General features: G+C 71.3%; 48 protein-coding genes and 1 pseudogene (2 of these 49 running past the window's edge). 25 read left to right on the forward strand and 24 right to left on the reverse strand.

Features of this window, described 5'->3' with window-relative positions; genetic code table 11:
- A protein-coding gene (locus tag DEO23_RS01000) for a sugar phosphate isomerase/epimerase family protein (protein ID WP_109274150.1) crosses the window boundary here: on the forward strand, positions 1-774 show its 3' portion. 171 nt of this gene lie to the left of the window's left edge; only the last 774 of its 945 coding nucleotides appear in the window; its start codon lies beyond the left edge, outside the window; it ends in the stop codon at positions 772-774.
- Positions 775-780: 6 nt separating this feature from the next.
- Here the strand turns inward: DEO23_RS01000 and DEO23_RS01005 are convergent, their stop codons facing one another.
- From DEO23_RS01005 to DEO23_RS01040, 8 genes and pseudogenes are all read right to left on the reverse strand, one after another.
- On the reverse strand, positions 781-1,818 hold the full coding sequence (locus DEO23_RS01005) for a LacI family DNA-binding transcriptional regulator (protein WP_109274151.1): 1,038 nt from the start codon (positions 1,816-1,818) through the stop codon (positions 781-783).
- An 80-nt stretch (positions 1,819-1,898) separates the two neighbouring features.
- The gene (locus tag DEO23_RS01010) at positions 1,899-3,221 is read right to left on the reverse strand and encodes a D-arabinono-1,4-lactone oxidase (RefSeq protein ID WP_109274152.1); all 1,323 of its coding nucleotides are present in this window, start codon (positions 3,219-3,221) and stop codon (positions 1,899-1,901) included.
- A 3-nt stretch (positions 3,222-3,224) separates the two neighbouring features.
- Positions 3,225-4,733: an L-arabinose isomerase gene (gene araA, locus DEO23_RS01015; RefSeq protein WP_109274153.1), complete on the reverse strand. Its 1,509-nt coding sequence runs from the start codon at positions 4,731-4,733 to the stop codon at positions 3,225-3,227.
- Positions 4,734-4,921: 188 nt separating this feature from the next.
- A complete protein-coding gene (locus tag DEO23_RS01020; protein WP_109274154.1) occupies positions 4,922-6,820 on the reverse strand; it encodes a BCCT family transporter in 1,899 nt (632 codons plus the stop codon).
- Between the two features lie 209 nt (positions 6,821-7,029).
- The gene (locus DEO23_RS01025) at positions 7,030-7,800 is read right to left on the reverse strand and encodes an L-ribulose-5-phosphate 4-epimerase (RefSeq protein ID WP_109274155.1); all 771 of its coding nucleotides are present in this window, start codon (positions 7,798-7,800) and stop codon (positions 7,030-7,032) included.
- 125 nt (positions 7,801-7,925) lie between these two features.
- Entirely contained in the window at positions 7,926-9,575 is a 1,650-nt protein-coding gene (locus tag DEO23_RS01030) for a xylulokinase (RefSeq protein WP_109274156.1), read from the reverse strand.
- 68 nt (positions 9,576-9,643) lie between these two features.
- Positions 9,644-10,765 carry a permease gene (locus DEO23_RS01035; protein WP_109274157.1) on the reverse strand — a complete coding sequence of 374 codons (1,122 nt, stop codon included), beginning with the start codon at positions 10,763-10,765 and terminating at the stop codon, positions 9,644-9,646.
- Positions 10,766-10,808: 43 nt separating this feature from the next.
- Positions 10,809-11,273 (reverse strand): annotated as a pseudogene (locus DEO23_RS01040) (substrate-binding domain-containing protein); the annotation flags it as partial.
- 208 nt (positions 11,274-11,481) lie between these two features.
- Here DEO23_RS01040 and chvE point away from each other — a divergent pair.
- From chvE to mmsB, 3 genes are all read left to right on the forward strand, one after another.
- Positions 11,482-12,648 carry a multiple monosaccharide ABC transporter substrate-binding protein gene (gene chvE / locus DEO23_RS01045; protein WP_165831684.1) on the forward strand — a complete coding sequence of 389 codons (1,167 nt, stop codon included), beginning with the start codon at positions 11,482-11,484 and terminating at the stop codon, positions 12,646-12,648.
- Positions 12,649-12,728: 80 nt separating this feature from the next.
- Positions 12,729-14,279, forward strand: a complete 1,551-nt coding sequence (mmsA, locus tag DEO23_RS01050) for a multiple monosaccharide ABC transporter ATP-binding protein (protein ID WP_109274158.1) — start codon at positions 12,729-12,731, stop codon at positions 14,277-14,279.
- 10 nt (positions 14,280-14,289) lie between these two features.
- On the forward strand, positions 14,290-15,471 hold the full coding sequence (gene mmsB, locus DEO23_RS01055; protein WP_109274159.1) for a multiple monosaccharide ABC transporter permease: 1,182 nt from the start codon (positions 14,290-14,292) through the stop codon (positions 15,469-15,471).
- A 124-nt stretch (positions 15,472-15,595) separates the two neighbouring features.
- On the opposite strand, the gene DEO23_RS01060 is transcribed toward mmsB, so the two are convergent.
- The 4 genes from DEO23_RS01060 to DEO23_RS01075 form a co-directional block, all read right to left on the reverse strand.
- Positions 15,596-16,519 carry a carbohydrate ABC transporter permease gene (locus tag DEO23_RS01060; protein WP_109274160.1) on the reverse strand — a complete coding sequence of 308 codons (924 nt, stop codon included), beginning with the start codon at positions 16,517-16,519 and terminating at the stop codon, positions 15,596-15,598.
- Between the two features lie 3 nt (positions 16,520-16,522).
- Positions 16,523-17,509: a carbohydrate ABC transporter permease gene (locus DEO23_RS01065; RefSeq protein ID WP_109274161.1), complete on the reverse strand. Its 987-nt coding sequence runs from the start codon at positions 17,507-17,509 to the stop codon at positions 16,523-16,525.
- Positions 17,510-17,529: 20 nt separating this feature from the next.
- A complete protein-coding gene (locus tag DEO23_RS01070; protein WP_165831685.1) occupies positions 17,530-18,894 on the reverse strand; it encodes an extracellular solute-binding protein in 1,365 nt (454 codons plus the stop codon).
- A gap of 112 nt (positions 18,895-19,006) precedes the next feature.
- Entirely contained in the window at positions 19,007-20,068 is a 1,062-nt protein-coding gene (locus tag DEO23_RS01075) for a LacI family DNA-binding transcriptional regulator (RefSeq protein ID WP_109274162.1), read from the reverse strand.
- Positions 20,069-20,238: 170 nt separating this feature from the next.
- Between DEO23_RS01075 and arfA the strand changes: the two genes are divergently transcribed.
- The 10 genes from arfA to DEO23_RS01125 all read left to right on the forward strand — a co-directional run bounded on the left by arfA (position 20,239) and on the right by DEO23_RS01125 (position 30,985).
- Positions 20,239-21,753 carry an arabinosylfuranosidase ArfA gene (arfA, locus tag DEO23_RS01080; RefSeq protein WP_109274163.1) on the forward strand — a complete coding sequence of 505 codons (1,515 nt, stop codon included), beginning with the start codon at positions 20,239-20,241 and terminating at the stop codon, positions 21,751-21,753.
- 36 nt (positions 21,754-21,789) lie between these two features.
- A complete protein-coding gene (locus DEO23_RS01085) occupies positions 21,790-23,793 on the forward strand; it encodes a glycoside hydrolase family 127 protein (protein ID WP_109274164.1) in 2,004 nt (667 codons plus the stop codon).
- Positions 23,790-24,662 carry an alpha/beta fold hydrolase gene (locus tag DEO23_RS01090; protein ID WP_109274165.1) on the forward strand — a complete coding sequence of 291 codons (873 nt, stop codon included), beginning with the start codon at positions 23,790-23,792 and terminating at the stop codon, positions 24,660-24,662. The genes DEO23_RS01085 and DEO23_RS01090 overlap by 4 nt, the downstream gene beginning before the upstream one ends.
- A gap of 61 nt (positions 24,663-24,723) precedes the next feature.
- The gene (locus DEO23_RS01095; RefSeq protein ID WP_109274166.1) at positions 24,724-25,068 is read left to right on the forward strand and encodes an ArsR/SmtB family transcription factor; all 345 of its coding nucleotides are present in this window, start codon (positions 24,724-24,726) and stop codon (positions 25,066-25,068) included.
- Positions 25,065-25,574, forward strand: a complete 510-nt coding sequence (locus DEO23_RS01100) for an SRPBCC domain-containing protein (RefSeq protein WP_109274167.1) — start codon at positions 25,065-25,067, stop codon at positions 25,572-25,574. The genes DEO23_RS01095 and DEO23_RS01100 overlap by 4 nt, the downstream gene beginning before the upstream one ends.
- Positions 25,575-25,664: 90 nt before the next feature.
- The gene (locus tag DEO23_RS01105) at positions 25,665-26,513 is read left to right on the forward strand and encodes a sugar phosphate isomerase/epimerase family protein (RefSeq protein ID WP_109274168.1); all 849 of its coding nucleotides are present in this window, start codon (positions 25,665-25,667) and stop codon (positions 26,511-26,513) included.
- A gap of 140 nt (positions 26,514-26,653) precedes the next feature.
- Entirely contained in the window at positions 26,654-27,940 is a 1,287-nt protein-coding gene (locus DEO23_RS01110; protein WP_109274169.1) for an ABC transporter substrate-binding protein, read from the forward strand.
- On the forward strand, positions 27,937-29,142 hold the full coding sequence (locus DEO23_RS01115) for a carbohydrate ABC transporter permease (protein WP_205678789.1): 1,206 nt from the start codon (positions 27,937-27,939) through the stop codon (positions 29,140-29,142). Before DEO23_RS01110 ends, DEO23_RS01115 begins: the two co-directional genes overlap by 4 nt.
- A complete protein-coding gene (locus DEO23_RS01120) occupies positions 29,142-29,993 on the forward strand; it encodes a carbohydrate ABC transporter permease (protein WP_205678790.1) in 852 nt (283 codons plus the stop codon). Before DEO23_RS01115 ends, DEO23_RS01120 begins: the two co-directional genes overlap by 1 nt.
- On the forward strand, positions 29,990-30,985 hold the full coding sequence (locus DEO23_RS01125) for a glycoside hydrolase family 43 protein (RefSeq protein ID WP_109274170.1): 996 nt from the start codon (positions 29,990-29,992) through the stop codon (positions 30,983-30,985). The genes DEO23_RS01120 and DEO23_RS01125 overlap by 4 nt, the downstream gene beginning before the upstream one ends.
- On the opposite strand, the gene DEO23_RS01130 is transcribed toward DEO23_RS01125, so the two are convergent.
- Genes DEO23_RS01130 through DEO23_RS01140 form a run of 3 tightly spaced genes read right to left on the reverse strand, consistent with a single transcriptional unit; the run spans position 30,978 to position 34,260 of the window.
- On the reverse strand, positions 30,978-32,252 hold the full coding sequence (locus DEO23_RS01130) for an MFS transporter (protein ID WP_109274171.1): 1,275 nt from the start codon (positions 32,250-32,252) through the stop codon (positions 30,978-30,980). The genes DEO23_RS01125 and DEO23_RS01130 overlap by 8 nt on opposite strands.
- Positions 32,249-33,217: an alpha/beta hydrolase gene (locus DEO23_RS01135; RefSeq protein ID WP_109274172.1), complete on the reverse strand. Its 969-nt coding sequence runs from the start codon at positions 33,215-33,217 to the stop codon at positions 32,249-32,251. Before DEO23_RS01135 ends, DEO23_RS01130 begins: the two co-directional genes overlap by 4 nt.
- Entirely contained in the window at positions 33,217-34,260 is a 1,044-nt protein-coding gene (locus DEO23_RS01140; protein ID WP_109274173.1) for an alpha/beta hydrolase, read from the reverse strand. Before DEO23_RS01140 ends, DEO23_RS01135 begins: the two co-directional genes overlap by 1 nt.
- Before the next feature lie 219 nt (positions 34,261-34,479).
- Between DEO23_RS01140 and DEO23_RS01145 the strand changes: the two genes are divergently transcribed.
- A complete protein-coding gene (locus DEO23_RS01145) occupies positions 34,480-35,475 on the forward strand; it encodes a LacI family DNA-binding transcriptional regulator (RefSeq protein WP_109274174.1) in 996 nt (331 codons plus the stop codon).
- Between the two features lie 40 nt (positions 35,476-35,515).
- On the opposite strand, the gene DEO23_RS01150 is transcribed toward DEO23_RS01145, so the two are convergent.
- On the reverse strand, positions 35,516-38,731 hold the full coding sequence (locus tag DEO23_RS01150) for a YhgE/Pip domain-containing protein (RefSeq protein WP_240613150.1): 3,216 nt from the start codon (positions 38,729-38,731) through the stop codon (positions 35,516-35,518).
- 65 nt (positions 38,732-38,796) lie between these two features.
- Positions 38,797-40,146: an MFS transporter gene (locus tag DEO23_RS01155; RefSeq protein WP_133249815.1), complete on the reverse strand. Its 1,350-nt coding sequence runs from the start codon at positions 40,144-40,146 to the stop codon at positions 38,797-38,799.
- Positions 40,147-40,475: 329 nt separating this feature from the next.
- On the opposite strand from DEO23_RS01155, the gene DEO23_RS01160 reads away from it, so the two are divergent.
- Positions 40,476-41,492, forward strand: a complete 1,017-nt coding sequence (locus tag DEO23_RS01160) for a TerC/Alx family metal homeostasis membrane protein (RefSeq protein ID WP_109274176.1) — start codon at positions 40,476-40,478, stop codon at positions 41,490-41,492.
- A gap of 87 nt (positions 41,493-41,579) precedes the next feature.
- Here the strand turns inward: DEO23_RS01160 and gluQRS are convergent, their stop codons facing one another.
- Together gluQRS and DEO23_RS01170 are read right to left on the reverse strand one after the other, a co-directional pair.
- Positions 41,580-42,539 (reverse strand): tRNA glutamyl-Q(34) synthetase GluQRS, encoded by a 960-nt coding sequence (gene gluQRS, locus DEO23_RS01165; protein ID WP_109274177.1) that lies wholly within the window; start codon positions 42,537-42,539, stop codon positions 41,580-41,582.
- Positions 42,540-42,947: 408 nt separating this feature from the next.
- Positions 42,948-44,081, reverse strand: a complete 1,134-nt coding sequence (locus tag DEO23_RS01170; RefSeq protein ID WP_205678792.1) for a hypothetical protein — start codon at positions 44,079-44,081, stop codon at positions 42,948-42,950.
- Positions 44,082-44,332: 251 nt separating this feature from the next.
- Between DEO23_RS01170 and DEO23_RS01175 the strand changes: the two genes are divergently transcribed.
- Together DEO23_RS01175 and DEO23_RS01180 are read left to right on the forward strand one after the other, a co-directional pair.
- Positions 44,333-44,899, forward strand: a complete 567-nt coding sequence (locus DEO23_RS01175) for a DUF805 domain-containing protein (RefSeq protein ID WP_109274178.1) — start codon at positions 44,333-44,335, stop codon at positions 44,897-44,899.
- A gap of 105 nt (positions 44,900-45,004) precedes the next feature.
- Positions 45,005-45,541: a peptidylprolyl isomerase gene (locus DEO23_RS01180; RefSeq protein ID WP_165831686.1), complete on the forward strand. Its 537-nt coding sequence runs from the start codon at positions 45,005-45,007 to the stop codon at positions 45,539-45,541.
- A gap of 137 nt (positions 45,542-45,678) precedes the next feature.
- Here DEO23_RS01180 and DEO23_RS01185 read toward each other — a convergent pair whose 3' ends face one another.
- Entirely contained in the window at positions 45,679-46,194 is a 516-nt protein-coding gene (locus DEO23_RS01185) for a DUF2871 domain-containing protein (RefSeq protein ID WP_338067802.1), read from the reverse strand.
- An 84-nt stretch (positions 46,195-46,278) separates the two neighbouring features.
- Positions 46,279-48,432 (reverse strand): MMPL family transporter, encoded by a 2,154-nt coding sequence (locus DEO23_RS01190; protein ID WP_109274179.1) that lies wholly within the window; start codon positions 48,430-48,432, stop codon positions 46,279-46,281.
- Positions 48,433-48,630: 198 nt separating this feature from the next.
- On the opposite strand from DEO23_RS01190, the gene DEO23_RS01195 reads away from it, so the two are divergent.
- Entirely contained in the window at positions 48,631-49,725 is a 1,095-nt protein-coding gene (locus DEO23_RS01195) for a rhomboid family intramembrane serine protease (RefSeq protein ID WP_109274180.1), read from the forward strand.
- 331 nt (positions 49,726-50,056) lie between these two features.
- Here the strand turns inward: DEO23_RS01195 and DEO23_RS01200 are convergent, their stop codons facing one another.
- Positions 50,057-50,686, reverse strand: a complete 630-nt coding sequence (locus tag DEO23_RS01200; protein WP_109274181.1) for a pyroglutamyl-peptidase I family protein — start codon at positions 50,684-50,686, stop codon at positions 50,057-50,059.
- Positions 50,687-50,718: 32 nt separating this feature from the next.
- On the opposite strand from DEO23_RS01200, the gene DEO23_RS01205 reads away from it, so the two are divergent.
- Positions 50,719-51,399: a GNAT family N-acetyltransferase gene (locus DEO23_RS01205; protein WP_109274182.1), complete on the forward strand. Its 681-nt coding sequence runs from the start codon at positions 50,719-50,721 to the stop codon at positions 51,397-51,399.
- Positions 51,400-51,475: 76 nt separating this feature from the next.
- Here the strand turns inward: DEO23_RS01205 and DEO23_RS16020 are convergent, their stop codons facing one another.
- Entirely contained in the window at positions 51,476-51,709 is a 234-nt protein-coding gene (locus DEO23_RS16020) for a hypothetical protein (protein ID WP_165831687.1), read from the reverse strand.
- 126 nt (positions 51,710-51,835) lie between these two features.
- Between DEO23_RS16020 and DEO23_RS01210 the strand changes: the two genes are divergently transcribed.
- A complete protein-coding gene (locus DEO23_RS01210; RefSeq protein ID WP_165831688.1) occupies positions 51,836-52,699 on the forward strand; it encodes a PaaX family transcriptional regulator C-terminal domain-containing protein in 864 nt (287 codons plus the stop codon).
- Positions 52,700-52,769: 70 nt separating this feature from the next.
- Here the strand turns inward: DEO23_RS01210 and DEO23_RS01215 are convergent, their stop codons facing one another.
- Complete coding sequence (locus DEO23_RS01215; RefSeq protein ID WP_109274184.1) at positions 52,770-53,720, reverse strand: aminoglycoside phosphotransferase family protein; 951 nt, start codon at positions 53,718-53,720, stop codon at positions 52,770-52,772.
- 87 nt (positions 53,721-53,807) lie between these two features.
- Between DEO23_RS01215 and DEO23_RS01220 the strand changes: the two genes are divergently transcribed.
- From DEO23_RS01220 to DEO23_RS01235, 4 genes are all read left to right on the forward strand, one after another.
- A complete protein-coding gene (locus DEO23_RS01220) occupies positions 53,808-54,545 on the forward strand; it encodes a glutamine amidotransferase (protein ID WP_109274185.1) in 738 nt (245 codons plus the stop codon).
- Between the two features lie 97 nt (positions 54,546-54,642).
- Positions 54,643-55,512: a GH25 family lysozyme gene (locus DEO23_RS01225; protein ID WP_109274186.1), complete on the forward strand. Its 870-nt coding sequence runs from the start codon at positions 54,643-54,645 to the stop codon at positions 55,510-55,512.
- Between the two features lie 320 nt (positions 55,513-55,832).
- Positions 55,833-56,915: an iron-siderophore ABC transporter substrate-binding protein gene (locus DEO23_RS01230; RefSeq protein WP_109274187.1), complete on the forward strand. Its 1,083-nt coding sequence runs from the start codon at positions 55,833-55,835 to the stop codon at positions 56,913-56,915.
- A 9-nt stretch (positions 56,916-56,924) separates the two neighbouring features.
- Positions 56,925-56,998, forward strand: the beginning of a protein-coding gene (locus DEO23_RS01235) for a FecCD family ABC transporter permease (RefSeq protein WP_109274188.1). It continues 997 nt past the right edge of the window; 74 of the gene's 1,071 nt are visible here — the first part of the coding sequence; its start codon is at positions 56,925-56,927; the stop codon falls past the right edge of the window.

Below are 56,998 nucleotides of genomic sequence, written 5' to 3' on the forward strand. Positions count from 1 at the left end.
CTGGGCGCGTGCGCGCGTCACGGGATCGGCGGCATCGGCCTCTGGCGTCAGGACGTCGAGCAGCTCGGGCTCGAAGCCCTGCGCCGGCGGATCGACGAGGCGGGGCTCGCCGTCACCAGTCTGTGCCGAGGCGGCTTCTTCACCGCGGCCGACGAAACCGAGCGCCGCGCGGCCCTCGAGGACAACCGTCGCGCGATCGACGAGGCCGTCGGACTCGGCACCGACGTGCTGGTCCTGGTCGTCGGCGGACTCACCCATGAGGACAAGGACCTGGACGCTGCCCGCGCCCGCGTCACCGAGAACATCGCACGCCTCGCTCCCTCCGCCGAGCAAGCCGGGGTACGCCTGGCGATCGAACCCATGCACCCGATCTTCGCGGCCGACCGCGGCGTCGTCTCCACCCTCGACCAGGCGCTCGACATCGCCGAGGAGATCGGCAGCCCCGCCGTCGGCGCGATCGTGGACACCTACCACGTGTGGTGGGACCCGAACCTGCCCGCGGCGATCGCCCGAGCGGGCGCGAGCGGTCGCCTGCTGGGGTACCAGGTGTGCGACTGGAACCTGCCGCTGGCCGCGCAGACCCTGCATTCGCGCGGATACATGGGCGACGGCTACATCGACTTCCCCGCGATCACCGCACGGGTGCGGGACGCCGGATGGGAGGGCCCGATCGAGGTCGAGATCTTCAACGAGGACGTCTGGGCGAGCCCGGTGGACGAGGCCGTGCGCACCATCCGCGAGCGGTTCGAGCAGCTGGTGCTGCCCAGCGCCTGAGCGGCCTCAGGACTCCCGCGCAGTGCTCTCGCGCAGCACGACCTCGCCGCGGGCGGCCCACGTGACATCGGAGTCCTCATCGGCATCCATCACCCACTCCACGGCCGTGGCCGCGAGCTCCTCGAGGGGCAGGGCGAGGGTGGTCAGGGTGGGGCTGGAGTCCTCGCCGTCGGGCACCCCGCCGAAGCCGGCGACGGCCACGTCCTCGGGCACGCGCAGGCCCTGTCGGCGCAGCTCGCCGATCGCACCGAGTGCCATCACGTCGACCGGGGCGAGCAGGCACAGTGGCCCGTCGGCGCCGTCCGCGGGCTGCTCGCGCAGGTGCGCGGCGATCGCGCGGCCCAGCGCGTACCCGCCCTCCCGGTCCAGGGACGCCTCGAGTGTCAGCTCCGGTTCGAGGTCACCCGCGGCGAGGGCGGCCAGGAAGGCGCCGGTGCGGTGCGCGGCCGACGGGACCGGCCCGTGGGCACCGACCACGACGAAACGGCGATGCCCCTCGACCATCAGCGCGGTCGCGAGCGCCCGGGCGCCCTCGTCGTCGCCGACGTCGATGGTGCGGCCGACGCCCGGGGACTGCCCGATCCCCACGACCCGCCCACCGTTGCGATGGAACCCCTGCAGCAGGGCGCTCAGCCCCTCGTCGGAGGCCGCGCCGTAGGAGGAGGAGCCGACCAGCACCAGGGCGTCCACCCGCTGGGCGATCAGGGAACGGATCGCCCGTGCCTCGGTCTCGGCGTCGCGATCGGTCTGGGTGAGCAGGAGCTGGGCCCCCGAGGCGAACACGCGCTGCTGGATCGCCCGTGCGATCGTCGCGAAGTAGGGGTCGGCGATGTCGTGGACGACCAGGCCGATCAGTCCCGAGCGGGAGCGGGCGAGGGCCTGGGCCTGGGCGTTGGTGACGTAACCGAGCTTGGTGGCCGAGTGCTGCACCTTCTCGGCGACGTCCTTCCCGGGGACCCTCGCGGAGCCGTTGAGCACCCGGGACGCGGTGGCCAGGGAGACCCCGGCGTCGCGCGCGACGTCGGAGAGGCGGACGGCGGGCATGCGGCCTCCTGCGGGAACGGTGCGGACGCACCGGACCGGCGCGCTGGTGGGCAGGATACGTGGGCCGAGGGGGCGTGAGGTCAGGGTCCGAGCAGCCGGTCCACGTAGTCGTTGCGCAGCACGCGGCGCGGGTCGAGCTCCTCGCGCAGGGCCCGGAAGTCCTCGAGCCGTGGGTACTGCGCTCGCACGTCCTCGGGATCCGTGGTGAACACCTTGGCCCAGTGCGGGCGCGGGGCGAACGGGGCCAGGGCCTCCTCGATCTCGGGCAGGAGGGCCACCACGGCCTCCGGATCGCGGCGCCACGTGAAGTGCAGGCAGGCGCTCACGCGATCGTGGGCGGGGCTCAGCCAGAGATCGTCGGCCGCGAGGCTGCGCACCTCCGAGACGTGCAGCAGCGGGCGGATCCTCTCGCCGAGCGTGCACACCGCCGCGAGCGCCGACCCGGCCTGCTCGCGCGGCACGAAGTACTCCGACTGGATCTCCTCGCCGCTGCTCGGGGTGAACTCCATCCGGAAGTGCGGCAGGCGCTCGAAGGACGGTCCGGGCTCGCCGCTCTGATCCGTGCAGAAGGTGGGCGGCATCCCGGGCGCGGGGTGCACGGGGCCCGGCGCACGACGGGCGCCGTGCCAGGTCTCCGGCAGGGGATCGGTCGCAGGGGCGCTCACGGCCTGCTTCACCCACACCTGCGCCGCGGCACCGTCCCAGCGGTGGAACAGGCTCACGCTGTACGCGCTCGAGAGCACGGCGCCGATCCCGGCGTCGTCCATCCGGTCGGCCGGGAGGTCGAGATAGACCGCCTGGCGCACGGAGAACGCGGGGACCAGGTCCAGCTCGAGGGCGGTGACGATGCCGAGGGTGCCGAGCGAGAGCACCAGGCCGTCGAACACCGCCGGGTGCTCCTCCCGCGAGTACCGTCGCAGCTCGCCGTCGGCGGTGACCATCTCGAGGCCGCGCACGCTCGAGGCCAGCGAGCGCTGGGCGTCGCCCGAACCGTGGGTGCCGGTCGCGCTCGCCCCTCCCACCGAGATGTGGGGGAGGGAACCCATCGTCGGCAGCGCGAGTCCCGCCTCGTCGAGGGCGAGGGCGAGCTCCCCGTAGCGCACCTGCGCCCCCAGCCACACGCGGCGCCGGGCGGTGTCGATCTCGATCCGCGCCGGAATCCGCTCGAGGCTCACGAGGTCCGCGTCCGACGCGGCGACCTGCGAGAACGAATGGCGTGTGCCGAGCGCCCGGATCCGGTCGGAGCGGCCGACGAGGGCCTGCAGCGCGGCCACGCTCGTCGGACGGTGCAGGGGGCCGGGCCCCAGGTCGACGCTCCCGGACCAGCTGAGGCCGGGTGCGGCGTCCCGGGGCGGGGAGCCGCCGGTCGGCGCGGATCCCGCCGGCGATCCCGGGGTCGCCATCGCTCAGAACCCCTGGGCGAGGCGGTGGTAGACCTGGTTCACGCGCAGCTCCTGGGCGAAGGAGCGGGTGGTCGTGCCCTCGTCGATCACGGCGAGCTCGAGCCCCGCGATGCCGGCGAGGTCCTGCCAGGTCTCCAGGTCCGTCGCCGTGGTCATCACCGTGTGGTGGGCCCCGCCCGCGCTCAGCCAGCACTCGGCCGAGGTCTCCAGGCTCGGCTCCGGCTCCCACACGGCGCAGGCGACGGGCAGGTTCGGCAGCGGCTCGTCGGGCTCGACGACGTCGACGACGTTGGCCAGCAGCCGGAAGCGCTCGCGCATGTCGCTCATCGCGATCACGAGCGCGGGGCCGGGATCGGCGGTGAAGGTCAGGCGCACCGGGTCCTCGCGGTCCCCGATCCCCAGCGGATGGATCTCGAGCGACGGCTTCGCGGTGGTCAGTGAGGGGGAGACCTCGAGCATGTGGGCGCCCAGGATCTTCTCCCGGCCCGGTGTGAGCTCGTAGGTGTAGTCCTCCATCAGGGAGGCACCGCCGGGCAGGCCGTACCCCATCACGTTCGCGACCCGCACCAGGATCGCGGTCTTCCAATCGCCCTCGGCCCCGAAGCCGTAGCCCTCGGCCATCAGGCGCTGCACGGGCAGGCCGGGCAGCTGGCGCAGACCGCCCAGGTCCTCGAAGTTCGTGGTGAAGGCCCCGAAGTCGCCCTCCTCGAGGAAGTGTCGCAGCCCCAGCTCGAGACGCGCGCCGTAGCGCAGGGAGTCACGGCGCACGCCGGCCTCCCGCAGCTCGGGGGCGACCTCGTACTCGGCGTCGTAGACGGCCACGAGCTCGTCGACCGCGGACTCCTCGACGCCGTCCACGACCTCGACCAGGTCGTTCACGCCCCAGGTGTTCACCGAGACGCCCAGGCGCAGCTCGGCCTCGGTCTTGTCGCCCTCGGTCACGGCGACGTTGCGCATGTTGTCGCCGAAGCGGGCCAGGCGCAGCGAGTGCATCTCGGCCCAGCCGGTCGCCGCGCGCGCCCAGCGCCCGATGCGCTGCTGGACGCGCGTGTGCGAGGCGTGGCCGACGACGGTGGTGCGCTCGATGCCGAGTCGCGAGGCGATGTAGCCGAACTCGCGGTCGCCGTGGGCGGCCTGGTTGAGGTTCATGAAGTCCATGTCGATGCTCGACCAGGGCAGCGCCTCGTTCGCCTGCGTGTGCAGGTGCAGCAGCGGGGTCTGCAGGGCGTCCAGGCCCAGGATCCACATCTTGGCCGGCGAGAACGTGTGCATCCAGGCGATCACCCCCACGCAGGCGGGATCCGCGTTCGCCGCCAGGGCCACCTCGCGGATCGCCTCGCGAGAGACCAGCACCGGCTTCCAGACGATCCGCACGGGGATGTCGCCCGCGCCGTCGAGGGTCTCGGCGATGGTGCGGGACTGCTCGGCGACCTGGTCGAGCGTGTCCTGACCATACAGGCCCTGGCTGCCGGTGAGGAACCAGATCTCGCGGGTCTCGAAGGGGTTGTCCACGGCGACTGCCTTCCACGGGAGGGGACCGGACCGCACTGGCCGGTAACAGGGGCACCCCAAGTGTGAACGTTGACATATCGTCGCGTCAATTCTGTCCATGCGCCGACGGGGCGCCGGCCCGGATCCCCGGACTGGCGCCCCGTCGTGGCGTGGGGGTCGGTCGCGCCGTGCGGCCGACCGGGACACGGTCAGGAGCTCTCGGTGGAGCTGCTGTGCCGCGCGGACTTCTCCCCACGCTGGCGGCCCCTGAAGGCGCCGTGTGTGCGGGACAGGCGGTAGTCGATCCGCTCGTCGACGAAGCTGCCCAGCTCCTCGTTCTCGGTCAGGTTCGAGCCGAGCTCGCCGGAGATGTGCCGCGTGACCCGCTCGAGCCGGCGGATCTGCTCGTGCTGCTTGAGCACCGCATGGTCCAGTCCTAGGGCCTTGACCAGCGCCACGCACATCAGCAGCAGGATCACGCAGAAGGGAAGCGCCGTGACCAGCGATCCGGCCTGGAGCGCCTCCAGGCCGCCCGAGAGCAGCAGGGCGATGGCCAGGAAGCCCTCCAGCAGCGCCCACATCACGCGCGACCAGATCGGTGGGTTCGGATGCCCGCCCGATGCGAGCATGTCGACCACCAGCGAGCCCGAGTCAGAGGAGGTGATGAAGAAGATGGCCACCAGGATGATTCCGAGGATCGAGAGCAGGCCCGTCGCCGGGAACCCGTCGAAGATCCTGAACAGCGACTCCTCGGGGGTGATGTCAGCGAGGTCGCCGGCGCCGAACCACTGGCGGTACAGCCCGTTGCCGCCCCAGACGGCGAACCAGATCATGCCGACCAACGACGGCACCAGCAGCACACCCGCGATGAACTGGCGCACCGTGCGGCCGCGGGAGATGCGGGCGATGAACACGCCCACGAACGGCGACCAGGCGATCCACCAGCCCCAATAGAACAGGGTGTTGCCGGCGAACCAGGTCTGGGCGTCCTCGGAGCGCTGGTAGGCGCCCACGTCCAGGGTCAGGTTGAAGAAGTTCCCGAGGTAGATCCCGAGGGACTCCACGAAGTTCTGTGCGAGGAAGACCGTGGGGCCGAAGACGATCGCGGCGATCATCAGCAGGCCGGCGAGGGAGAGGTTCGCGTTGGACAACCACTTGATCCCGGCGCCGACACCGCTGACCACCGACAGCGTGGCCAGGAAGGTGATGCAGACGATCAGGACGATCATGAAGGTGTTGGTGGCCTTGCCGACGAGGCCGATGGCGATCAGGCCGGCGGTGATCTGCTGGACGCCCAGGCCCAACGATGTGGCGATGCCGAAGACCGTGCCGACGATCGCGAGCACGTCGATCACGTCGCCGACCCAGCCCTTGACCCGCTCGCCGAACACGGGCTCCAGAGCCCAGCGGATGGAGACCGGACGCCCGCGCCGGTGCACGGCGTAGGCGACGGCCAGGCCGATCACCGCGTAGGCGGCCCACGGGTGCAGGCCCCAGTGGATGAAGGTCTGGGACATGGCCATGCCGGAGAGCTCGGCGCCTCTCCCGTCCCAACCGGGCTTGACGTTGTTCGTCGTGAAGCCGAGCGGCTCGGCCACGCCGTAGAAGACCAGGCCGATGCCCATCCCGGCGGCGAACAGCATCGCGAACCACGACAGCAGCCCGAACTCGGGCTCGTCGTCGTCGCGGCCGAGTCGGATGCCCCCGTAGGGGGACAGGGCCAGCGCGATCGCGAAGATGACGAAGACCCCGATCGAGAGCATGTAGAACCAACCGAGATCCGCCACCACCCAGTTCTGTGCGCCCGTGAGCGCCGTGTCGATGGCGTCGGGGAAGATCACCGCGAGCAGGGCGATGCCCAGGATGATCACCAATGCGGGGACGAAGACGGCCGGGGCGACCGTGCCGCGGGCGATCCGCGCACCCTGCCGGCGCAGCTTCTGGGTGATCTGGTCGTCGGAGTCCTCGTCCGCGATCTGCAAGGAGCGGGGGAGGTGGACGGTCTCGGGGAGGTGGTCGGGCCACAGGCCCGGTTGGTTCTCCTGTGTCGGGCCCTGTTCCTGGCCGGGCGGGCCGTTCTGTCCGGTGGGGTTCTCGGGCGCACTCATGTGCTGCGTCCTCTCACTGTCAGAGGGTGCCCCGCGGCGCGACGGTGGAAGCGCATCGTCGACGGAGACGAGAAGACGGGCTGCGCACTCGGCACGGCGACGCGGGAGATGCGGGACGAATCGGGCAAGGGGGATTCGATCCTCTCACAGGAATGGGCGTTCGTGCCGTTCGTGCGGCGCGACGGCTGATGCCGCGGGGCGGGCCGACGTCAGGCGCCGGTGCGCTCGGGGTCGGTCGGATCCTGGCCGTAGACGTTCTGGTAGCGCTCGAAGAGGGAGTCGACCTGGGTCTGCGCGATCGGCAGCGGTTCGCCGAGCTGACGGGAGACGTGCACCGTGCGGGCGACCTCCTCGCACATGACGGCCGCCTTCACGGCGTCGCGGGCGTCCTTGCCGATGGTGAAGGGGCCGTGGTTCTGCATCAGGACCGCTCGCGAGCGGGAGTCGCGGAGGGTCTCGACGATGCCCCGGCCGATCGAGTCGTCGCCGATCACGGCGAAGGGGCCCACCGGGATCGGGCCGCCGAACTCGTCGGCCATCATCGTCAGCACGCAGGGGATCTCCTCGGCGCGCGCCGCCCAGGCGGTTGCGTAGGTCGAGTGGGTGTGCACGACCCCTCCGACCTGCGGCATGTGCGCGTAGACGTAGGCGTGGGCCGCGGTGTCGGAGGAGGGGGAGAGCACGTCGGGCGTGCCGTCCTCGATCTTGCGACCGTCCAGCGTGCACACGACCATCGCCTCGGGCGAGAGCACGTCGTAGGAGACGCCCGAGGGCTTGATGACGAGCAGCCCGGGCACCTCGCCCGTGCCCGGATCGCTTTCGGCGGTGCCCGTGCCGGGTACCCGCTCGGAGACGTTCCCGGCGGTCCAGACCACCAGGCCGTTGCGGGGCAGCTCCGCGTGCAGGGCGGCGACGCGTTCACGGGTCGCCGCGACGGCCTTCTGCACGTCCCGGGGCAGATCGGTGAGGGCGAGGGTCATGAAGTCTCCTGGCGACGATGGCAACGTTCACACTATGGGGCCGACGGGCGTCGCGCAAGACGACGCACGGGGTCGACGGGGCGCGATGACCTGCGCAGCAGTCCTGCGCGGTCGCCGCGGCGAGGTCAGTCGATCGACTCCCCGGCGAGCCGCTCGACGGGCAGCGCGTCGCGGTAGGAGCGCAGCCACTCGGCGTAGCCCTTCGCGCCCTCCGTCGTCGGCTCGAGGGTCCTGACCTCCTGGGAGGCGAAGACCTCGTCGGCCAGGAAGCCCGCGAGCGCGTCGGTGGGGGAGGAGTCGTCCCCGCCCTGGGCCCGGCGTGCGGTGTGGGCCGCGAGCAGTGCCATCCCCCAGGCGCCGCCCTCGCCGGCCGATTCGCCGAGGGCGACCGGGGTGCGCAGGGCGTCGGCGAGGACCTGCTGGGCGACGCCCTGGGTGCGGAAGATGCCGCCGTGGGCGTACATGACGTCCAGGCCCACCTTCTCCTCCTCGAGCAGCACCTCCATGCCCACCGCGAGCGCCCCGAAGGCGCCGTGCAGCTGGGCGCGCATCAGGTTCTCGAGCGTGAAGTCGGCCTGCTGGGTGCGCACGAGCAGGGGGCGGCCCGAGGCGACACCCGTCTGGTGCTCGCCCGAGAGGTAGTTGAAGGACAGGACGCCGCCGGCGTCGGCCGCGCCGTCGGCCCCGGCCGCGAACAGCGTCGCGTAGAGCTCCTCGGTGTCGACGTCCTTGCCCAGCAGCTGCGCGAACCGGGAGAAGACCCCCAGCCACTGGTCGAGGTCGCCGGTGCAGTTGTTGGTGTGGATCATCGCGACCGGGTCGCCCGAGGGCGTGGTGACCATGTCGATCTCCTCGCGGGGCGTCGACAGCCCGCCCTCGAGGACGACCATCGCGAAGGCGCTGGTGCCGGCACTGACGTTGCCGGTGCGCGGGGTGATCGCCTGCGTGGCGACCATGCCGGTGCCCGCGTCGCCCTCGGGTGGGGCGGTGATGGCGCCGGCCTCGAGGGTGCCGCTGGGATCCAGGAGCTTCGCCCCCTCCTCGCTCAGCGTCCCGGCGTCCTGGCCGGCCACGAGCACCTCGGGGAGCAGGTCCGCGAGGTCCCACGGGACGTCGGCCACGGCGTCCAGGTTCGCGAAGGTGCTCAGCAGCTCGCGGTCGTAGTCGACCCCGTCGGTCCCGGAGGCGATCGGGAACATGCCGCTGGCATCGCCCACGCCCAGCACGGCGCGACCGGTCAGGGCGCGGTGCACGTGCCCCGCGAGGGTCGTGATCGCGGCGACCTGGTCGACGTGCTCCTCCCGGCCCAGCACCGCGTGCAGCAGGTGCGAGACGCTCCAGCGCAGCGGGATGTTCTGCCCGAACGCCTCGGAGAGCATCGAGGCGGCGTCACCGGTGTAGGTGTTGCGCCAGGTGCGGAAGGGCGTGAGCAGCTCGCCCTTCTCGTCCAGGGCGATGTAGCCGTGCATCATCGCGGAGATTCCGAGGGACCCCAGGCGGGCGAGGGCGACGTCGTACTCGGAGCGCACGGTCTCGGCGAGATCGGAGAAGCACGCGGCCAGCCCCTCCCAGACGGCCTCCATCGGATAGGTCCAGCTGTCGTCGACCAGCTGGTTCTCCCAGGCGAAGGAGCCGGTGGCGAGCAGCTCCCCGCCCTCGTCGACCAGGGCGGCCTTGATCCGGGTCGATCCCAGCTCGATGCCCAGATGGGCATGTCCCTCGGAGATGAGGGTCGCGGCATCGGGTCGGCTCCGGGTCACAGTCTCGTGGGTCATGCGCCCATTCGATCAGGTTCCGCTGGAAAAGGCGACGCGGCCACGGCGGGCGCAGCCCACCTCCCGGATCATGAGACGGCCAGCAGCGCTCCCGCGACCACTCCGGCGACGAGCACGGCCCCCGCGATGCCCGTCGAGGCACGCCACGAGAGGGACCTGCCCACCATCACCAGCGAGGGGAGGCTGACGGCGCTCAGGCAGATCAGCGCGATGCCCTGCGCCCACGGGCTCCCACCCAGCGCCGCGAGCGCGAGCAGCACCGGGATCTCCCCGGCCGTCGGGATCACCATCAGCACGGCGATCACCGCGAACACGAGCACCGCGAGGAGACCCCAGTGGATCGAGTCCAGCCGCCAGCCGCCCAGGTGCAGCACCACCCCGACCACGAACACGAGGCCGAGGTACTCAGGAACCAGACGCACCGCGAGTCGCCCGAACTCCCGGCCGAAGCGCAGCAGGGCCCTCGTCACGGCTCCCGCTCCGCCGCTCGCGGGCTCGGCCGCGCTGGCGGCCCCGGTGACGGTCCCGCCCGCGGCGGCCGTCGCGGCAGCGCCCAGATACCCGTCGACGGTCGCCCGCGGCGCCAGGCGCCCTGCGAGCGCTGCGGCGCCCGCCATCAGGGCGATGCCGATCACGACCCGCACGGCAGCCCACTGCCACGGGCCGATCAGCGCGAGGAAGACGATCACCGCCGGGTTCAGCACCGGGTTGGCCAGCCAGAACGCCGCTGCGGCGCGCACCGGCACTCCGGAGCGGCGCAGACCCACCACCACCGGCGCGGTACAGCAGGTGCACATCATCGCGGGCACGCCGGCGAGGGCTGCGCGGGTCGCCCCGCGGCCGCCCGCGATCAGCCGCGCGAGACGCTCGGGTCCCAGGAAGGCCTGCACGGCGGCGGAGATCAGCAGGGCGACCAGCAGGGCCCTCCAGATCGCGAGGGTGTAGGTGACGAGGAAGTCCCACCCGCCCTGCCACCACGTCGGTGCATCGACCGCCGTGTCCGAGAGCACCGATCCATCCCACTGGCCACCCTCGGCGAGGCCGATGGTCTTCAGCGTGTACGGGAACCACTTGGCCCACAGCAGCCCCAGGACGGTGATCAGCAGGACCGCCAGCACGGGTCCGAGGAAGCGCCACGACGGGCGCGACCAGGTGGGTCCGGGTGAGGAGGAAGCCGGGGTCGAGCTCATGAGCCGGAGCCTACCTGCGAGCGGTCCCCGGAGAACGAGCAGGTCAGGAGGCCCGGACGCTCGACTCCCGCACCACCAGCTGCGGCGCGAGGGGCGCCGTGACCTCGTCGCTCGCGGCGCGTGAGTTGCTCTCCGCGCCGGCCTCGCGAGCGTCGAGCCTCGCCACCAGGCGCTCGACCGCTGTCTCGCCGAGACCCGCGAAGGGCTGGGTCACCGAGGTGAGCGAGGGGGTGGTGAAGGGGGCGCCCTCGATGTCGTCGAAGCCCACCAGGGCGACGTCGCCGGGCACGTCGATGCCGTGCTCCCGCAGGGCCCGCAGGATCCCGATCGCCATCAGGTCGTTGCCCGCGAAGATCGCGTCGGGCAGCGGCATGGCGGCGATCTCCGTGTCGATGCGGTGGGCGGAGCGTGCCGACCAGTCGCCGGGAGCGGTGCATCCGCCGTCCGCCTCGAGGTCGTCCAGCGCCTCCTCGCGCGGAGCCGTCCGGAGAACGTTACGGGCTCGTGACCTCCAGGGAGGCGCGGGGGCTTGCGCGACGTGGCGATGTGAACGTTATCATCCAGGTGCTCCGTGCCACGGAAACCGGGTTCGTCGACGAACCCGGCCACCAGGTGGCGGACACCGCCGACGCCCGCCGCAGACCCGCGCCGGAACCAGCGGAGCAGCCCAGAGCGCCCGAGCTCATGCCCGGACGATCGTCTCGAGGAGGAGACCCATGTCCCGCAATCCCCTGCACAGCAGAAGAACGTTCCTCGTCGGCGCCGGCTCCGTGGGGGCGGCCGCCGCGCTCGCCGCCTGCTCCGGTGGAGGCGCCGGATCCTCCGGCCCCGACACCGATGCCGATCCCAAGGACCAGACCATCGGCGTGGCGATGCCGACCCAGACCTACGAGCGCTGGGTCCAGGACGGCAAGAACATCAAGAAGTCGCTCGAGAAGGAGGGGTACAAGGTCACCCTCCAGTACGCCGACGACGACATCCCCACCCAGTCCCAGCAGATCGACCAGATGGTCACCAAGGGTGTCGCCGCCCTGGTCATCGCCTCGATCGACGGCTCGGCGCTGACCAGCCAGCTGGACGCCGCCAAGTCCGCGGGGATCCCCGTGATCTCCTACGACCGCCTGCTGACCAACAGCGAGAACGTCGACTTCTACGTCACCTTCGACAACTACAAGGTGGGCGTCACCCAGGCCAACTCCCTGCTGTTCGGGCTGGGCCTGGTCGACAAGGACTTCAAGAAGGCGAAGGACGCCCCCAAGGGTCCGCTGAACGTGGAGCTGTTCGCCGGGTCGCTCGACGACAACAACGCCCACCTGTTCTGGAAGGGTGCGATGGACACCCTCAAGCCGTACCTGGACGACGGCACCCTCGAGGTGCCCTCGAAGCAGACGGACATCGAGCAGTGCGCGATCCAGCGCTGGGAGCAGGAGACCGCCCAGAAGCGCATGGAGAACCTGCTGACGACCCACTACAAGGGCGACAAGCAGGTCGACGGCGTGCTCGCCCCGGCCGACCCTCTCTCGCGCGGCATCATCAACGCCCTGGAGAACGACGGTCGCGGCAAGACCATCAAGGACGGCCTGCCGATCATCACCGGTCAGGATGCCGAGATCGCCTCGGTCAAGCTGATCGCCGACAACGTGCAGTACTCGACCATCTTCAAGGACACCCGCAAGCTGGCCGACCAGGCCGTGGTGGCGGCGAAGGCCTACCTCGAGGGCAAGGAGCCCGAGGCCAACGACACCAAGACCTACGACAACGGCTCGAAGGTCGTCCCGTCCTACCTGCTGCCCGTCGAGATGGTCCTCGAGGACAACTACGAGAAGGTCCTCGTGGACACCGGCTACTACACCGATGAGCAGGTCGAGAAGGGCCAGGCCTGACCTCGGACCGGCCGCGGGGGCGTGCGTCGGCCACGACCACGCGCGCCCCCGCGGGCTTCCCCTGCCCGAAGGAGGGCACGATGAACGACAGCATCCTCGAGATGCGCTCCATCACCAAGCGATTCCCCGGTGTGACGGCTCTGAAGGACGTCTCACTGGGGGTCCGCGAGGGCGAGATCCACGGCATCTGCGGCGAGAACGGCGCCGGCAAGTCCACGCTCATGAAGGTGCTCTCGGGCGTCGAGCCCGCCGGCACCTACGAGGGCGAGATCCACTTCCGCGGCCAGCCCGTGGCCTTCCACTCGGTCAACGACTCCGAGGCCCAGGGGATCGTCATCATCCACCAGGAGCTGGCCCTCGTCCCGCACCTGACGATCGCCGAGAACATCTTCCTGGGCAACGAGCGCTCCCGCAGCGGCATCATCAGCTGGGGCGAGACCAACGCCCAGGCCGCGAAGCTGATGCGGCGCGTCGGTCTGGACGAGAACCCGGTAACGCCCGTCGGCCAGCTCGGCGTGGGCAAGCAGCAGCTGGTCGAGATCGCCAAGGCGCTCTCGAAGAACGTGCGGCTGCTGATCCTCGACGAGCCCACCGCGGCACTGAACGACGACGACTCCGAGCACCTGCTGGGGCTCATCCGCGACCTGCGCGACGAGCAGGGCGTCACCTCGATCATCATCTCCCACAAGCTCGGGGAGATCGCCGAAATCGCCGACACCACGACCGTCATCCGCGACGGCTCCACGATCGAGACCGTCGACATGCACGGCGGGGGCACCGGCCCCTCGGGCCGCGCCCTCATCCCCCGGATCATCAAGGGGATGGTCGGCCGGGACATGGACAGCATGTTCCCCGAGCGCAGCGCCGAGATCGGCGAGGAGGTGCTGCGGATCGAGGACTGGCACGTCACGCACCCCACCCAGCCCGACCGCACCCTGATCGACGGCGTCTCGATCACCGCCCGCGCCGGCGAGGTCGTCGGCATCGCGGGCCTGATGGGCGCCGGGCGCACCGAGCTCGCGATGAGCGTCTTCGGCCGCTCCTACGGCCGGGAGATCAGCGGCCAGGTGTTCATGCACGGGCGCCCGGCGAACACCAAGGGCGTGGCCGACGCGATCGCCAGCGGCATCGCCTACGTCAGCGAGGACCGCAAACGCTATGGGCTGAACCTGATCCAGGACGTGCGGCGCAACATCAGCGCCGCGGCGCTGGGGAAGGTCTCGCGCAGCGGCTGGATCGACGGCAACCAGGAGATCTCCGTCGCCGAGCGCTACCGCCGGTCGCTGAACATCAAGACGCCGACGGTCCTGTCCACCGTCGGCCAGCTCTCGGGCGGGAACCAGCAGAAGGTCGCGCTCAGCAAGTGGCTGTTCACCGGGCCCGACGTGCTGATCCTCGACGAGCCCACGCGCGGCGTCGACGTCGGCGCGAAGTACGAGATCTACACGCTGATCAACGAGCTCGCCGAGCAGGGGAAGGCGATCATCGTGATCTCCTCCGAGCTGCCCGAGGTGATGGGCCTCGCCGATCGCATCTACACACTGTCCGCCGGCCGCATCACCGGTGAGGTGAGCGCCGCGGACGCCACGCAGGAGCACCTGATGGAGCTCATGACCATGGAGAGGGAGTGAGGGACGGACGATGGCCGGAACCTCCGATATCAAGGGCCTGCTCACCCGCAACGTCCGCCAGAGCGGCATCTACATCGCATTCGTGTTCATCGTGCTGCTGTTCACGGTGCTCACCGGCGGCTCGCTGCTGAGCCCGGGCAACCTGACGAACCTGATCCTGCAGTACTCCTACATCCTGATCCTCGCGATCGGGATGGTGCTGATCATCGTCGCCGGGCACATCGACCTGTCGGTCGGCTCGGTCGTCGCCTTCACCGGCGCCGTCGCCGCGGTGGTGGTCGTCCAGCACGGACTGCCCTGGTGGCTGGGGATCCTCGCCGCTCTCGGCGTGGGCGTCCTGGTCGGGCTGTGGCAGGGGTTCTGGGTCGCGATCGTCGGCATCCCCGCCTTCATCGTGACCCTCGCGGGCATGCTGATCTTCCGCGGCATGACCATGCAGACCCTGGGGAACGTCTCCCTCTCGCCCTTCCCCTCGTCGTACCAGAAGATCGCCGGCGGCTTCGTCAACGGCCTGTTCGGCGGGCCCGGGTACGACGTGTTCACCCTGGTGCTCGCCGCCGCGGTGGTCGTGGTCTTCGCCCTCCAGCAGTGGCGCGCGCGCCTGGCGAAGCTCACGTACGACCAGGCCGTCGAGGCGCTGTGGATCTTCGGGATCAAGGTCGCCGCCGTCGCGATCGTGATCATGGCCTTCGCCTGGCAGATCGCCCACGCCCGCGGTCTGCCGATGGTGCTGATCCTGCTGGCCGCCCTGATCCTCATCTACTCCTTCGTCAGCCAGCAGACCGTGTTCGGCCGCCACATCTACGCGATGGGCGGGAACCTGCAGGCGGCACGCCTCTCCGGCGTCAAGACGAAGCTCGTGAACATGATGCTGTTCGTGAACATGGGGCTGCTCTCCGCGATCGCGGGCATCGTCTACTCGGCCCGTTCGAACTCGGCGCAGCCGGGCGCGGGCAACATGTTCGAGTTGGACGCGATCGCGGCCGCCTTCATCGGCGGAGCGGCCGTCAGCGGCGGCGTCGGCAAGGTGCAGGGCGCGATCATCGGTGGTCTGATCATGGCCGTGATGTCCAACGGCATGCAGATCATGGGCATCGGCCAGTCCACCCAGTCGATCGTGCGTGGTGTGGTGCTGATCCTCGCCGTCGCCTTCGACGTCTACAACAAGAAGCGCGCGGGCTCGGAGAGCTGAGCACGTCGACGGGGCCGGGCCGGGAGCGCTGCTCCCGGCCCGGCGCCGTTCGCATGTCGGCGCGCCGCGTCGGCAGGCCGGCCGCTGGGCCCTCGGGCCGACGGCCCGTCAGCGCTCGAGCCCGTCAGCCCTTCAGCCCGGTGCCCGCGACGCCCTCGACGATCTGGCGCTGGAAGACCAGGTAGAGCATCACCAGGGGGAGGGCGGCCAGGACGGCGCCGGCCTGGATGTCGGCGTATCGCTGGCCGAAGCTGCCCTGGACCGTGGCCAGCCCCACCGGGATCGTCATCAGGTTGGGGTTGGTCAGCACGAACAGCGGCAGCAGCAGGTTGTTCCACACGCCCACGAAGGTGAGGATCGCGACCGCCGCGATCACCGGGCGCGAGAGCGGCAGGATCACCGACCAGAAGATCTTCCACAGCCCGGCACCGTCGATGCGGGCGGCCTCCTCGAGCTCGCGAGGGATCCCGTCGAAGAACTGCTTGAAGATGAACACCGAGATCACCGCCGGGACCTGCGGGAAGATCACCGCCCAGTAGGTGTTCAGCAGGTTCACCGCCCCCAGCATCTCGAAGATGGGGACGATGAGCACCTGGCTGGGGATCATGATCCCCAGAAGGATCAGCAGCATCACCGTGGTGCGCCCGCGGAAGCGCAGACGCGAGAGGGCGTAGGCCGCCATTGCCGAGAAGAGGACCGTCAGCACCGTGGTGATGATGCAGGTGACGGCGCTGGCGAGGTACCAGTTCCAGATGTCGCCCGCCCCGAACAGGGTCGAGTACGAGTGCAGCGTCGGATACCAGTGCGAGAGGATCTCGCTCGCCCCCAGCGAGGCCACCCCGTTGTCGGAGAGCGAGGTCTTCAGTGCGAACAGGCTCGGGATCAGCCAGATCGCCGCGAAGGCCAGGAGCACGACCCAGGTGACGACGGTGAACGTGCGTCCGCTGATGCCGGCGCCCGCGCCCGAGGGGCGGCGCGGGGGAGCGGCGGCGCTGATGCCTGCGCCCGGACGGGTGGAGCGGCGAGGACTCGCGGAGGTGGTGGTCATGGCTCAGGCCTCCTGGTCGCGGCGGGCGGCCACACGCTCGACGATCTCGCGGATCACGGCGATGGCGACGATGATGACGAACAGCAGCACCGAGGCGGCCGAGGCGGCGCCGATGCGGTTGTCGGTGAAGGCCGTGCCCGTGATCAGCCCGAGGCTGACCTGCGTGGACACGCCCGGCCCGCCCGAGGTCATCAGGTAGACCTGGTCGAAGATCTTCAGGCTCGCGATGATCTGCAGCAGGATCACCAGGGTCGTCGTGCGCCGCAGCAGGGGCACCGTGACGTGGCGGATCTGCTGCCAGGTGGTCGCGCCGTCGACCGCCGCCGCCTCGTAGAGCTCGCGGGGGATGTCCTGCAGCCCGGCGAGGTAGAGGATGAAGTTGAAGCCGATCGTCCACCACACGGTCGCGATCGCGATGCCCACCATCGCGCTCTTCGGATCGGCCAGGATGCCGGATCCCGGGGTGAACCCGAGCAGCGACTGCACGCTCGCCCACAGGCCCGTCGCCGGGGTGAAGATGAAGACCCAGATCAGCGAGATCGTGGCCGAGGGCAGGATGAACGGCAGGAAGAATGCGAGGCGGAAGAACCACTGCCCGCGGCGCAGACGGTTGGTGAGCACCGCGAACACGAACGCGAGGATCACCAGAGGCGGCACCGTGTAGAGCGTGAACTGCAGGGTGTGCCACAGCGCCGACCAGAAGTCCGCGCGGCTGAACATCTCGACGTAGTTGTCCAGGCCGGCGAAGCTGCCCAAGCCCGAGTGCACGAGCGAGGTGTTGAAGAAGCTCGCCACGAACATCCAGACCGTCGGCCCCAGCAGGAACGCCAGATAGAACAGGCCGAACGGGGCGATGAACAGCCAGGCGCCGGGCCCGGTGCCCCGGTCCGAGGGGCGTCCCCGGCGGTCGGATCGGCGTCGGGAGCCGCCGCGGATCGACGTCCCGGCGAGGCTCCCGGCCGACGGGGACGGGGTGGAGGCAGTGGTCATCAGGCGTGCGTCCCTTCGTCTCAGAGCGGGCTGGGGGTGTCGACGTAGGTCGAGAGGCGTTCGCGGATCGCCGCCAGGGCTGCCTTCGGCGACATCGCCCCCTGCTGGACGAGCGCGAGCTGCGCCCCGACGGTGTCCTCGAACGTCGATCCGGATCCGCCGTACCAGGCCGCGTCGTCGTAGAAGGCGTGCTCGGCGGCGGAGGCGTAGTCGGACTGCGGGGTCAGCTCCGCGTACTCCGCGCTGTCGAAGGTGGGCAGGTACGCGGGGACGTGGCCTCCCTGCGCCCAGGTCATCGACTGCTCGAGCATGGTCTTGATGAAGCCCAGCGCCTGCTCGAGCTGCGCGGGAGTGCGGTCCTTCCTCGGGAGCACGAAGGTGTGGGAGTCCGCGTGGGCCGCCGGGCGGTCGAACAGCGTGGGGATCGGTGCCATGCCGAACCTCAGATCCTCGATGGCCTGGAAGGTGCTGATCTCCCATTCGCCCTGCAGATAGATACCGGCCTTGCCGGTCGCCATCTCCGTCTGGGAGCCCGCGTAGTCGATGCCGCGGTTCAGCCAGCCCTTGGAGACCCAGCGGGTGAGGCGGTCGGTGATGTCCCGGTAGAGGTTCTCGTTCACGGAGATCCTCGCGCCGTCGTCGGCGAGGAAGGGGGTGGCGTCCTGGTGCTGGTTGTACAGGGTCCAGAACAGTCGCCACGGGGTCGCCGTCTCGCTCACGTTCGCCGACGTCAGCGCCCCGGCACCGGTGACCCCCTTGATCTCCTCGAGCGCCGCCTCGAAGGTGTCGATCCCGCTCAGGTCGGTGAGCGTGCCGTCGGACTCCAGCAGCCCGGCCTTCGTCAGCACGTCGGTGTTGTAGAACATCACGAAGGGGTGGGTGTCCAGCGGGATCGCGATGGTCTTCCCGTCGGTGACCTGCGCCTTCCAGGCCTTGGCGTTGAAGTCCTTCTCGCTCAGGCCCACGCTCGCGAGGTCCTGGTCGCTGATCGGGTCCAGCACCCCTCCGTCCCACAGCGGCTTCGCGCGGGTCAGATGGGCGACCGCGACGTCCGGCGGCTGGTTCCCCTCGGTGGCCAGGGTGACCTTGGAGTAATACGGATTCCCCCAGGTCAGCGTCGTCGCCTGCAGGGCCGAGGCGCCGCCGTGGGCCTTCTCGTAGACCTTCTCCATGTCCTGCATGCGGCCACCGTCGCCGCCGCCGAACAGGTTCCAGAACACGAGGGTCTCAGGCGCCACCTCGGCGCCGACGAACCCTGCGCCGAGCGGTGAGGAGCAGGCGGAGAGCGGTGCCGACAGGGCCAGGGCCGCGCCGCCGCCGAGCAGGGCGCGTCGGCCGATAAGGCGCCCCCGGCCAGGGGACCCGATGGTGGTGCGTGCACGCATGGGCATCACTCCGTCGTGGATCAGGAGCACGATGTGAACGTGGTCCAGAGCATCTTTGCAACGTTGACACTACACGCGGTGCGAGCGATCGCAAGGGGTCGGCGGCGCCGGGTCAGGGCTGCGGCGAGCTCTCGCGGGCCACCAGCCGATGGGGCGCCGTGATCGTCCGCGATGCTCCCTCGTAACCGTTGATCCGCTCGATCAGCATGTCCAACGCGGTCCTGACCAGGAACTCCTTGTCCGGCCTGATCGTGGTCAGCGCCGGGTGCGAGAACGACGCCTCCGGGCTGTCGTCGTAGCCGACCACCGCGACGTCCTCGGGGACGGAGCGCCCGTGGTCGCGCAGCCCGGCCAGCGCGCCGAGGGCGATCTCGTCGTTTCCGCACACCAGCCCGTCGAGATCGGGGTGGGTCTCCAGCAGGCGGTGCACCGCCTCGCGGCCGTCCGCGCGGTGCCAGTCGCCGACCTCCACGATCGGGGACCGGCTCGGGTCCTGGTCGTGGCGCCAGAGCGCCTGGCGGAAGCCCTCGATGCGCAGGCCGGAGGAGCTGTGCGGCGCGGGGTCCTTGCGCCCCATCGCGCCCACGAAGGCGAGCCGTGTGCGACCGCCTTCGAGGAGGTGGGCGGTGGCGTCGGCCGTCGCCCGGGTGTTGTCGATGCGCACGTAGTCCGAGCCCGGCGGCAGGTGGGCGTCCGAGAGGTGCTCGCCGATGAACACGGTGGGCTGGTCGACGTGCTCCATCTGCGCGAGGTAGTCCTCGCCCACGTGCATCGGGTTGAAGATGATGCCGTCCCCCAGGCGCCGGCGGAAACCGCGCAGCACCTCGATCTCCTCGTCGCGACCTGCGGAGGTGGTGTGCAGGACGACCGTGCGGCCGCGTCCCTGGGCCTCGTCGATGAAGGTCTGGGCGAGGTGGGAGAAGTAGCTGAAGGTCAGGGACGGCACCGCGAGGGTCACGATCCCGCTGGCCCCGGTGCGCAGCTGCTGGGCGGCCAGCTGCGGCCGGTACCCCGTGGCCGCGATGGCGTCCTGGACCCGGGCGCGGGTGCTGGGCCGCACGTGCGGGTAGTCGTTGACGACGTTGGAGACGGTCTTGATGGAGACCTCCGCGATCTCGGCGACGTCGCGCAGTGTGGGCGGGCGGCGGCGTGCGTGCGAGGAGGTCGTGGACATGGGCCGATTGTGCCACCGACGTCGGCGGTGTCCGGGGGAGACGGGGTCCCTTGACGGTCCCCGGTGCCCGTGGTTGGCTGATCTGCAACGTTGTACAGCGAGGATGCTGAACCGCGGGTGACCGCCCGGGGGAGCGCGCATCCTCCGCGTCACCGAGAGGCCCCGCCACGATGAGCCGAACCGTCACCCTCGCGCTGCACCCCGCCTTCCGTATCGCCCCGGTGCGCCGACGCACCTTCGGCGCCTTCGTCGAGCACCTGGGGCGCTGCGTCTACGGCGGGATCCACGAACCCGGCCACCCTGCGGCCGATGAGGACGGCTTCCGCGCCGACGTGCTCGAGCTGACGCGCGAGCTCGGCGTGAGCAGCGTGCGCTACCCGGGCGGCAACTTCGTCTCCGGGTACCGCTGGGAGGACGGCGTGGGCCCCGTCGAGCAGCGCCCCGTGCGCCACGACCTCGCCTGGCACTCGACCGAGCCGAACACGGTGGGGCTCGACGAGTTCCTGACCTGGGCCGAGCGCGCTGGTGTCGAGCCGATGTACGCGGTCAACCTGGGCACCCGCGGTGTCGCCGAGGCGCTCGAGGTCCTCGAGTACGCGAACGCCCCCGCCGGCACGACCCTCTCCGACGCCCGCGCGGCCAACGGTCATCCCGAGCCCTACGGGATCCGCATGTGGTGCCTGGGCAACGAGATGGACGGCCCCTGGCAGACCGGCCACAAGACCGCCGAGGAGTACGCGCGCACCGCGACCGAGACCGCCCGCGCCATGCGCCAGGAGGACCCGGACCTCGAGCTCATCGTGTGCGGCTCCTCCGGATCCCAGATGCCCACCTTCGGAGCCTGGGAGTCGACCGTCCTCACCGAGGCCTACGAGCTCGTCGACATGGTCTCCGCCCACGCCTACTACGCCGAGAAGGACGGCGACTCCGCCTCGTTCCTCGCCTCGGCCGACGACATGGACCACTTCATCGACGCCGTCGTCGCCACCGCCGACCACGTGCGCGCGAAGCTCAAGGCCGACAAGCGCATCATGGTCAGCTTCGACGAGTGGAACGTCTGGTACCAGCATCGCGCGGAATCCCGACCGCCCAGCGGCGAGGACTGGCCGGTGGCCCCGGTGCTGCTGCAGGACACCTACAACGCCATGGACGCCGTCGTCGTCGGCAGCCTGCTGATCTCCCTGTTGCGCCACAGCGACCGCGTCGCCTCGGCCTCCCTGGCCCAGCTGGTCAACGTGATCGCCCCGATCATGACCGAGCCCGGCGGGAAGGCGTGGCGCCAGACCACCTTCCATCCCTTCGCCCTCACCTCGCGCCACGCGCGCGGGGACGTGCTGGAGGTCCGTCTGGACGCCCCGAGCTTCGCCAACGAGCGCTTCGGCGAGTCGACCTCGGCCGACGCCGTCGCCACCTGGGACGAGCAGAACGGGGACCTCACCGTCTTCGTCGTCAACCGTGATCCCGACCGGGACCTCGACCTCGCCGTGGACCTCGGCGACTTCGGGCAGCTCGCTCTGACCGAGGCGCTCACCCTGCACCACGCCGATCCCTACACGGCGAACACGGCCGAGGAACCTGATGCCGTCGCCCCGCAGGTCAACGAGTCGGTCGCGCTCCAGGACGGTCGGCTGAGCGGCACGCTGCCCGCGATCTCCTGGAGCATCGTCCGCCTGCACCGTGCCTGAGACCATCCGGGCCTCGCCCCTCGACAAGGACGTGCGATGAACCAGCCCGACGTCACGACGCCGACATCAGATCCATCGGCCGGTCCGACGCCTGGCCGGGTGGCTCCCGCGCCACCCGTCCGCCCGAGCGCCGGCGGCCGTGCGGCCCGTCGGCCGCTGGGCGTCGGAGCCGCTCGCATCACCGGCGGCTTCTGGGGGCAGCGCCTGCGGACCAACGCCGCCACCGCCATCGCCGGGGGCTACGACCGGCTCGAGGAAGCCGGCAGCCTGCGCAACCTCCGTATCGCCGGCGGCCTCGAGGACGGCGAGATCACCGGGATGATCTTCCAGGACTCCGACGTCCACAAGTGGCTCGAGGCCGTCGCCTTCGAGATCGGCCGCACCGGCGATGCCCATCTGCTGGAGCTGCAGCGCCGCGTCACCGCCTGGGTCGCCGCCGCCCAGCGCGAGGACGGCTACATCGACACCGTCCACGAGGCCCGTCACGGCACCGAGGGCCGCTGGACGAACCTGACCTTCGAGCACGAACTCTACTGCGCCGGTCACCTGATCCAGGCCGCCGTCGCCCAGCACCGCTGCACCGACGACCGTGGCCTGCTGGAGGTCGCCGTCCGCTGCGCCGACCTCCTGGTCGCCACGTTCGGGCCCGGAAAGCGGGACGGCGTGCCGGGCCACCCCGAGATCGAGATGGCCCTGGTGGAGCTGTTCCGCGAGACCGGGGAGCGCAGCTATCTCGATCTCGCCCGCTTCTTCCTGGACCGGCGCGGCCACGGGGTGCTGCAGGCCGAGACCGGCGTGAACCCCTCCTACTTCTCCGACCGGGTCCCGGTCGCCGAGGCGCGCAGCGTCGAGGGGCATGCGGTGCGCGCGGTCTACCTCGCGGCGGGGGTCGTCGACCGGGCGCTCGAGACCGGCGAGGAGCAGCTGCTCGCGCAGCAGGAAGCGCTGTTCGCCGACATGATGGCCACGAAGGCCTACGTCTCCGGTGGGCTCGGCGCCCGCTGGGACGGCGAGGCCTTCGGCGCCCCCTACGAACTGCCCGCCGACCGCGGCTACGCCGAGACCTGCGCGGCGATCGGCGCCGTGCAGTGGGCGTGGCGCCTGCTGCTGGCCACGGGCCGCGAGACCTACGCCGAGGCGATCGAGCAACTGCTGCTGAACGCCATGCTGCCCGGGGTCTCCCTCGACGGGGCCGGCTACTTCTACGTGAACCCGCTGCAGGTGCGGTCGGGGACCGTGCTCGACGATCCCCGCAACCCCGTCGGTGGGCGTCAGGGCTGGTTCGACTGTGCGTGCTGCCCGCCGAACCTCATGCGCACCCTCGCGAGCCTCGCGCAGTACGTCGCGACCGGGAGCGCCCAGGGCATGCACCTGCACCAGTACGCGAGCGGCAGCTACGCCGCCGGTGGACTGCGCATCGACGTCGAGACCGGCTACCCGCTCGAGGGCGAGGTGCAGATCGTGGTGCGCGAGGCGCCGTCGGGGCCGACAGGCCTGAGCCTGCGCGTCCCGCGCTGGGCGAACGCCGCATCCGTCGAGATCCCGGAGCACCTCGAGGAGACCTGGGCCGACGGGGCTGTGCAGATCACCGGCACCTTCACCCCGGGCGATCGGATCATGCTCACCCTGCCGATCGAACCGCGTCTCGTCGTCGGCCATCCACGTCTGGACGCCGTCGCCGGCAGCATCGCACTGCTGCGCGGCCCGCTGCTGTACACGCTCGAGCAGGTCGACCAGGCGCAGGGCGTGGACATCGAGCGGATCGAGGTGCTGCCCGGCGAGGGAGCCGACGTCCGGCCGGCCCCCGAGGGGCTCGCGGCCCTCCCCGGCGGCGACCTCCCGGCGCTCGCCGTGAGAGCGAGGCGACGCCGCGACGAGGGCGAGGAGCTCTACCCGGTGTGGGCGCCGCGAGCCCGGTCGGCTGCAGCGGGCGACGAGGAGGCCGAGGTGAACGAGGTGCTCGCCGTCCCGTACTTCGCCTGGGCGAACCGGCAGCTCGGTCCGATGCGGGTGTGGATGCCCGTGGCGGACCGGCGATGAACGGCCACGAGTCCGCGCCCCGCCTCCTCGACCTCGACGGCGTGGAGGTCGCGACATGGCGACTGGGGCCACGGGACGTCTCGGACTCCCGCGGTGACGTCGTGCTGTGTCACGGGACCCCGTGGTCCTCGGTGGTCTGGGCCGACGTCGCCCGGGATCTCGCGCGCGATCACACCGTGCACCTCTGGGACATGCCGGGCTACGGGCGCTCCGCGATGGACGGGACGGCAGCGATCGATCTGGCGACCCAGATGGGGCGGCTGGCCCGGCTGCTCGACCGCCTCGACCTCGCCAGGCCGCATCTGGTCGCGCACGATGTCGGCGGCGCCGTCGCTCTCGGCGCGCACCTGCTCGAGGGCCGGGAGCTGGCCTCGCTGATGCTGTGGGACCCGGTGGTCCTCGAGCCCTGGGGGTCCGCGTTCTTCCGGCTCGTCGCGGAGAACGCCGAGACCTTCTCCGCGCTGCCCCTGCCCCTGCACCGGGCGCTCGTGCGCGAGTACATCGTGGGAGCCGCCCGTCGGCCGCTCCCGGCGGACACGCTCGATGCCCTCGCCGGACCATGGGGCTCGGACGTGGGGGAGAGAGCCTTCTACCGGCAGATCGCGGCTCTGCGACCCGAGCACACCCGGCCCGTGGCCGCCGAGCTCGGCGACGTGCGCTGCCGGGTCTCGATCGGCTGGGGAGAGGACGATCCGTGGATCCCGGTCTCCCGTGCCGCACGGCTCTCCGCGCTCCTGCCCGGGGCCCCGGAGCCGCACGTCCTTCCCGGGGTGGGTCACCTCGCGCCGCTGGAGGCACCGGAAGCGGTGACCCGGCTCGTGGGCGAGTGGGTGCGCGAGAGCGCGACGGGTATTCAACCGAACGGTTGACCACCCCGAGGAAGAGGTCTACCGTCGTCGTCATCAACCCGCCGGTTGAGAAGAGGAGGGGATGGACGGCACGACGCTCTCGAGGGCCTTCGCGGCTCTCGCCGACCCCACGCGACGGGATCTCGTCTCCCGCCTCACCCTGGGTGATGCGGACGTGAACGAGCTCGCCGCCCCCTACGAGATGTCCCTGCAGGCGATCAGCAAGCACATCGCCGTGCTCGAGAAGGCCGGTCTGGTCTCGCGTCGCCGCGAGGCGCAGCGCCGCCCCGTGCACCTCGACGCCGAGGCGCTCGGGGAGCTGACCCGATGGATCGACCACCACCGCCACGCCGTCGAGGCCCGCATGGGCCGCCTCGACGAGGTGCTCACCTCCGACTCCGCACCGCCACCGAAGGATGCACCATGACCGCCACCGACCATCTGACCAGCGCCGTCATCACCGCCGACCCCGAGGTCCCCGCCGTCCTCACCACACGGGACTTCCATGCCCCGCTCGCGCAGGTCCAGCGGGCCCACACCGACCCCGAGCTGTTCGCCCGCTGGATCGGCCCGCACGAGCTCAGCACCCGCATCGACCGCTGGGACGCCCACACCGGCGGCGCCTGGGCCTACACGAGCATCCGATCCGCGGGCGCCGAGGAGGAGACCTACTCCTTCCACGGCAGCTTCCACGACGTCCTCCCGGACCGTATCGTCCAGACCTTCACCTACGACGACTGGCCCGAGGCCGTCACCCTGGAGACGCTCACCCTCACCGACCTCGGCGACGGATGGACGCGCCTGCACGGCCGCGCGCTGTACGACTCCTTCGAGTCGCGCGGGCAGATGCTCGCGAGCGACATGGAGACCGGTGTCCAACAGGGGTACGAGGCGCTCGACGAGCTGCTCGCGGGCCTCGACGAGCAGGGGTGATCGGCCGCTCCTGTCAGCCGCCGGTCCCAGTACCTGGACAGAGGGGCCGACTTCCCCACGTGGGAACCGAACGCGCCTAGGCTCGTGGCCATGTTCTCGAACCTCTCCGCCGGAGCCCTCGGCCTCTCCCTCGACCTCCCCACCGCTGTCGACCTGGCCGCGAAGCACGGCTTCGGCGGTGTCGACCCCGACCTCGACCACTTCCGCACGCTCGGCGGCGCGTCCGCAGTCGCCGAGTTCGCCGCCTCCGTGCGCGAGCGCGGCCTGGAATGGGGCATGACGGGACTGCCCGTCCCGCTCGACGCCCCGGCGGAGGAGTTCCGCCGGGCGCTCGTGGACCTGCCCGAGGCGCTCGAGCTCCTCACCGCCGCCGGTGTCACCCGGGTCGGCACCTGGCTGCGGCCGATGCACGACGACCGTGACCACTGCGTCAACTGGCGCCTGCACGCCGGGCGCCTCGCGCTGGTGGGTGAGCTGCTGGCCGACGCGGGGCTGCGCATCGGCCTGGAGTACATCGGCCCGAAGACCCTCTGGTCCACCGAGCGTTTCCCCTTCATCCACTCCCTGCGAGAGGCGCGCGAGCTGATCTCCGACTCCGGGGCCGACAACGTGGGGCTGATCCTGGACAGCTACCACTGGTACACCGCGGGGGAGTCCACGGCCGACCTCGCCGGGCTCACCGACGCCGACATCGTCTCGGTCGACATCAACGACGCCCGCGACGACCGCGAGCGCGACGAGCAGCAGGACCTCGACCGTCGCCTGCCCTTCGCGACCGGCGTCATCGACGTCCCCGGCTTCATGGACTCCGTGCGGGCGGCCGAGTACTCGGGGCCGGTCAAGGTCGAGCCGTTCATGAAGGAGCTCGCCGAGCGTCCGGTCGACGAGGTCCTCGAGCAGATCTCGGGTCTGCTGGACCGCGCGATCGCGGGCGAGTGAGGCCGCCCGCTCGGGCGAGACCATATCGAGACCATCCCCCTCTTGTGACCCACCACATGTGCAACGTTAGAATCGCGCCGACGACACCCGGATGACAAGGACGAGGACGTCCGGCCGGGGGTGGACCGAGGGAGGTCACCATGACGCAACGGAGCGCACGGATCGCAGGCGGCCCGCTCACGCGGCGCCGCGCCCTGGGACTCGCCGGGGCCACGGCCATGGGCGCCGGCCTCGCCGCCTGCGGCGGCAACAGCGGCGGCCTCACCGGTGGGGGCGGCGGCAGCGACAGCGGCGGTGGCGGCGGGATCAGCCAGTGGTACCACCAGTACGGCGAGGACGGCACGCAGGACGCCGCGAAGAAGTACGCGGCCGCCTACGACAAGGGCGACGTCACCGTGAACTGGGTGATGGGCGACTACGCGGCGAAGCTCTCGACGAGCCTGCTGTCGGGCAAGGGCGTGGACGTCTTCGAGAACAACGCCATCGCCGTGGACCAGGCCAAGCAGGGTCGCTACGCCGATCTCTCGACCATCATGGAGCCCGTCAAGGACACCTTCAACCCGGCCTCGCTGAACGCGGTCACCATCGACGGCAAGATCTGGGGCGTCCCCATGATCCTGGACCCCCAGCACTTCTACTACCGCAAGTCGCTGTTCGAGAAGGCAGGCATCGACGTCCCCGAGACCATGGACGACCTGGTCGACGCCGCCAAGGAACTCACCACCGGCAAGCAGAAGGGCCTGTTCCTGGGCAACAACTTCGACGCCACCTGCTGGACGATGACCTGGGCCGCCGGCGGCAGCCCCATGAGCGAGGCCCGCGACGCCGTCGGCTACAACACCCCCGGCATGGTCGAGGGACTGACGGCGATCCAGCAGATGAAGTCCGACGGCACCCTGCTGACCGGCGCCCCCTCCGACTGGACCGATCCCGCGGCCTTCGCCACCGGGCTCTCGGCGATCACCTGGGGCGGCTGCTGGGAGCTCCCGCAGCTCGAGGACGCCCTCGACGACGTCGGCGTCTTCCCGCATCCGGCCGTCGGCTCCGAGGGCAAGCAGGTCGCGATGGTCGGGTCGTGGAACGAGCAGGTCGCGGGGGCCTCGAAGAACATCGAGGCCGCGAGCGAGTTCGTGAAGTGGCTGTGGATCGACCAGACCGAGAGCCAGACCGACTGGGCGCTCAGCTACGGCTTCCACATCCCGCCGATCACGTCCGTGGCCGACAAGGCCGAGGCCCTGAAGTCGGGCAACGGCAAGGAGATCGCGACCATGGCCCAGGAGATGGGCGTCTCCGGTCCGCCGGAGTGGACCGGCGCCGTCGCGACGCCCTTCAACGACGCCATCAGCGCCATCATGAAGAAGGGCTCCGACCCCGCCGAGGCGCTCTCCAAGGCGGAGGAGGCCAGCAACAAGGCCGTCACGAAGTGAGCGCCGCGACCAGCACCGGCGCGGCGCCGCGAACGGGCCGTGCCACGCGCAAGGCCCCGGACCGCACCAGGCCCACGCGCATCCGCGGCACCGGGATCGCCTTCTGGCTGTTCTTCACCCCGTTCGCGGTGGGACTGCTGATCTTCACCATCGTCCCCCTGCTGTGGGGCGGTGCCCTGAGCTTCTTCGAGGCCAAGGGCACCGTCCTGCCCTCGCAGTTCGTGGGGTTCGCGAACTTCTCGGACTTCCTGACCGACACGGCCTTCCTCTACTCGCTGCGCACCTTCACGATCTTCGCGCTCTTCATCGTGCCGGTGACCATGGCCTCCTCCCTGTTCCTCGCGGTGCTCGTCAACGGCATCCCGAGGTTCCAGGCCTTCTACCGGTCCGTGTTCTTCCTCCCGACGGCCTGCAGCTACGTCGTCGCCTCGGTCGTCTGGCGACTCGCGCTGTTCAACGGCCTGGACTCGGGCGTGGTCAACAGGATGCTCTCCGGGATCGGCCTGGACTCGATCGCCGACTGGCTCTCGGCCTCGCCCTACTGGTGGGTCGTGCTGATCTCGGTGCGCCTGTGGATGCAGGTCGGCTTCTACATGCTGCTGTTCCTGGCCGGGCTGCAGGCGATCCCCTCGCAGCTCTACGAGGCGGCGGCGGTGGACGGGCTGAACCCCGGCGGCTGGCGGATGTTCCGTTCGATCACGCTCCCGCAGCTGCGCACCACCTCGACCGCAGTGCTCCTCCTGCTGCTGATCGCCGCCTTCCAGGCCTTCGACGAGTTCTACAACCTCACCGGCAACAACCCCGAGACCCGGCCTCCGCTCGTCTACCTGTACAACATCGCCCTCGGCCCCGAGCAGGACTTCGGGCACGGCAGCGCGGGCGCCCTCGTCCTCACCGCGATCATGGTCCTCGCGGGGCTGCTGCAGACCTGGATCATCGGCTTCGACAGCAACGACGACACCCGGCGTCGGCGTCTGCCCTGGCGGCGGCGCACTCCGGCGGTGCTCCCGGCCGGGGCGGCGGCCGCGACCACGGGCGGCGGCGCGGCCTCCGGTGCCGTGACCGCGGCCGGGGTCCTCGCGGCGACGTCGGCCGACCTGGCCGGGAGCGGCTCCGCGGGCGGCGCCGATGACGGTGCCGTCGAGACCGGTGGCGCCCCCGCAGCCCCTGACATCATCCGCCCGAACGAAGGGGACCGCTGATGAGCACGCTGTCGATGGCCGGGTACAAGAAGCGCCGCGGCGGGATGATCCTGCGCTACGTCGTCGCCTCGGCCCTGGCACTGGTGTTCCTGGTGCCCTTCTACGCGATGGTGAAGACCGCGCTGTCCACCAACGAGGAGATCTACTCGACGACGTTCACCTTCTGGCCCTCCGACCCGCAGTGGGGGAGGGTCCCCGAGCTGCTGGGCGACCCGAGGTTCCTGGACGCGCTGAAGAACTCGGCGATCATGGCGGTGGTCGCCACCAGCCTGTCCATCCTGATCGCGGCGCTGGCCGGCTACGCGCTGGCCCGGATCCCGAACCGCTTCGCCCGGCCGATGTTCATGATGGTGGTGATCGTGCTGCTGATCCCCGGCACCACGGCCTTCGTCCCGAACTTCATCATCGTGGCGTCCCTGGGCTGGATCGGCACCCTGCGGGGCCTGATCATCCCGGGGCTGTTCGGGGCGTTCAACGTGTTCCTGTTCCGTCAGTTCTACGTGAACTTCCCCAAGGAGGTCGAGGAGGCCGCGCACATCGACGGCGCGGGCTACTTCCGCACGTTCTTCCAGGTCATCTTCCCCAACACCCTGCCGTTCGCCTCGGCCCTGACCGTGCTGGGCCTGATCGGCTCGTGGAACGCCTTCCTGTGGCCGCTGGTGGTCGCGGGCTCGGGGCAGAGCGCGAACACGGTGCAGATCTACCTGTCCTCCTTCCTGACCGCCCAGACCTTCGACTACGGCAGCCTGTTCATGGCCGCGACGATCAGCCTGCTCCCGGTGCTGGCGATCTTCTTCTTCCTCCAGCGCTACCTGGTCGCCGGCATCTCGGCCACGGGACTGAAGGGATGACCGGCGGCTCGTCCGTCGGCGGTCCCTCCGTCGGCGGCTCCTCCGCCGGCACCCCGTCCACCGGCCACGCGGCCGAGGCGGCGACCCCGGCCTGCCCCGTGCCGCTGCCGGACCCGGACGTGGTCCGCACGGAGGACGGCTGGATCGTCTACGGCACGGGTCCGCGCACGGGCGGCGGTCGCGCGGTCCCGGCCGCGATCTCGACGGACCTCCACCGCTGGGAGAGCATCGGCGAAGTGCTCGAGGCGCTCCCGGAGGAGAAGGGGGAATCCTACTGGGCGCCCGAGGTCTGCCTCCGTGAGGGCGGATGGTGGATGTACTACTCGGTGGGCCACGGCGACCGCGGCCACCACCTGCGGGTCGCCCGCGCCGACGGCCCGCGCGGCCCGTTCCGCGATCAGGGCGTCGATCTCACTCCCGGGGAGCTGTTCGCGATCGACGCCTCCCCGTTCCGCGCCGCCGACGGCAGCTGGTGGCTGTTCTTCGCCCGCGACGTCCTGGACGCCGAACGGGTGGGCACTCATCTCGCGGTCGCCCCGCTGCTCGGGCCGACGGAGCTGGGCGCGATCACGCCTGTGCTCGCTCCCGACGCCGACTGGCAGGTCTTCGCCCGTGACCGGCCGATGTACGGGGGCCGCCACGACTGGCACACCCTCGAGGGCGCCCATGTGCTCGAGAGGGACGGCGTGCTGTTCCTGAGCTATTCGGGCGGCTCCTGGCAGGGCGAGGGCTACCGCACCGCCTGGGCCTGGGCGCACCACCCCACCGGGCCCTGGCATCGGCCGCCGGCAGGGGAAGACATCCTGCTGGCGACCGACGCGGAGCAGGGGCTGATCGGGCCGGGCCACAACTCCTTCACCACCGACGCGGCGGGGCGCGACGTCATCGCCTTCCACGCCTGGGACTCCGGGCACACGGGGCGCTACCTGCACCTGCGGGAGCTCGAGGTCGACCCGAGCGGGCCGTCGATGCGGGTCCTCCCGGTCACTTGACCCCGCGGATCGGGATGATCAGGATCCCGCCCAGGACCGAGCAGATCATGGAGAACAGGAACAGGCCGGTGTAGTCGCCGCCGGCCAGGGAGATGACGCCTGCCCCGACCACCGGTCCGATGATCTGGGGGAGCTGGTAGGCCAGGGCGACGATGCCCAGGTCCTTGCCGGCGTCGGCCCGGCTGGGCAGCACCTCGGTCATCAGCGCCACGTCCACCGCGACGTACGCGCCCTGGGCGAAGCCGATGACGAGCATCCCGGCGAGGAAGGACGTCATCCCGCCGCTGAACAGGAGCACGCAGACCCCTGCTCCCGAGCACAGCCCCGAGGCCCACACGATCACCTTGCGCTTGCCCAGGCGGTCGCTCAGCCAGCCGAAGATCACCGTGGCGACGATGTTGCCGCCCATGAACATGGCGAGCGCCGTGGTCTGCACGCCGCCGGCCTCGTCGGCCGAGTAGCCGAGGGTGTCCATGATCAGGAAGAACAGGAACAGCGAGATCGTCAGGATCGACATGGTCATGAAGAAGCGGCTGGCCCAGGCCCAGGCGAAGTCCCGGTACTGCAGCGGGTTCAGCCAATAGGTCGAGAGCACGTCGCGCAGCTTCAGCGGTTCGGGCTTCTCGGTGCGCACGACGTCGCGGAAGCCGAAGCACAGCGGCAGCACGGTGACCAGTCCCAGCACGCCCGGCACGGCGAACCACAGCCAGCGCTGATCGATCGGCAGCGAGGCGACGATGCCGGTGGCCACGATCGTCGAGACGGCGTTGGCGACGCCGACGGCGGCGGAGACCCGGGCGCGGATGCGTGCGGGGACCTGGTCGGCCAGGAGGGTGTGGTTGACCATCGAGACGGCGCCGTAGCCGATCTGCACGATGATCCATCCCAGCACCAGCTGGGGGACACCGCCCGCGAGCGCGAGGACGACGCAGCCGACGCTCCCCAGCAGGGCCCCGCCGAGGGACCAGGGCCGTCGCATCCCCATCCGGGACGTGGTGCGATCGCTCAGCCGGCCGAACAGGGGTGTCGCGATCATGATCACCACGCCGCCCACGGCCGAGATCAGGGCGAGGTTGTCCTCCTTGGAGGCCTCGTCCATCAGGGTCAGCAGTTTGGGGAGGGAGGCGCCGGAGATGGACCCGACGACGATGCCGGATCCGAACCAGGACAGGACGAGGAGGGGGAGGAACCAGCGGCGCTGGGGGCTGCCGATGATGCTGTCGTCCCGGAGCGGTTTCGCGGGGGACGATTCGGTACGTGCGGTCATGACATCTCTCCGTGAAGTTCTCTCAGGGCGCCGACGACGGTGCCGTGCCAGAGCCGTGCCGAGGACAGCAGGCCGGGGAGCCCGGCCGAGTCGTGGCCCGTGCCGAGGCTGATGGTCGCGCTCGACGGGACCCCCGCTTCCCGCAGACGTGCGTGGTAGGTGGCGGTGTCGCCGCGCAGGGGGTCGTACTCCGCGGCGAGCAGGACGGCGGGCGGCAGGCCGCGCAGGTCCTCGCGCAGCAGCGGCGAGACCCGCGGGTCGGAGGCCGTGATCCCGCGCGGGAGGTAGTCGCGGGCGATGCTCCGGCGGTCCCGGCGCAACAGGAACGTGGGGATGTGCATCTCCCGCAGCACCTGACGGTCCGCGTGGTCACCGGTGAGGTCGAGTCCGGGCACCTCGAGCAGCTGCAGCCGCAGCGGGTGGGCTGCCCGTTCGAGGTTCCACTGGGCGATCGCCGCGGCGATGTTCCCGCCCGAGGACTGCCCGCCGACCGCGATCCTGCCCGGGTCGATGCCGTGGTCGCGGCCGCTCGTCACCAGCCAGTCCAGGGCCGCCAGTCCCTGTTCGATCTGGGTGGGGAAGCGGTGCTCGGGAGCCTGGGCGTAGTCGACCGCGACCACGGCGACGTGCGCGTCGATCGCGCGGCGCGCGTGCATCCAGCGATTGGAGGGATAGTCGTTGGATCCCTGCCGGAAGGCGCCGCCGAAGAAGGTGAGCACGGCCGGGAGCGGCTCCTGCGCACCGTGGGGACGGTGGATGCGGATGGTGACGTCGGGGAATCCGGTGACGCGGACGCGGACCTTCTCGATGTGGACGTCGGGGATCGGCAGGCCCGCCTGCTCCCAGCTGCGCTCGGCCGCGGTGACGGCGTCGCGTCGGCGGGTGGAGATCCGCGGCTGGCGCAGGGGGATCCGGGGGCGTCCTGCCGCCGCGGCCAGGCGAGCCAGTTCGGGATCGAGCGGCATCAGCGTGCTCCTGTCTCGTAGGCGTCCGCGAGGTCTTCGACGATGATCTGCTGCCAGCGTCGGGCCGCGGGCGAGGTGCGGGTGATTCCGGCCGAGGCGTGCTGGGTGCCGGGCACGACGTGCTCGCGCACCGGCGTCCCGAGCTCGCGCAGTCGCGCGGCCAGCAGGGAGGCGCCCGAGCGCAGCGGATCGTGCTCCGCGGCGAGGATCAGCGTGGGCGGGAACGGCGGGAGGTCCTCGGCGTCGGCGACGAAGGCGCTGCCGTCCAGCGCGGGCCGGTACTGCTCGATGAGCTTGGCGTACTCGGCCTCGATCGCCGAGGAGACCGTGTCGTCGGCGCCGGCGGCGAGCTCGTGGAGCGCGTTCAGGGAGACCGCCGGGACCTCGAGGAAGAGGTGGTGCGGGCGAGGCGGGGTCCCTCCGGCCGTGCCACCCTCGCGAGCCGCGCTGCTCTCGCCCGACCCATGCGCGGCGGCCCGGCGTTCGAGGGCGAGAGCGGCACTGGCGATGATCGAGGCACCCGCGGAGTTCCCCCCGAGCCCCAGACGCTCGGGATCGATCCCGAGCTCCTCGGCCCGCTCGTGCAGCTCGTCGAACACGCGCACGGCCTGATCCCGGGCGGTGGGGAAGGGGTGCTCGGGTGCGAGGGAGTAGGCCAGGGAGACGTGGCGGATGCCCGTCGCGGCCGTGCGCGCCGCGAGCACGCTGTCGTTGATCAGCTCGCGGGCGCTGCCGAACACGAAGCCGCCGCCGTGCAGGAACAGCTGCGTGGGGAGCGGCCCGTCGTGGTCCGCGGGCTCGTAGACGCGGGCGAACGGGGCGCGGGGAGCGTCCGCGGGTGCGGAGGCATCGACCTCGATCTCACGGATCCGGCAGGCGTCGGTCGGGGGCAGGGCCGTCGCGGCGGCCAGGGTGTCGGCGACCCGCCGGGCGACGTCACGCCGCTCCGCGAGATCCGCATCGGCCGAGGAGAGCGGCCACCGGGCGCGCAGCATCTGCTCCAGCTCCGCCCAGTCCTGGATGCCCTCGTCGAGCTCGGCCATGTGCCCTCCTCCGTCGTCGGTGACAGGTGGCGTGCCTCAGGTCGTACCGCGGCATCGCGGGACCCGAGGTCCCGCCTCGCAGTATCGAAGCACTTCGATCGAAGTGCTTCGTCGGCTGAGTCTAGGGTCGCGGAGCGCCGGGGACAAGTGGCAGGAGCACGGTGGCGGATTGGCGGACGCGCGTGAGGCCGGATCGCCGCGGACCACTACACTCCAGGCATGCCGACCCCCCGAGCGAGAGCGACGATCTACAGCGTCGCCGCACGTGCCGGCGTCAGCATCTCGACCGTCTCGCTCGCCATCAACCACCCCCAGCGGGTCAGCGCGCAGACCCGCCGCCGCGTCGCCGAGGCCTCCGAGGCCGAGGGGTACCGGCCCGGCCGTTCCGGCGCGACCGGAGGCCGCAGCGGTCTGCGCACGGTCGCGGTCGCCGCGCCGTTCTCGAGCTGGCCCAGCTACTACCGGCGGCTCGACGGCATCCTGGAGCGTCTGCGCAACGGCGGCATCGAGGTGCTCGTCCACGACCTGCCCTCGAGCAACGACACCCCCGCGCCGCTGCTGGACGCGCTGCCGGTGCGCGGCGACCTCGACGGCGTGATCATCATGGGCAGCCCGCTCAGCGAGGCTGCGGAGTCCTCGATCCTGCGTTCCGGGATCCCGGCGGTGCTCGTGGACACCCTCAGCGAGCAGCTGCCCACGGTCACCGCCGACGATCACCGCGGCGGCGTCCTCCTCGGTGAGCACCTGCTGGAGCTCGGGCACCGGCACCTGGTCTTCGTGCACGACGGTCAGGCCTCGACCGACTACGTCTCGGCGGGCATGCGGCGCGTGGAAGGGCTGCAGCAGGTGATCGACGCGGCCGGCGCACGGGTGGACGCGACGGCCGACGCGCCGGGGCTGGTGCAGCGCGCGCTCGACGCGGGCGCGACCGCGATCCTGGCGAACCACGACGCGCTCGCCGCGCGCGTGCTGCGGGAGTGCGCGGACTCGGGTGTCGCCGTCCCGCACCAGCTCTCGGTCACGGGCTACGACGGGGGTGCGCTCGCCGGAGCCCTGGATCTCACCACCGTCGAGCAGCCGCTCGCGGCGACCGGGGCCACCGCGGCCGATCTGCTGATCGGCGTGCTGGACGGCACCACGCCCGCCGTCCGGGCGATCACCCTCGAGTGCTCACTGGTCGTCGGCGGGACGACGGGCGCTCCCGCCGCGGACTAGGGGAGTCCTCGGGCGATCACGCCCTCGGGTCCTCACGCCCTCAGGCCATCGCGCCCTCGAGCTCGTCGACATCGCCCTCGTCGTCGCCCTCGGTATCGGACCTGCGCGCCGAGCGGCGCAGCCGGATCGCCCCGGCCAGGCCCAGCAGCACGCCGATCACCAGCCAGATCCCCAGGGCCACGAGGTCCTGCGTGGGGTTCACCCAGCCGCCGCCGATCAGGCCGCGGAAGGCGTCGATGGCGTGGGTCATCGGCAGCAGCGGGTGGAAGAACCGCAGGAAGCCGGGGATCGTCTCCACCGGATAGGTGCCTCCGCCCGCCGCGATCTGCAGGGCCACGAGGATGAGGCCGACGAACTTGCCGATCGGGCCGAAGACGGCGCCGAAGCCGTGGTTCAGTGCGACGAACACCAGGGAGGTGAGCGCCGCCAGCGCGTACACGCCGCCGAGGTTCGCGACGTCGATGCCGACGGCCAGGTGCAGCACCGCGACCGCCATCGCGGACTCGACCACACCCAGCACGAACGCCGGCAGGAGCCCGCCCAGCAGGAGCTTCGGGGCGCTCGCCCCGCGCAGCGCCGCACGCTTGGAGAACGGCGGCATCATCAGGAACATGGACATCCCGCCGACCCACAGGCCGATGCACAGGAACAGCGGCGTCAGGCCCTCGCCGAAGCGGTCCAGGCCGTTGGTGCGCTCGAAGTTCATGCCCACGGGGGAGCCCGCGACGTCGTCGAGGTTCTCGCGCTCGTCGTCGGAGTAGTTCGGGACCTGGTCCTGGGCGTCGGTGAGCCCGCTGTTCAGCTGGTCCGCGCCGTCGACGAGCTGGACCGCGCCGCCATCGAGGTCCTTCGCCCCGTCCGCGAGCCGCTTCGAGCCGTCGGCGGCCTGGTTCGCCCCGTCGTCCAGCTGCACCGAGGAGTCGGCGAGTCGGTTCGCGCCGTCGTCGACCTGACGGGCGCCGTCGGCGAGATCCGAGGCGCCGTCGGCCGCGGAGCCCGAGGCCGTGGCGAGCTGCGAGGAGCCGTCGACGAGCTTCGAGCTGCCGTCGGCCAGCTGGTCCGCGCCGTCGCGGGCGCTGGAGACGCCGCCGGTGTACTGGCCGACGCCGGTCTTCAGGGACTGGGCGCCCGAGTCGAGCTGGCCGGTCGAGCCGGCGAGCTGATCGGCGCCGTCCGCGACCTGCTGGGCGCCGTCGTTCAGGCTGTGCACGTCGTTCGCGGCGTCGTCCAGCGTCCGGTAGGCGCCCGGGAGGGCGTCGGCGGCCTGGTGCGCCTGGCCGGCGAGCTCGTCGATGCGCTTCTTCGCATCCGCGGAGCTCGCGTCGTCCAGGTCCGTGCGCGCGGACTTGAGGGAGTCGGAGAGGGTGGAGACGCTGTCAGCCTGCGTGCTCGCGGGCCCCTGCAGCGCGTCCATCGCGTCCGACGCGGTGCCGGCGTTCTTCTGGATGTCGTCCAGTCGGGTCGAGAGGTCGTCGGCCGCCGTGGAGACGTCCTCGCCGAGGCCGTCGAGGTTCGCGGCGGCGTCCTTGGCGTCCTGGGTCGCCTGCGCCGTCGTGGAGGCGTCGTCGGAGGCGGTGGAGGCGCCGCCGCGCAGGTCCTTCGACTTCTCGCTGAGCGCGGCGAGCTGCTGGCAGACGTCGGAGTCGGCGGTCGCGCGGGAGGTCGACCCGTTGTCGGTCGAGCCGTCGCCGTCCGTGCCGGTGCCCGTCGAAGCATCCCTGTCCGAGGAGCCGCCGTCCGAGGCGGTGCCCTGCGTGGGGCCGGCGCTGGAGCTGCCGCTGGAGCCGCTGGTCGGCGACGTGCACGACTGCGCGATCTGGTCGAGCTCCTTCGTGTACGACGAGACGTCGTCGGACACGGTGCTGGAGGAGTCCTTCGCCGTATCCGCCTTCTGGTCCGCATCCGCGGTGTCGCCGGAGAGGCCGGAGGCTCCCTGCACGTCGTCGAGGGCGCCGCGCACGGTGGTCATGTCCTTGCTCGCGGCGGTGACGTCGTCGCCCAGGTCGTTGACGGCCGTGTCGGCGGCATCCGCCTTGTCGGCGACGGTCTGCGCACGGTCGAGCAGCGTCGACATGTCGCTCGAGGGGTCGTCGAGAGCGGTGGCGAGGTCGTCGGCCGCACCCGCGAGGTCGTCGACCGCGGTGTTGGCGTCCTTCGAGGCCTGGTCAACGGAGTCCTTGTCGACGCCGAGGTCCTCGGCCTTCTTCTGGGCGTCGCTGACGGCCTGGTCGAGCTGGTCGGTGCCGTCGGCGACCTGGCGGGCGCCGTCGGAGAGGTCGCCCGCGCCGCCGTTCAGCTGCGAGGTGCCGTCGGCGAGCCTCGAGCTGCCCTCGTTCAGGGAGGAGCTCTTGTCGTCCAGCGTGGTCAGGCCCTTGTCCAGGCTCGTGGCGCCCGAGTTGAGGGTCGCGGTGCCGTCGTGCAGCTCGACCGCGCCGCTGCGCAGCTGGTCCAGGCCCACGGCGAGCGAGCTGCTGCCCTCGGCGAGCTGCCCGGTGCCGTCTGTCAGCTGGGAGGTGCCGTCCACCAGCTGGCCGGTGCCGTCGGCGAGCTGGGAAGTGCCGTCCTGCAGGTCGTCGGCGCCGTCGGAGAGGTCGGAGATGCCGCCCTCGAGCTTCTTCGCGCCGTGCTCCAGATCGCCGGAGCCGTCGACCGCGTCGCCGATGCCGTCGTGGATCGAGGAGAAGCCGACGTAGATCTGGTCGAGGTACTCACTGGCGACGGAGTCGCGCAGTGCGCCGGTGAGCGCGGTGCCGATCGACTTGGTGAAGTTGCCGCTGACGTAGTTGATCGTGTCGTTGGTGCGCACGTCGATGAGCGTCCGGGAGGCCTTGCCCGGATCGTCCGAGAGCTTCGCGACGTTGCTCGAGAAGTCCTTCGGGATCACCACGGTCGCGCCGTAGGTGCCGTCGGCCAGCCCCTCGCGCGCGGTCTCCGCGTCGACCTTCTCGAACCGGTAGACCTCGGGCTTGTCGGTGTCCAGCAGGGTGTCGGCGAACTCGCCCCCCGCGTCCAGGTGCTTCTTCCCGCCCTCGGGCGTCGTCAGATCGGCACCCGAGTCCTCGTCGACCACGGCCGCGGTGATGCGGTTCAGGTGGCTGCTGGGGTCGTCGAAGGACCAGGTGAGGTTCCCGGCATAGATGATCGGGACGAGCGAGAGTCCGGTGATGAACAGGGCGGCGATGGGCTTCGCCCACTCATCGGGCAGCACGCTGCGCAGGGAGTGGAGGATCCGCGCGGGGGTACTGGTGTGTGGCACAGCAGAGACGATACAAGCGAGAACTCAATACGTCGATGTATCGAGTTCTCGATGTGGTGCACGATTCACGCGGCGGGGCCGGCCCCCGCCCGCGCCTCGGCCTGCTCCTCACTGAGCTCCTCGGCGGGGGTGAGGGGTCGCGGGGTGCGGGGGAGCGGCCGCAGCCCGCCGCGGGAGGCGGCGACGACCAGCAGTGCGGCCCCGAGCACGAACAGGACACCCATGGAGGCGAACGCGATCCGGTAATCACCCAGGTCGGGGTCGCCGGCCGGGGCGAGCGCATCCAGCACCAGGCCGACGAGGAGGACCGAGACCAGCCCGGCGCCGAAGCCGCCGATGTTCACGAAGCCCACCGCGGTGCCCACGCTCATCGGCTGCACGCCCGTGCGGGCGATGTCGAAGCCGAGGCCGCTGGCCGCGGCGCCGAGCGCGAGAGCGCAGGCCAGCGGCAGCAGCGCGAGCATCGAGTGCCGGCCCGGGACCGCGAGGACCACGACCCACAGCACGACCATCGGCGCGACGCCCGCCAGCAGGATCCAGCCCCGCCGCCGGGGGAACCTCCCGGAGAGGGTGCCGATCGCGGGGCCCAGCGCCATCCCGAAGACGACCTGCACGGTCAGCAGGGTCGAGACCTGCCCCATCGGCAGCCCGTGGCCCTCCGAGAGGAACGGCACGCCCCACATCACCACGTACGTGTTCACGGCGAACAGGGTGATCCAGTGGGCCGCCAGGCCGGCCCATGCCCCCGGGGAGGTGATCACGTCCCGCAGCACCTCGAGCGGCGAGGAGGCGAGCACCGGGATCGCACCGGTGGGCAGGCCGTCGTGCGGCTCGTCGCGCACCAGGAGCAGGCACAGCACCCCGGCGGCGAACACGAGCGCCGCGAGCATCCCGAAGGCGGGGACCCAGCCGGCCGATGCCAGCACCGCGAAGAACGGGATCGCGGAGATCACCTGCCCGGACTGTCCGAGCACGCCCGTCAGCTGGGTGATCAGAGGTACGCGGCGGGCGGGGAACCAGGCGGCGGCCAGTCGGACCACGGAGATGAAGATCGCGGCGTCGCCCGCGCCGATCAGCACGCGGGCGAGCACCGCCAGACCGTAGGCGCTCGAGAACGCCATGCCGAGCTGGCCGACGAGCATCAGCGCCGTGCCGCCCACCAGCATCCGCCGGGCCCCGAAGCGGTCGAGCAGCAGGCCGGCGGGGAACTGGGCGGCCGCGTAGGTGCCCAGCTGGACCATGCCGACGACGGAGAGAGCGGCCGATCCCACGGCGAACCGGTCGCCGGCCTGGACGCTCGCGACGCCGAAGCTGGTGCGGCCGGCCACGGTGGCGACGTAGGCGAACATGGCCACTCCCCACAGCAGCCAGGCCCGTCGGGCGCGTCGGTGGAGGGACGGGACCGGGCCGGACATGAGGGTGCGCACCTGCGATTCGGGGGAGGGAGGGGCCGGCGTCCTTGCCAGGTCGGGACGTTCTCAGGCTACTCCCGGGTTCGGGCGGCGTGCGGGGGCGTCTCACCCCGGCGGCGGGGCCGCGGGTCGGTGTCTGCCGGGGAGGGCACCGGGAGGGGGAAGGTGCCGAGCCGGTAAGAGGGTCGGAGCAGGGCAGGGATTCTCACACCGGCAACGCCGCCGGTCGACGGTACCCTTGGGGATCAGGCAGCCGCCGGCTGCGGGGACGCGTGTGCGCGCTCCCGGCCCGCGCCGCCAGTCCCCGTACCGAATCCGAGAGGGTCCCCCGCATGGGTGAGCTGTCCATGACCTTCGAGATCACCTCACTGGTGGTCCTCATCGCCATCATCGTGGGAGACCTCATCGTGGTCTCGCGCCGTCCGCACGTGCCCTCCATGAAGGAGTGCCTGGCGTGGGTCGGCGTCTACGTGGGGCTCGCCCTGATCTTCGGTCTGGTCCTCTACTTCGTGGACGACACCCACCACGCCTCGGTCGAGTTCATCACCGGCTGGCTCACCGAGTACTCGCTGAGTGTGGACAACCTGTTCGTGTTCATCCTGATCATGGGCAAGTTCGCCGTGCCCAAGAAGTACCAGCAGGAAGTGCTGATGGTGGGCATCATCATCGCGCTCGTGGCCAGGGCGATCTTCATCCTGGTCGGCTCGGTCGCGATCGAGCACCTCTCCTGGATCTTCTACCTGTTCGGGCTGTTCCTGCTGTACACCGCGTTCAAGCAGGTCCAGGGTGACGAGGAGGAATCCGGCGACGAGGAGAGCGGGATCCAGAAGTTCGTGGGCCGCTTCCTCCACGTGCACGACGAGTACGACGGCAACAAGATCCGCACCGTCATCGACGGCAAGAAGGCCTTCACCCCGATGCTGATGGTCTTCGTGGTCATCGGCCTCACCGACGTCATGTTCGCGATCGATTCGATCCCCGCGATCTTCGGCATCACCCAGAACCCGTTCATCGTGTTCACCGCGAACCTGTTCGCCCTGATGGGCCTGCGCCAGCTGTACTTCCTGCTCGGTGGCCTGGTGGACCGCCTGTCCTACCTGCACTACGGGATCGCCGCGATCCTCGCCTTCATCGGCGTGAAGCTGCTGATCCACGCGATCCACGAGTCCCCGCTCGAGTTCATCCCCGGCTTCGAGGTCCTCGAGAAGATCCCCGAGGTGGGCACCTTCGTCTCGCTCGGCGTGATCATCGGCTGCATGGTGATCGCGACCGTGGCCTCCCTGCTGTGGGGCCCCAAGGGCGACGGCGAGAACGACGAGGTCGAGGTCGGTCACTCCCAGCAGGGTTGAGGCCGGCGCGGCCCGGGGCGCGGGTGAACCCTGAGAGCGGGTGAACGCCGAGGGCGGGTGAACCCCGAGGGCGGGGAGGCTTGGGCCCTAGGCCGGCAGGTCCACCACCCACGGCGTCGTGGCGAGGGTCGAGGGATCCCAGTGCTCGAGCACGTCGGCCGCGGTCGAGCAGTCGCGCACGCCGAGCGAGTCGCCGATCCGCGCGACCACTGCGGCCGCGTCCTCACCGCGCTCGGCGCGGTCGCGCAGGGTGACCGCCCCGTCGCGCTTGGCCAGGCGGGCCCCGCTCGGGGAGACCGCGAGCGGCACGTGGGCGTACTCGGGCTGCTCGTACCCGAGCAGGTGCGCGAGATGGGCCTGGCGCGGGGCTGAGCTGAGCAGGTCGTCCGCCCGGGTCACCTGGTCCACGCCCTGCGCGGCATCGTCGACCACGACCGCCAGGTTGTAGGCCACGACGCCGTCGCCACGGCGCAGCACCAGGTCGTCGACGCCGCCGGTGACCGTGCCCGCGAACAGGTCGTGGACCGTCCACTCCGTGACGTCGGTGCGCAGGCGCAGTGCGGGCTCGCGGCGGAGCTCCCGCATCCTCTCCCGGCCTGCTGCGCGCTGGGCGGCGGTGAGGTCGCGGCAGGTCCCCGGGTAGGCGCCGGACGGCGCGTGCGGGGCCGACGGCGCCTCGAGGATCTCCCGGCGCGTGCAGTAGCACTCGTAGACGAGACCGGCGTCCGCGAGGTCCCCGATCGCCGCGTCGTAGGCGTCGGCACGAGCGGACTGGTGCACGACCTCGCCGTCCCAGTCCAGACCGATGGCCTCGAGGTCCTCCAGTTGACGCGCCTCGGACCCTTCGCGCACCCGGTCCAGATCCTCCACGCGCAGACGGAACGCCCGCCCGCTGCGCCGCGCGAGGACCCACGCCAGGATCGCGGTGCGCAGGTTCCCCAGGTGCAGGTCGCCGCTCGGGGACGGGGCGTAGCGCCCGGCGGGCGGGAGCGTGCCGGCGGATCGCTGTGTCCCGGCGGGGGAGGGTGGAGGCACGGGGGAGGGCATGGTCTCCAGTATGGCGGCCGGGGTGGGCCGGTGCCGGTGCCGGTGCCGGTACCGGTGCCGGGCGGTTTCCGTGCCGGGCGGTTTTGCCGTGCCGCCGCCGGCTCGGATCGGTGCCTTCGATGGCTCTGGGTGAGGGCTCAACCCCTCACAGGGCGTGAGACCTCACCTGGAGCCATCGAACGTCACGGCACACCCCGGAACGCCACCGCATCGGCCCCGAGCAACCACGGCACACCCCGGAACGCCACGGCGCACCCCCGAGCAACCGCGGCGCGCCCCGAGCAGGCCCGGAGCAGCGCCGCGCAGCCCGAAGCAGCCCCCGAACGTCATCCGGCCCCCGGTGCGAGGGCACCGGGGGCCGGATGTCTGCCGAACGGCGGTGGCGTTCGGCGCGGTGTCAGACCTGGATCAGGAGTCGCCGCGGTGGTTGCCGCGCTTCTCCGGATCGGCCGGGTTGTCCGCCGGGTCGATGGCGGGGTCGATGACGCGGCCCGGCTGGACCTCGCCCTTCCCGTCAGCGGCCTGCTTGGGGCTGTTGTCGTTCGCGCTGCCGGCCTGGGGCTTCCCGGTCGAGGCCGAGCCCTTGCCGTCACCGGACGTGCCGGCCGCGCTCGACGCGGCGGCGCCGGTCGCGGCGGCACCCGAGGCGCCCGCTGCGGCAGCGCCCTTGTTCGAGCCCTTCGCAGCGGAGTCCTTCGACGAGGAGCCCTTGTCGGAGGCCTTCGAACCGGAGCCCTTGCCCTCACCGCCGGCGGAGTCGACCTTGACCTCGGACGGCTTGGTGTCCGAGGAGCGGTCGGCGGTGTTCGGGGTGGCCGCGGAGTGGGAGCCGGAGGCACCCGAGCCGCTGCCGCCCTTGAGCGAGGAGGCGACGTCGCCCGCCTCGGCGCCGGCGACGGCGTCCGAGACCTGGGTCGAGTCGGACTCGTCGGAGCCCGAGGCCGGGTAGTGGGCGCGGGCGAAGTCGGCCGGCGGGGCCCAGGGGTCCTCGACCGGACGGGTCTTCTTCCACACCAGGTAGCCGGCGGCGGCACCGACGGCTGCGAGGCCGAGGACCAGCAGCACCTTGCCCACGCCGCCGCTCTTCTTCGCCGGCGCGGGAGAGCTGAGGGCTGCCTTCTTGATGTCGCCCTGGCCCTTGTCGAACTCGCTGCGCGCGGCGTCGACCGCGGCCGCGACGGCCGAGCTCACCACGGAGCCGGTCGCCCCGGCGGTGCGGCGGGCTCGGGGGAGGTAGTCCTCCTGGAAGTCCTGACGGAAGCGCTCGGCCTGCGGGCCGACCTTCTCGCCGAAGGCGGAGAGCCGCTCCTGCTGGGCGCGGAGGTTCTCCTCGACCTGAGGGCGCACCTGGTCGACGAAGCTCGACGCCTTGTCACCGGCGTTCCCGGCCAGCTTCTGCAGCTCGTCGACGGCCTTGTTGGCCTTGCCCTCGGCGGTCACGCCGAGGTTCGCGACTGCCTTCTGCGCCTGCTCCTGGGCCTTGGACGCTTCCTTCCGGCCCTTCTTGGCGTTCTGCTTCGCACGCTTCGTGCTCAGTGCCATGCGAGTCCCCTTTCGGTCGACCCCGCCGGGCTGTCCCGACGAGGAATGCGGACGAACGCTGGTCGCGTCGCTTCGAACGCGACGACACGTCTCGAGTGGCTCCACCCTACAGTGACCGGCGGCACGCTGATCCAGAGTGCTGACAGGTGGGGATGACGTTCCTGCGCAGACGGGTGCGTGGATCTCGGACGGAGGCCGGCCGCAGGGCGGATGTCCGGTGTCCGGTTCGATCTGGCTACCCTGGGACGATCATGCTCCGAACGCCTTCCCCCGTCCGCCGGGCCCCCTCGCTCCCGCCGCTCCCCGGGGCGACACCCGTCCAGGCGCTGCGGCGCTTCGTCCGCCAGTACGCGGTCTTCGCCGGGCGTGCGAGCCGCAGCGAGTACTGGTGGTGGGTGCTGATCAACCTGATCGTCACCGCCGTCCTGGACGTGGCCGGCAGGCTCACGACCGGGGATTGGTCCTGGAACTCCTCGGTGCTCGTGGTGGCCCGCTGGCCGGAAGGCGGGGCGGGGACGCCCGTGGGCATCCTGGCGACGGTCTATTCCGTCGCGGTCATCCTCCCGAGTCTCGCGGTCCTGTGGCGCCGCCTGCACGACGCCGACCACAGCGGCCTGTGGGCCTTCCTCCTGCTGATCCCCTTCGTCGGCTGGATCCTGCTGGCGGGGATGCTCGCCTCCCGCTCCGATCCCGACGGGGCGCGGTTCGACCGTCCGACGGAGCGGACCGGGCCGGACGCCCCGCTCGGGTTCCGCAGCGGGGCCTGGACCTGGTCCTCGAGTGCGCCGGAGCGTGAGCGAACCCGCACCGGAGCGTGACCGAGCCCGCGCCGGAGGGCGACTGAGTCGGACGTCTCCTCCGAGGGGCCCGGCGTGCGCCCGGCTGGGCGGTTCGTGCGCGCGTGCCTGTGCGAGACTGGCGCCATGTTCGCAACACTGCACACGAACCAGGGCGACATCCGCCTCGAGCTGTTCGAGAACGACGCCCCCAAGACCGTCGAGAACTTCGTCGGCCTCGCCGAGGGGACCCGCGAGTTCACCGACCCCGATTCCAACGAGAAGGTCACCCGTCCGTTCTACGACGGCGTCATCTTCCACCGTGTGATCGACGGCTTCATGATCCAGGGCGGTGACCCGCTGGGCACCGGCACCGGCGGCCCCGGCTACATGTTCGACGACGAGATCTCCGAGAAGAACTTCAACGAGCCCTACAAGCTCGCGATGGCCAACGCCGGCAAGCGCATGAACGCGATCACCGGCAAGCCCTCGGGCACCAACGGCTCGCAGTTCTTCATCACGGTCGCCCCGACCCAGTACCTGCACGGCAAGCACACCGTGTTCGGCGAGGTCGCGGACGAGGACTCCAAGAAGGTCGTCGACGCGATCGCGACCACCAAGACCGACATGCGCGACCGTCCCGTCGAGGACGTCGTCATCGAATCGGTCGAGATCGAGAAGTGAGCCGCTGAGGCGCCGTGAGCGCCTCGACGCGACACCTGAACCGGTGAGAGCGCCCGGGACCATCTGATGGTCCCGGGCGCTCCTGCGTCCGGCGGGATGCGGACGGGGTGGGGTGCGGTCGGACTGGGATGCGGGGGTCAGCGGGAGGCGATGGCGCCCTCCGCGTCGGCCGGCCGCGCGGCCTCGCTCCTCGCCGCCGCGTCCTGGCCTGAGGCCCCCTCGCCGCGGCGGACGATCGCCCGGCGCAGCATCACCATCAGCAGCACGAAGCCGGCGGTGAGCAGCATGTGGCCGAGGCCCGCGATCCCTGCGAGGCCGGCATCCATCCCTCCCAGGTCCACGCCCAGGACCGTGGTGAGCCCGCGCGCGAACATCGCCCCGGTGCTGATCAGCACGCCGGCGTGGTAGGTGATCTGGAACCAGGTGAACAGGCCCCTCGAGGCCGACAGCCGCAGCACGACCTCCAGGGCGAGGACCGTCAACAGCACGATCACGCCGAGGGTCAGCAGGTGGGTGTGCACGACGCTCAGCTGCGTGTGGTCGGTCGCGGGCCAGTCGGCGTTCTTGGTGATCTCGCGGAAGGCGAGGCCGGAGGCCAGGCCCAGTCCGAGGTAGACGCAGACGGCGGTGAACAGGCGGTTCAGGGCGGTCATGGGAGTTCTCTTTCGCAGTCGGTGCGGTTGTCGAGGCCGGTAGGCCGGGGGCCGGACGGCCGAGGGATCGAGAGTCGGGGTGCGTCAGCGGGCGGTCCGGCGCAGGCGCCCGGGCCACCACATCCGGTCGCCCAGCAGGGCGAACAGGGCGGGCACCAGGACCGTGCGCACCAGGAGGGTGTCCACCAGGACGCCCAGGCCGACGATCAGTCCGAGCTGGCCCAGCACCACCAGGGGCAGCACCCCGAGGGCGGCGAATACGGCGGCCAGGACGATGCCCGCGCTCGTGATCACCACGCCGGTGGAGCCGACGGCGCGGACCGTGCCGCGGGTGGTCCCGTACGTCTCGGCCTCGTGGCGGATCCGGTGGGTCAGGAAGATCGTGTAGTCCACGCCCAGGGCCACCAGGAACAGGAAGGCCAACAGCGGGACGGTCACGTCCAGGGCGGGGATGTCGAACAGGGTGCGTCCCACCCACAGGCCCAGGCCGATCGAGGCGAGGGTGCTCAGCAGGTTGGTCGCCAGCAGGACGATCGGCGCGACCACGGCGCGCAGCAGCACGATCAGGACGATCAGCACCACCGCCAGGATGATCGGGGCGATCAGGGTCAGGTCGCGGATCGAGTCGTCGTGGACGTCGAGCGCCTGGGCCGAGGTGCCGCCCACCAGCGCCTCGGGGTCCGCGTCGTGGACGGCGGTGCGCAGCGCGCCGACCTCGTCGAAGGCCTGCGGCGACTCGGGCTGGGCGCTGCCGGTGGCCGAGAGCACGGTCCGGCCGCCCGGGGTGGTGCCGGTCTCGGTGACCGCGTCGATCCCGGGAACGTCCTTCGCGGCCCGGGTGACGGCGTCCGCGTCGGCCGAGGGGGTCGTGATCAGGTGCGGTCCGCTCTGACCTGCCCCGTAGTGCTCGGCGATCGCGGTGAAACCGGTCTGCGACTCGTTGGTCGCGGCGAACTGCTCGTCCTGGGTGAGGCCCACGCGGGTGCCGATCAGGCCGGTCGCGCAGACGCCGAGGATCACCAGGGCGCCCAGCACGGAGGCGGTGCGCCGGGCGGTGACGAAGCGGGCGATCGAGGCGAAGACCCCGCGCTCGGCGCCCGGCCCGCGCTCGGCGCCCGAGGTCGCAGCGGCTCCCGCAGTGGCCGCGGGCCCCGCCTCCACGCGCGGCACGAAGGGCCAGAAGATGCGCCGGCCGGTGATCGCGAGCAGTGCCGTCAGCGGGAACAGCACCGCCAGCAGCGAGATCACGAGGCCCACGGCCGCGGCGATGCCCAGCCCGCGGGTCGCGGGCATGACGGCGAGAACGAGGGTGAGCAGGGCCAGCACCACGGTGATGTTCGAGGCGAGCACGGCCGGGGCGGTGGTGGTCCAGGCCCGCTGCAGGGCCTCGCGGTGATCGCGGAAGCGGTGCAGCTCCTCGCGGTAGCGGGAGATCAGCAGCAGCGCGTAGTTCGCGCCGGCGCCGAAGACGAGCACGCTGATCACGCCCGCGTCGAAGGCGAGGGAGAAGCTCTCGCCCAGACGGGAGGTGACGGCGCTCGCGACGCCGTCGGCCGATCCGACCACCGCGAGCGGCAGCAGCCAGAGCACGGGGGAGCGGTAGGTCAGCAGGAGCAGCAGGCCCACCACGGCGATGGTGACCGCCAGCAGGGTGACGTCGGCGCCGGCGAAGGCGCCGCGGATGTCGGAGCCGACGGCGGGCCCGCCGGTCACCTGCACCTCGAGGTCGCCGTCCCCTCCGACGGCGTCGTGGGCGAGAGTGCGCAGGTGCGCGATCTCCTGGTCCACGGCGTCGTCGCCGGCGCTGACGTCGACGGGGGCGAGGACGAGTTCGGCCTTGCCGTCCTCGGAGGGCATCGGCGGGAGCTCGCTGCCGTCGGTGGCATCGGCCAACGTCGAGCGCAGCGTCGTGACCTGGTCGGCGTCGGCCTCGGTGAGCTTCCCGCCGTCGCTGCGGGTGACCACGGCCATCACGGTCTGCTGGTCGGCGTCGGGCAGCTGGTCGGCGATGGCGGCGGCGCGGGAGGACTCCGCGTTCTCCGGCAGGGCGTCCATCCCGGCGGCCGGGCCGCTGCCGCGCAGGCCCATCAGGCCGGCGGCGAGGACGGCCGCGATCGCGAGCACGATCCAGGCGGATCGTCGGCCGACGAGGAGAGCGGCGAGGCGGGAGGTCGCCGAGGGGCGCCGGTGCGTTCCCGGAGCCGTGCCCGCGGGGCGTCGAGTCACAGAGCTGGTCATCATCATTCCTGATCACGAGGGGTTTGCGCCCGCGGCAGGGACGTCTGCCACGGGACGTTCTCGACGCTACGGAGCGCCCGCGCGATGCGGATCAATCGTTCGATGTATTCACCGTGTGACCAGCGCCCACGGCCACGTCGGAGCGCGTGCGCAGGGTTCTGTGAGCGGCGACCCGGCCCGCTCCTGTAGGAATGGGGCATGGAGAACCGACCCACCTATGGCTACGGGGCCGACGACCAGGAGCCATCGCCCCGCCCCCGGCCCACCTACGGCTACAGCTCGGGCGGGTCCGACGGGACCTCCGGCGCGAACGGTGCGCCGGGCGCCCCCGGGCCGGGTGGGTTCGGCGGGGCCGACGGGGCCGGCGGCTCCGGTGGCGGACAGGGGATCCCGAGCGGCGAGCAGGCGGGAGCCCCCGTCTGCCCGCGGCACCCGGACCGCGTCAGCTACGTGCGCTGCAAGCGCTGCGGGCGTCCCGCCTGCGGGGACTGCCAACGCCCCGCACCGGTGGGCATGCTCTGCGTGGACTGCGAGCGGGAGCTCGGGGCGCAGCAGCGCAGCGCGAGCCCGCGCAACATGGCCGGCGGCAGGATGGGCAGCGCCACCCCGTTCCTGACCTACGGCGTGATCGGCATCTGCGTCGCGCTGTTCCTGGGCCAGACCCTGATCCCCGGCGGCGCTGTCGAACAGGCGCTGATCTACGCCCCCGTGCGCACGCTCGCTATGCCGTGGACCATGATCACCAGCGGCTTCCTGCACGGCGGGATCTTCCACCTGCTGCTCAACATGTACGCGATGTACCTCGTGGGCACCCACCTCGAGCGCACGCTCGGGCACTGGCGCTTCGGGGCGATCTTCCTGCTCTCGCTGTTCGCGGGCCACGTGGCGGTGCTGCTGTTCGCCGACCCGACGGCCAGCTCCTGGGTCGCCCCGACCCTCGGGGCGAGCGGCGGCATCTTCGGGATGTTCGGCACCCTGTTCATCGTCAATCGCCGGATGGGCGCCGAGACCACCCAGATCCTGGTGCTGATCGCGTTGAACCTCGTCATCACCTTCACCATCCCGAACATCTCCTGGCAGGGGCACCTGGGTGGCCTGGTGATGGGCACGGCGGTCACCGCCGCCATGTTCGCGCTGCGCCCGAAGGCCTCGCCCGGTGCCGACCGGGGCGCGCTCGCGAAGCGCTCGGCGGCTCTGCACGCGGGCGTGTTGGTCCTCGGGCTGGCACTGTGCCTGGCGATCATCGCCCTCAAGGTCGTCCTCGCGCCGTCGGGGGCCCTGCCGCTGCTGTGAGTCGGCGTGGCCCGGCGGTCGCCCTCCGATCGCGACCCCCGGGTGGCCGCCCACCGATCGCTGATCCCGTGCGCTCACGGCGCGGGCGATGGGGTCGCCCGGCGAATCACACCGCTGTGATTATCCCCAGTTGTGGACAACTTTGGGGAGAACTGTCGACCTGGTGTGGATCGACGGGGGATCGGGCCCCGATCCCGGTGGATCCGTGGTGGCCCCCGGGCGACGGGAACGTGCGACACGGGCCCTGACCTTGGTGACGAAGGCGTGCAGGGTGCGGAATCACAGGACTGTCATTCGTCCCCAGGTGTGGAGTTCTTTGTGGATAACTCCGTCAGGACTCCCTGCCACCGGTGATCGCGAGGTCCTCACGTGTCCCCAACGCCGCCTCGACCATCGCGACCAGGGCCCGTGCCGCGTCCTCGGGATCAATGACGTCGGCCGAGGGGACGTGGACGAACCCGCCCCGGATGCCGGCGTCCGGTCCGTCGGCCTGCAGCGCGTGGCACAGGCGGTAGAAGACGTCGTTGCACACGAAGGTCCCCGCCGTCTGCGAGACCGATGCCGCCACGCCGAGCGCGCTCGCCGCCTCCACCATCGCCTTGATCGGGAGCGTCGAGAAGTAGCCGACGGGTCCGCTCTCGAGGCTCGGGCGGTCCACCGGGCTCGCCCCGGCGTTGTCGGGGATCCGGGCGTCCTGGATGTTGATCGCGACCCGCTCGGGCGTGATCGCCTGCCGGCCGGCAGCCAGCCCCGTCGCGACCACCAGTCGCGGCGCGTGGGCGGTGACCTCGGCGAGCAGGGCATCGGCGCCGGCCCCGAAGACCACGGGCAGCTCGATGCTCGCCACGGACATCCCGCGGTCGAGGAGGACCGGAGTCGCGTGCCGCACCGCGTCCCAGGACTCGTTCCTCGCCGCCCCGTCGAAGGGCTCGAATCCGCTCAGCAGTACGTCGATCGCCATCCCAGCAGGGTAGGGCGCTCTATCGTGGGCAGATGCCTGCCACGCCGCCGGACCACGTCCCCCTCGAGGAGCTGCATCCGCCCTTCGCCCTGCGCGTGCGCAGCGGGGCGCTGACGATGCGGATGCTGCGCGATGAGGACATGCCCGAGTACGCCGCGCTGCTGCGACGGCCGGTCTTCGCCGTGCCCGACGCTCCGCACGTCTTCCCCTGGTATGCGCGTGACGAGGAGGAACGCGTTCGCGAGGCGCTGCGCTTCCAGTGGCGACTGCGCAGCGAACTGCACCCCGAGAAGTGGACCCTCCCGTTCGGGATCTGGGTCGACGGTCGCCTGGTGGGGTGCCAGGACCTCGGCGCCACCGCCTTCGCAGTGCGCCGGGTGGTCACCTCCGGATCGTGGCTCACCCTCGACCAGCAGGGCCGGGGGTACGGCTCGCTCATGCGCCGCACGGTGCTGGCGCTGGCCTTCGACCACCTGGGCGCGGTGCGGGCGGAGTCCGCCGCCGTGGTCGGCAACGCCCGCTCCTACGGGGTCTCCCACGCCTGCGGGTACGAGCACAACGGCACCGAGGTGATCGAGCAGGCAGGTCGCGCGATCGAGCACCAGCGGTTCGTGGTCACCCCTGCGACGTTCCGGCGCGGTGATGCGGAGGTGCAGGTCGAGGGGCTGACGCCTGCTCTGCGTTCGCTGCTCGGGGCCGACGAGGGGCGCTGATCGCGGGAGGTGGCCATCGTCCAGGGCCGTGGAGCGACATTGCTCCACGGCCCCACCCACCACCACTGGAGGGAGATCAGGCCTGGCGGCCGGGCGGGCGGACGCGCGGATGACGCGACCGCAGAACGGCATAGATGCCGACGGCGACCACGGCGAAGGTGACGACCCCGAAGGCGATCCCCAGCAGGATCGCCAACCCGATCGGGTTGTGCCCCAGGAGGCTGAAGGCAGTGATCGCGGCGGCCATGGCGATGACGCCGGCGACGGCTCCGTTCAGTGCTGCCCTGGTATAGATCTGTCGCGGCTCCATCAGGTCCCCCGTCCCGCCCCCGGCCGCATGCCACGGGATCACGGCTTCGATGCGGACCGGATGTGGACTCACGGTATGGTCGCTCAGCCGACCCCCACCACTTCTGCACGGAACGTGAGAGGAACGATGACCGATCTGGAGCGCTATCGGAGGACCGACCGCGCGCAGGACGTCGGGTTCGTCTTCGCAGCCGTCGGCGCGACCCACCTGCCCGGCCCCGCGCTGGTCCGCATGCTCACCCACCTGCACATGACGGAGTCGGCGGCCCGCAACACCCTCGCCAAGATGGTCAGGCTCCAGCGTCTGGACGTCGAGGCCTGCGGGAGGATCAGCGTCTACAGCCTCGGCGAGGTGCTCGCCCGCCGCTTCCGACAGGTCGAGGGTGCGGCCCCACCCACACCCTGGGACGGCGGGTTCGACACGCTGGTCCACCAGGTTCCCGAGGGTGCGCGCTGGTTCCGCGACCGCCTGGTCTACTACGCACGATTCCATGGGTACGGGACCCTGCGACCCGGAGTGCTGATCGGCGTGCATCCCGACGTGGATCTGGCGCTCGGCCAGGTCGGCGAGCCACCGACCGGAGCGGTGCTCCACCGCGCACGGATGATCCCCGCCTCGCTCGAGGAGGCCCGCGACATGGCGTCCCGCGCCTGGGAGCTCGGGACGATCGCCCGCACCTACGAGACCCTCGGTGCGCAGGTCGACAGGCAGTTCTCCGGCGGTCCGCCCCCGGCCGACGCGGCAGGACTGTGGTCCACCTTCGAGGCGTGGGCCCGCCTCTACCAGCAGGTGACGTCGGCGGTGATCCGTGATCCCCACCTGCCCCACGAGCTGCTGCCGGCGTCGTGGCCCGCCCGCCGGTTCTTCACCCGGCTGGATCGGTTGAACCGCGACTGGGGTCCTCCGCTGCAGAGCTTCCTGCGCGCTCAGGTGGAGGAGAGTGCGGGGGGCCTCGCGCGTTACGAGCCGCTGCCCTGGGAGCGGGGCTGAGCCGGGTCGAGAGGGGCGTGGCTGCCCGGCACAGGAGCGGAGTGCGCGATGCCCCGGCGCGTACGCGCAGTCACACGCCCGCCTCCGCGAGCTGAAGCGCGCCCTCGGCGGCACCGGGCATCGAGCCCGCCTCCTGCACGCACCGTGCGAGCAGCCAGCGGAGCGTGCGCTCCGCGTCCAGCCCCGTCAGTCCGGCCATCCGGGTCGCGAACCCGAGCGGATCGGCCGTCAGTCGTCGGTCGTCGTTGAGCATGTGCTGCAGCAGGTCGTAGTGGGGGTCGCCGACGTACGGCTTGGGGTCGATCATCCGCCAGTCGGCGAGCGACGTGCCCGGGTCCTCGCGCGCCGCGAGCACGTTGTGATGGTGGAAGTCGGTGGCCAGGAGCATGTCGGGGCCCGGTGTCTCGAGCGGCAGGGTGCGGAACATCCCTAGCCCGCGGGCGATCAGCGGTGCGGGCAGACCGCGAGCATCCGTCTCGAGGCGGTGGCGGGCCTCCTCGGCCCACCAGGCACACATCGCGGAGAGGGGCCGGAAGCCGTGAGCCTGCGCTCCGGCAGGGACGGATGCTGCGGTGGGCAGCTCCGATGCCGGGATCCACAGCGACCGCAGCAGCCCGGCGGCCACCTCGTCCTCCTGCTCCGGCGACAGTGCACTCCGCGCGAGCGTGGTCCCGGGGTGGACCTGCTCGAGGAGGATCACGCTGATCGCGCCGTGACGACGCGCCTCGATCACGCGGGGCACGAGAGGGGCGGGGGAGTCGGACAGCGACCATGCGCGCAGCCCCAGCGCCTCGTCCCGGGACTCCTCATGGGCCCAGGTGACCTTGAGGACCAGACCCTCGAGGGGCTCCGACCCGTCGGACGACCCATCCGGATCTCCGGTCCGACGCACCAGACCCACCCAGCCGGTCGATCCCTCGGGGAACCGCTCGAGGACCTCCAGCCCCCGCTCGGTGCACACGCGGTCGCGCAGCGCGAGGATCTGCTGCTCGCTCGGCCGCTCGTCCGCGTCATCGCTCATGACGGGAACGGTAGCGCCCGGCTCCCCGCCGCGCCCGGGAAGCACCGTCTTCGCGCCCGACGCGCACCTCTGGGTCACAATGACCGGGTGAAACCGTTCCTGCTCATCGCCACCCGTCCCGAGGACGAGGTCGCTGCCTCGGAGTACGAGGCGACACTGCGTCTGACCGGCCTCGCCCCGGAGCAGCTGCACCACCTCCAGCTCGACCGCACGCCGATGCCCGAGATCGATCTCGAGGACATCTCCGGCATCATCGTCGGCGGCAGCCCGTACAACACGTCCGACGAGGCCGACACCAAGTCGGAGGACCAGAAGCGGGCCGAGCGCGAGCTCGGCGAACTCCTGGACCGCGTCGTCGAGGCCGACTTCCCGTTCTTCGGCGCCTGCTACGGCGTCGGCACCCTGGGCGTGCACCAGGGCGCGATCGTCGATCGCACCTACGGCGAGCCCGTGGGCGGGATCGACGTCGAGCTCACCGCCGCGGGTCGTGAGGACCCGCTGGTGAAGGCCTCAGGAGTGCCCGACAGCTTCCTCGCCTTCGTGGGCCACAAGGAGGCCGTGCACGTGCTGCCCGCACACGCCGTGCTGCTGGCCACCGGCCAGCGCTGCCCCGTGCAGATGTTCCGCGTCGGCAGCTGCCAGTACGCCACCCAGTTCCACCCCGAGCTCGACAACGACGGGCTCATCGGCCGGATCCACGCCTACCGCGACAACGGCTACTTCGACCCGGCCGAGGAGGAGGCGCTGATCGAGCGGGTGAGCCCGGTCGACGTCCACCACGCCGCGAAGCTGCTGCGCGCCTTCGTCGAGGTCCACGCCCGCTGACGGGAACGGGCGGGCCGCTCCCCGGTGATGCGGTCCGCCGTCCCCGCGCGCAGCGGTCCCGTCCCTGCCCCCACCCCTCCCGGAGGCCCCGAGAGCAATGACGTCCTCCTCGCCCCCACCGACCGGATCGCGTCCGCGTCCCAAGTACAGCCCTGTCCAGGTGCGACGCCGCCAGGTCGCCGCCGGCGGCTGCCTGCTGCTGGTGATCCTGCTGGTCGTGGTCTCCTGCACTGCTCTGCTCGGGCGCGACGGCAAGGGCGGATCCGATGCGGGCCGCGGGGGAGGGAGCGGCGATGCCGAGCTCGCCGTCTCCGAGACGCCGTCGGACGCCCCGGCGCTGTCCCAGCTGCCCGGGAAGGGCACGCTGGGGCAGGAGGAGAACCTGGGGATCGACGTCTCCGCGCACCAGGAGGAGATCGACTGGGAGAAGGTGCGCGGTGACGGTGTCGGCTTCGCCTACATCAAGGCCACCGAGGGCGCCGGCTACACCGATCCGAGACTGAACGCCAACTGGCGCGGGGCCCGCCAGAACGGTGTCACCCCCGGTGCCTATCACTACTTCACGCTGTGCTCGCCAGGGGCCGAGCAGGCCGAGGAGTTCCTGCGCGCGGTCCCGCCCAGCGACGACGCGCTGCCGCCCGCCCTGGACCTCGAGTTCGACGGGGCCTGCGAGAACCGCCCCGAGGTCAAGGAGGCCGACGCGCAGGTCGACGCCTTCCTCGAGAAGGTCGAGGAGGCATGGGGCAGGCCCGTGCTGCTCTACTCCTCCGTCGACTGGCGCAACCATTACGGCCTCGGGGCCACCGAGGACCGCCCGGACTGGCTCTTCCAGGACGGCAAGCGCCCCGCGCAGGGCGACTGGGCGCTGTGGCAGGTGCGCTTCGACGGGTCCGTCGCAGGGATCGACGGGGACGTCGACATCGACGTCCTGCGGCTCGACGTGCTGCAGGCATCCGGCGCGGAGTAGGGAACAGAGGGCACGGAGCAGGGGAGGGGCGCGGCGCCCGTCCGGCCTCGCCGCGCCGGGTCCGTCTCCGCTGGTCCCCACCGGCTTCCGTGCCCGGCACGTCCGGCATGTCGGCTTGTGTGACCCGCCACCCATCCTCCGGACGGGCGTGGTCGTGTCCAGGCACGGCACCGTAGAGTGAGGGCCGCCGAAGCCATGGAGTAGTCGACCCTAACCCCGGGGCCTCGTGCCCCACGGGGACGACTCTCCCGCATACGGATGCCCCACCGGATGCGCGCCCGGCTCCATCCGAAGAAACTTGGAACGGAGACCGTACCGCCATGACCCGCCATCCCCTCGCACCGTCGGGCCCCGACGACTCCCGCGCCGCGCGCCCGGGCCGACGCACCCTCCTGGCCGGCGCCGTCGCCGCCCCGCTGGGACTCGCGCTCGCTGCCTGCACCGGCTCCACCTCGGCCGACGAGAAGTCCTCGGACGACAAGGACTCCTCCGGCGCCTTCCCGGTGACCATCAAGCACGCGCTCGGCAGCGCCGTCATCGAGAAGAAGCCGACGCGCATCGTCACCCTCGGCCAGGGGTCGACGGAGACCTGCGTCGCGCTGGGCACGATCCCCGTCGGCGTCGAGGATTACGCCTGGGGAGCGGACGACTCGGGCCAGCTCCCCTGGGTGCGCGAGGCCATCGAGAAGAAGAACGGCAAGCTCCCGAAGCTGATCAAGGGCTCGACCGAGCTCGACACCGAGGCCATCCTCGCTCTGGCGCCCGACCTGATCCTCGCGCCCTGGTCCGGCGTCACCAAGGAGCAGTACGAGGTCCTCAAGGACATCGCGCCCACGGTCGCCTACGAGAAGGAGGCGTGGGTGATCACCTGGAAGCAGCAGATCAGCACGATCTGCACCGCCCTCGGGGTGCCCTCGAAGGCCGACGAGCTCATCCAGGGCATCGAGGACGAGTTCACCGACCGCAAGCAGGCCGAGTGGGAGGACCTGACCTTCTCCTTCATCTACAACTCCGGGAAGGGCACCCTGGGCGTGTTCTACCCCGACGAGCAGCGGGTGGCGATGGTCAGCGCGCTGGGGCTCAAGGTCGACCCGATCAAGGACGAGATCTCGAAGTACGAGGTCGAGGGGACCGACTCGGCGTCCATCGGGCTCGAGAACGCCGACATGCTCGACCACTCCGACCTGATCTTCACCTTCTACTCGGATCAGGCCAACCGCAAGGAGGTCGAGTCCCAGCCGCTGTACGCGAAGATCCCCGCCGCCGAGGCCGGGGCGCTCGTCGCTCCCACCGACCAGTCCTTCGTCACCGGTTCCTCGATGATCAACCCGCTGACGGTCCCGTGGGCCCTCGAGCGCTACGTCCCGATGATCGAGAAGGCTGTCACGAAGGTCCAGAAGTAAGGTCCTGGCGTGAGGACTGCTGCACCCGCTGATCCCGGGACCAGGGCGGAGAACGCCCGGGTCCCGGGACGCGCTCTGCTCGG

The sequence above is a fragment of the Brachybacterium endophyticum genome, assembly GCF_003130585.1.
Lineage (GTDB): Bacteria > Actinomycetota > Actinomycetes > Actinomycetales > Dermabacteraceae > Brachybacterium > Brachybacterium endophyticum.

Bases quoted from the DNA above. Each gene is read 5' to 3' on its own strand.
- DEO23_RS01070 (WP_165831685.1), bottom strand. From the start codon at position 18,894: ATGCGTGCACGCACCACCATCGGGTCCCCTGGCCGGGGGCGCCTTATC.
- DEO23_RS01060 (WP_109274160.1), bottom strand. From the start codon at position 16,519: ATGACCACCACCTCCGCGAGTCCTCGCCGCTCCACCCGTCCGGGCGCA.
- DEO23_RS01075 (WP_109274162.1), bottom strand. From the start codon at position 20,068: ATGTCCACGACCTCCTCGCACGCACGCCGCCGCCCGCCCACACTGCGC.
- DEO23_RS01160 (WP_109274176.1), top strand. From the start codon at position 40,476: ATGGGTGAGCTGTCCATGACCTTCGAGATCACCTCACTGGTGGTCCTC.
- DEO23_RS01225 (WP_109274186.1), top strand. From the start codon at position 54,643: ATGACGTCCTCCTCGCCCCCACCGACCGGATCGCGTCCGCGTCCCAAG.
- DEO23_RS01100 (WP_109274167.1), top strand. From the start codon at position 25,065: ATGACCGCCACCGACCATCTGACCAGCGCCGTCATCACCGCCGACCCC.
- DEO23_RS16020 (WP_165831687.1), bottom strand. From the start codon at position 51,709: ATGGAGCCGCGACAGATCTATACCAGGGCAGCACTGAACGGAGCCGTC.
- DEO23_RS01190 (WP_109274179.1), bottom strand. From the start codon at position 48,432: ATGACCAGCTCTGTGACTCGACGCCCCGCGGGCACGGCTCCGGGAACG.
- DEO23_RS01025 (WP_109274155.1), bottom strand. From the start codon at position 7,800: ATGACCCTCGCCCTCACCGATCTGCCCCGGGACGTGCAGAAGGCCGTC.
- mmsB (WP_109274159.1), top strand. From the start codon at position 14,290: ATGGCCGGAACCTCCGATATCAAGGGCCTGCTCACCCGCAACGTCCGC.
- DEO23_RS01010 (WP_109274152.1), bottom strand. From the start codon at position 3,221: ATGGCGACCCCGGGATCGCCGGCGGGATCCGCGCCGACCGGCGGCTCC.
- DEO23_RS01020 (WP_109274154.1), bottom strand. From the start codon at position 6,820: ATGAGTGCGCCCGAGAACCCCACCGGACAGAACGGCCCGCCCGGCCAG.
- DEO23_RS01205 (WP_109274182.1), top strand. From the start codon at position 50,719: ATGCCTGCCACGCCGCCGGACCACGTCCCCCTCGAGGAGCTGCATCCG.
- DEO23_RS01125 (WP_109274170.1), top strand. From the start codon at position 29,990: ATGACCGGCGGCTCGTCCGTCGGCGGTCCCTCCGTCGGCGGCTCCTCC.
- DEO23_RS01195 (WP_109274180.1), top strand. From the start codon at position 48,631: ATGGAGAACCGACCCACCTATGGCTACGGGGCCGACGACCAGGAGCCA.
- gluQRS (WP_109274177.1), bottom strand. From the start codon at position 42,539: ATGCCCTCCCCCGTGCCTCCACCCTCCCCCGCCGGGACACAGCGATCC.
- DEO23_RS01065 (WP_109274161.1), bottom strand. From the start codon at position 17,509: ATGACCACTGCCTCCACCCCGTCCCCGTCGGCCGGGAGCCTCGCCGGG.
- DEO23_RS01155 (WP_133249815.1), bottom strand. From the start codon at position 40,146: ATGTCCGGCCCGGTCCCGTCCCTCCACCGACGCGCCCGACGGGCCTGG.
- DEO23_RS01110 (WP_109274169.1), top strand. From the start codon at position 26,654: ATGACGCAACGGAGCGCACGGATCGCAGGCGGCCCGCTCACGCGGCGC.
- DEO23_RS01005 (WP_109274151.1), bottom strand. From the start codon at position 1,818: ATGCCCGCCGTCCGCCTCTCCGACGTCGCGCGCGACGCCGGGGTCTCC.
- DEO23_RS01170 (WP_205678792.1), bottom strand. From the start codon at position 44,081: ATGGCACTGAGCACGAAGCGTGCGAAGCAGAACGCCAAGAAGGGCCGG.
- DEO23_RS01180 (WP_165831686.1), top strand. From the start codon at position 45,005: ATGTTCGCAACACTGCACACGAACCAGGGCGACATCCGCCTCGAGCTG.
- DEO23_RS01175 (WP_109274178.1), top strand. From the start codon at position 44,333: ATGCTCCGAACGCCTTCCCCCGTCCGCCGGGCCCCCTCGCTCCCGCCG.
- DEO23_RS01105 (WP_109274168.1), top strand. From the start codon at position 25,665: ATGTTCTCGAACCTCTCCGCCGGAGCCCTCGGCCTCTCCCTCGACCTC.
- DEO23_RS01030 (WP_109274156.1), bottom strand. From the start codon at position 9,575: ATGACCCACGAGACTGTGACCCGGAGCCGACCCGATGCCGCGACCCTC.
- DEO23_RS01140 (WP_109274173.1), bottom strand. From the start codon at position 34,260: ATGGCCGAGCTCGACGAGGGCATCCAGGACTGGGCGGAGCTGGAGCAG.
- arfA (WP_109274163.1), top strand. From the start codon at position 20,239: ATGAGCCGAACCGTCACCCTCGCGCTGCACCCCGCCTTCCGTATCGCC.
- DEO23_RS01095 (WP_109274166.1), top strand. From the start codon at position 24,724: ATGGACGGCACGACGCTCTCGAGGGCCTTCGCGGCTCTCGCCGACCCC.
- DEO23_RS01210 (WP_165831688.1), top strand. From the start codon at position 51,836: ATGACCGATCTGGAGCGCTATCGGAGGACCGACCGCGCGCAGGACGTC.
- chvE (WP_165831684.1), top strand. From the start codon at position 11,482: ATGTCCCGCAATCCCCTGCACAGCAGAAGAACGTTCCTCGTCGGCGCC.
- DEO23_RS01120 (WP_205678790.1), top strand. From the start codon at position 29,142: ATGAGCACGCTGTCGATGGCCGGGTACAAGAAGCGCCGCGGCGGGATG.
- mmsA (WP_109274158.1), top strand. From the start codon at position 12,729: ATGAACGACAGCATCCTCGAGATGCGCTCCATCACCAAGCGATTCCCC.
- DEO23_RS01185 (WP_338067802.1), bottom strand. From the start codon at position 46,194: ATGACCGCCCTGAACCGCCTGTTCACCGCCGTCTGCGTCTACCTCGGA.
- DEO23_RS01090 (WP_109274165.1), top strand. From the start codon at position 23,790: ATGAACGGCCACGAGTCCGCGCCCCGCCTCCTCGACCTCGACGGCGTG.
- DEO23_RS01035 (WP_109274157.1), bottom strand. From the start codon at position 10,765: ATGAGCTCGACCCCGGCTTCCTCCTCACCCGGACCCACCTGGTCGCGC.
- DEO23_RS01130 (WP_109274171.1), bottom strand. From the start codon at position 32,252: ATGACCGCACGTACCGAATCGTCCCCCGCGAAACCGCTCCGGGACGAC.
- DEO23_RS01230 (WP_109274187.1), top strand. From the start codon at position 55,833: ATGACCCGCCATCCCCTCGCACCGTCGGGCCCCGACGACTCCCGCGCC.
- DEO23_RS01135 (WP_109274172.1), bottom strand. From the start codon at position 33,217: ATGCCGCTCGATCCCGAACTGGCTCGCCTGGCCGCGGCGGCAGGACGC.
- DEO23_RS01200 (WP_109274181.1), bottom strand. From the start codon at position 50,686: ATGGCGATCGACGTACTGCTGAGCGGATTCGAGCCCTTCGACGGGGCG.
- DEO23_RS01085 (WP_109274164.1), top strand. From the start codon at position 21,790: ATGAACCAGCCCGACGTCACGACGCCGACATCAGATCCATCGGCCGGT.
- DEO23_RS01215 (WP_109274184.1), bottom strand. From the start codon at position 53,720: ATGAGCGATGACGCGGACGAGCGGCCGAGCGAGCAGCAGATCCTCGCG.
- DEO23_RS01145 (WP_109274174.1), top strand. From the start codon at position 34,480: ATGCCGACCCCCCGAGCGAGAGCGACGATCTACAGCGTCGCCGCACGT.